The 53,152-nt window shown below is 43.8% G+C and carries 45 protein-coding genes (1 of these 45 running past the window's edge); 22 read left to right on the top strand and 23 right to left on the bottom strand.

Translation table 11 applies throughout. The features are described 5' to 3' along the window. Positions 1-119 precede the first annotated feature (119 nt). From R7Q38_RS11840 to R7Q38_RS11830, 3 genes are all read right to left on the bottom strand, one after another. The gene (locus tag R7Q38_RS11840; protein ID WP_005376351.1) at positions 120-311 is read right to left on the bottom strand and encodes a hypothetical protein; all 192 of its coding nucleotides are present in this window, start codon (positions 309-311) and stop codon (positions 120-122) included. A 279-nt stretch (positions 312-590) separates the two neighbouring features. Then, positions 591-1,610 (bottom strand): TerC/Alx family metal homeostasis membrane protein, encoded by a 1,020-nt coding sequence (locus R7Q38_RS11835; RefSeq protein WP_318114241.1) that lies wholly within the window; start codon positions 1,608-1,610, stop codon positions 591-593. Positions 1,611-2,233: 623 nt separating this feature from the next. Next, positions 2,234-3,976 carry a bifunctional UDP-sugar hydrolase/5'-nucleotidase gene (locus R7Q38_RS11830; RefSeq protein ID WP_318114240.1) on the bottom strand — a complete coding sequence of 581 codons (1,743 nt, stop codon included), beginning with the start codon at positions 3,974-3,976 and terminating at the stop codon, positions 2,234-2,236. Positions 3,977-4,244: 268 nt separating this feature from the next. Between R7Q38_RS11830 and R7Q38_RS11825 the strand changes: the two genes are divergently transcribed. After that, positions 4,245-5,879, top strand: coding sequence for an ATP-dependent endonuclease (locus R7Q38_RS11825; RefSeq protein ID WP_042520844.1), 1,635 nt, complete (start codon positions 4,245-4,247; stop codon positions 5,877-5,879). 153 nt (positions 5,880-6,032) lie between these two features. Here R7Q38_RS11825 and R7Q38_RS11820 read toward each other — a convergent pair whose 3' ends face one another. Both R7Q38_RS11820 and R7Q38_RS11815 read right to left on the bottom strand, forming a co-directional pair. Next, a complete protein-coding gene (locus tag R7Q38_RS11820; protein WP_017634175.1) occupies positions 6,033-6,515 on the bottom strand; it encodes a DUF1097 domain-containing protein in 483 nt (160 codons plus the stop codon). Positions 6,516-6,743: 228 nt separating this feature from the next. Continuing rightward, the gene (locus tag R7Q38_RS11815; RefSeq protein ID WP_318114239.1) at positions 6,744-7,649 is read right to left on the bottom strand and encodes a LysR substrate-binding domain-containing protein; all 906 of its coding nucleotides are present in this window, start codon (positions 7,647-7,649) and stop codon (positions 6,744-6,746) included. 301 nt (positions 7,650-7,950) lie between these two features. Here R7Q38_RS11815 and focA point away from each other — a divergent pair, with 301 nt between their 5' ends. Further along, complete coding sequence (focA, locus tag R7Q38_RS11810; RefSeq protein WP_085569043.1) at positions 7,951-9,402, top strand: formate transporter FocA; 1,452 nt, start codon at positions 7,951-7,953, stop codon at positions 9,400-9,402. A gap of 137 nt (positions 9,403-9,539) precedes the next feature. Here the strand turns inward: focA and R7Q38_RS11805 are convergent, their stop codons facing one another. The 3 genes from R7Q38_RS11805 to R7Q38_RS11795 all read right to left on the bottom strand — a co-directional run bounded on the left by R7Q38_RS11805 (position 9,540) and on the right by R7Q38_RS11795 (position 11,062). Further along, entirely contained in the window at positions 9,540-10,109 is a 570-nt protein-coding gene (locus tag R7Q38_RS11805) for a YceI family protein (RefSeq protein WP_017634178.1), read from the bottom strand. Beyond that, on the bottom strand, positions 10,106-10,645 hold the full coding sequence (locus R7Q38_RS11800) for a cytochrome b (RefSeq protein WP_042520838.1): 540 nt from the start codon (positions 10,643-10,645) through the stop codon (positions 10,106-10,108). The genes R7Q38_RS11805 and R7Q38_RS11800 overlap by 4 nt, the downstream gene beginning before the upstream one ends. A gap of 174 nt (positions 10,646-10,819) precedes the next feature. Beyond that, entirely contained in the window at positions 10,820-11,062 is a 243-nt protein-coding gene (locus tag R7Q38_RS11795; protein ID WP_318114238.1) for a DUF2164 domain-containing protein, read from the bottom strand. 183 nt (positions 11,063-11,245) lie between these two features. Here R7Q38_RS11795 and R7Q38_RS11790 point away from each other — a divergent pair, with 183 nt between their 5' ends. Further along, positions 11,246-11,878, top strand: coding sequence for a hypothetical protein (locus tag R7Q38_RS11790; RefSeq protein WP_005376385.1), 633 nt, complete (start codon positions 11,246-11,248; stop codon positions 11,876-11,878). Positions 11,879-12,065: 187 nt separating this feature from the next. Next, on the top strand, positions 12,066-12,854 hold the full coding sequence (locus tag R7Q38_RS11785; protein WP_042520834.1) for an EAL domain-containing protein: 789 nt from the start codon (positions 12,066-12,068) through the stop codon (positions 12,852-12,854). Positions 12,855-12,881: 27 nt separating this feature from the next. On the opposite strand, the gene R7Q38_RS11780 is transcribed toward R7Q38_RS11785, so the two are convergent. From R7Q38_RS11780 to R7Q38_RS11770, 3 genes are all read right to left on the bottom strand, one after another. Then, positions 12,882-14,135: a DEAD/DEAH box helicase gene (locus R7Q38_RS11780; protein WP_318114237.1), complete on the bottom strand. Its 1,254-nt coding sequence runs from the start codon at positions 14,133-14,135 to the stop codon at positions 12,882-12,884. A gap of 67 nt (positions 14,136-14,202) precedes the next feature. Then, positions 14,203-14,805, bottom strand: coding sequence for an ACP phosphodiesterase (locus tag R7Q38_RS11775; protein ID WP_085569047.1), 603 nt, complete (start codon positions 14,803-14,805; stop codon positions 14,203-14,205). Positions 14,806-14,886: 81 nt separating this feature from the next. Then, a complete protein-coding gene (locus R7Q38_RS11770) occupies positions 14,887-15,060 on the bottom strand; it encodes a hypothetical protein (protein WP_017820948.1) in 174 nt (57 codons plus the stop codon). 314 nt (positions 15,061-15,374) lie between these two features. Here R7Q38_RS11770 and R7Q38_RS11765 point away from each other — a divergent pair, with 314 nt between their 5' ends. Then, complete coding sequence (locus tag R7Q38_RS11765; protein WP_005376380.1) at positions 15,375-16,805, top strand: methyl-accepting chemotaxis protein; 1,431 nt, start codon at positions 15,375-15,377, stop codon at positions 16,803-16,805. 430 nt (positions 16,806-17,235) lie between these two features. On the opposite strand, the gene R7Q38_RS11760 is transcribed toward R7Q38_RS11765, so the two are convergent. Then, a complete protein-coding gene (locus R7Q38_RS11760; protein WP_138940251.1) occupies positions 17,236-17,904 on the bottom strand; it encodes an HAD-IA family hydrolase in 669 nt (222 codons plus the stop codon). A gap of 195 nt (positions 17,905-18,099) precedes the next feature. After that, complete coding sequence (locus tag R7Q38_RS11755) at positions 18,100-18,609, bottom strand: hypothetical protein (RefSeq protein WP_005386088.1); 510 nt, start codon at positions 18,607-18,609, stop codon at positions 18,100-18,102. Between the two features lie 145 nt (positions 18,610-18,754). On the opposite strand from R7Q38_RS11755, the gene R7Q38_RS11750 reads away from it, so the two are divergent. From R7Q38_RS11750 to glgC, 4 genes are all read left to right on the top strand, one after another. Further along, the gene (locus tag R7Q38_RS11750; protein ID WP_005397614.1) at positions 18,755-19,225 is read left to right on the top strand and encodes a CreA family protein; all 471 of its coding nucleotides are present in this window, start codon (positions 18,755-18,757) and stop codon (positions 19,223-19,225) included. A gap of 233 nt (positions 19,226-19,458) precedes the next feature. Continuing rightward, the gene (locus tag R7Q38_RS11745; protein WP_005376376.1) at positions 19,459-20,763 is read left to right on the top strand and encodes an inosine/guanosine kinase; all 1,305 of its coding nucleotides are present in this window, start codon (positions 19,459-19,461) and stop codon (positions 20,761-20,763) included. Positions 20,764-20,999: 236 nt separating this feature from the next. Beyond that, entirely contained in the window at positions 21,000-22,748 is a 1,749-nt protein-coding gene (locus tag R7Q38_RS11740; protein ID WP_285384846.1) for a formate--tetrahydrofolate ligase, read from the top strand. Positions 22,749-23,285: 537 nt separating this feature from the next. Then, a complete protein-coding gene (gene glgC, locus R7Q38_RS11735) occupies positions 23,286-24,503 on the top strand; it encodes a glucose-1-phosphate adenylyltransferase (protein ID WP_213886071.1) in 1,218 nt (405 codons plus the stop codon). Positions 24,504-24,600: 97 nt separating this feature from the next. Here glgC and R7Q38_RS11730 read toward each other — a convergent pair whose 3' ends face one another. Further along, complete coding sequence (locus tag R7Q38_RS11730) at positions 24,601-27,762, bottom strand: chitinase C-terminal domain-containing protein (protein ID WP_225466256.1); 3,162 nt, start codon at positions 27,760-27,762, stop codon at positions 24,601-24,603. 277 nt (positions 27,763-28,039) lie between these two features. After that, positions 28,040-28,921 carry an AraC family transcriptional regulator gene (locus R7Q38_RS11725; protein ID WP_318114236.1) on the bottom strand — a complete coding sequence of 294 codons (882 nt, stop codon included), beginning with the start codon at positions 28,919-28,921 and terminating at the stop codon, positions 28,040-28,042. Between the two features lie 206 nt (positions 28,922-29,127). Between R7Q38_RS11725 and R7Q38_RS11720 the strand changes: the two genes are divergently transcribed. From R7Q38_RS11720 to R7Q38_RS11690, 7 genes are all read left to right on the top strand, one after another. Next, positions 29,128-30,276: an iron-containing alcohol dehydrogenase gene (locus tag R7Q38_RS11720; RefSeq protein WP_318114235.1), complete on the top strand. Its 1,149-nt coding sequence runs from the start codon at positions 29,128-29,130 to the stop codon at positions 30,274-30,276. A gap of 294 nt (positions 30,277-30,570) precedes the next feature. Further along, positions 30,571-31,227 carry a lysoplasmalogenase gene (locus R7Q38_RS11715; RefSeq protein ID WP_005376394.1) on the top strand — a complete coding sequence of 219 codons (657 nt, stop codon included), beginning with the start codon at positions 30,571-30,573 and terminating at the stop codon, positions 31,225-31,227. Positions 31,228-31,389: 162 nt separating this feature from the next. Further along, positions 31,390-32,124 (top strand): amino acid ABC transporter ATP-binding protein, encoded by a 735-nt coding sequence (locus R7Q38_RS11710; protein WP_213871096.1) that lies wholly within the window; start codon positions 31,390-31,392, stop codon positions 32,122-32,124. Then, on the top strand, positions 32,124-32,921 hold the full coding sequence (locus tag R7Q38_RS11705) for an amino acid ABC transporter permease (RefSeq protein WP_005376396.1): 798 nt from the start codon (positions 32,124-32,126) through the stop codon (positions 32,919-32,921). Before R7Q38_RS11710 ends, R7Q38_RS11705 begins: the two co-directional genes overlap by 1 nt. Before the next feature lie 9 nt (positions 32,922-32,930). Continuing rightward, positions 32,931-33,749: a transporter substrate-binding domain-containing protein gene (locus R7Q38_RS11700; RefSeq protein ID WP_086047417.1), complete on the top strand. Its 819-nt coding sequence runs from the start codon at positions 32,931-32,933 to the stop codon at positions 33,747-33,749. Between the two features lie 81 nt (positions 33,750-33,830). Continuing rightward, a complete protein-coding gene (locus R7Q38_RS11695; protein ID WP_213871095.1) occupies positions 33,831-34,751 on the top strand; it encodes an amino acid ABC transporter permease in 921 nt (306 codons plus the stop codon). 92 nt (positions 34,752-34,843) lie between these two features. Then, positions 34,844-35,662 (top strand): EAL domain-containing protein, encoded by an 819-nt coding sequence (locus R7Q38_RS11690; protein WP_154204345.1) that lies wholly within the window; start codon positions 34,844-34,846, stop codon positions 35,660-35,662. 106 nt (positions 35,663-35,768) lie between these two features. On the opposite strand, the gene R7Q38_RS11685 is transcribed toward R7Q38_RS11690, so the two are convergent. Then, entirely contained in the window at positions 35,769-36,302 is a 534-nt protein-coding gene (locus R7Q38_RS11685) for an RNA-binding S4 domain-containing protein (RefSeq protein ID WP_005376400.1), read from the bottom strand. 226 nt (positions 36,303-36,528) lie between these two features. Here R7Q38_RS11685 and R7Q38_RS11680 point away from each other — a divergent pair, with 226 nt between their 5' ends. After that, on the top strand, positions 36,529-37,482 hold the full coding sequence (locus tag R7Q38_RS11680; RefSeq protein ID WP_176311547.1) for an endonuclease/exonuclease/phosphatase family protein: 954 nt from the start codon (positions 36,529-36,531) through the stop codon (positions 37,480-37,482). Between the two features lie 17 nt (positions 37,483-37,499). On the opposite strand, the gene cra is transcribed toward R7Q38_RS11680, so the two are convergent. Further along, the gene (cra, locus tag R7Q38_RS11675; RefSeq protein WP_062730994.1) at positions 37,500-38,480 is read right to left on the bottom strand and encodes a catabolite repressor/activator; all 981 of its coding nucleotides are present in this window, start codon (positions 38,478-38,480) and stop codon (positions 37,500-37,502) included. 373 nt (positions 38,481-38,853) lie between these two features. Here cra and fruB point away from each other — a divergent pair, with 373 nt between their 5' ends. From fruB to fruA, 3 genes are read left to right on the top strand one after another with little or no spacing between them, the layout of a single operon-like run. Then, a complete protein-coding gene (gene fruB, locus R7Q38_RS11670) occupies positions 38,854-39,987 on the top strand; it encodes a fused PTS fructose transporter subunit IIA/HPr protein (RefSeq protein ID WP_005386065.1) in 1,134 nt (377 codons plus the stop codon). Positions 39,988-39,996: 9 nt separating this feature from the next. Beyond that, positions 39,997-40,968, top strand: a complete 972-nt coding sequence (pfkB, locus tag R7Q38_RS11665) for a 1-phosphofructokinase (protein WP_042520798.1) — start codon at positions 39,997-39,999, stop codon at positions 40,966-40,968. A gap of 18 nt (positions 40,969-40,986) precedes the next feature. Beyond that, positions 40,987-42,726: a PTS fructose transporter subunit IIBC gene (fruA, locus tag R7Q38_RS11660; RefSeq protein WP_005376409.1), complete on the top strand. Its 1,740-nt coding sequence runs from the start codon at positions 40,987-40,989 to the stop codon at positions 42,724-42,726. 82 nt (positions 42,727-42,808) lie between these two features. On the opposite strand, the gene R7Q38_RS11655 is transcribed toward fruA, so the two are convergent. The 4 genes from R7Q38_RS11655 to R7Q38_RS11640 form a co-directional block, all read right to left on the bottom strand. After that, positions 42,809-43,519 carry a hypothetical protein gene (locus R7Q38_RS11655; protein ID WP_064377087.1) on the bottom strand — a complete coding sequence of 237 codons (711 nt, stop codon included), beginning with the start codon at positions 43,517-43,519 and terminating at the stop codon, positions 42,809-42,811. A gap of 175 nt (positions 43,520-43,694) precedes the next feature. Beyond that, a complete protein-coding gene (locus R7Q38_RS11650; RefSeq protein WP_318114234.1) occupies positions 43,695-46,754 on the bottom strand; it encodes an efflux RND transporter permease subunit in 3,060 nt (1,019 codons plus the stop codon). Beyond that, complete coding sequence (locus R7Q38_RS11645; protein ID WP_154204341.1) at positions 46,754-47,815, bottom strand: efflux RND transporter periplasmic adaptor subunit; 1,062 nt, start codon at positions 47,813-47,815, stop codon at positions 46,754-46,756. The genes R7Q38_RS11650 and R7Q38_RS11645 overlap by 1 nt, the downstream gene beginning before the upstream one ends. Next, entirely contained in the window at positions 47,815-48,888 is a 1,074-nt protein-coding gene (locus R7Q38_RS11640; RefSeq protein ID WP_318114233.1) for an efflux RND transporter periplasmic adaptor subunit, read from the bottom strand. Before R7Q38_RS11640 ends, R7Q38_RS11645 begins: the two co-directional genes overlap by 1 nt. A gap of 160 nt (positions 48,889-49,048) precedes the next feature. On the opposite strand from R7Q38_RS11640, the gene vdeR reads away from it, so the two are divergent. Then, on the top strand, positions 49,049-49,777 hold the full coding sequence (vdeR, locus tag R7Q38_RS11635; protein ID WP_005376423.1) for an efflux transporter transcriptional repressor VdeR: 729 nt from the start codon (positions 49,049-49,051) through the stop codon (positions 49,775-49,777). A gap of 71 nt (positions 49,778-49,848) precedes the next feature. On the opposite strand, the gene gcvT is transcribed toward vdeR, so the two are convergent. Further along, entirely contained in the window at positions 49,849-50,967 is a 1,119-nt protein-coding gene (gcvT, locus tag R7Q38_RS11630; protein ID WP_053303572.1) for a glycine cleavage system aminomethyltransferase GcvT, read from the bottom strand. Positions 50,968-51,227: 260 nt separating this feature from the next. After that, on the bottom strand, positions 51,228-51,851 hold the full coding sequence (locus R7Q38_RS11625) for a helix-turn-helix domain-containing protein (protein WP_005376429.1): 624 nt from the start codon (positions 51,849-51,851) through the stop codon (positions 51,228-51,230). A 379-nt stretch (positions 51,852-52,230) separates the two neighbouring features. Here R7Q38_RS11625 and R7Q38_RS11620 point away from each other — a divergent pair, with 379 nt between their 5' ends. Continuing rightward, positions 52,231-53,152, top strand: the 5' portion of a protein-coding gene (locus R7Q38_RS11620) for a serine hydroxymethyltransferase (RefSeq protein WP_005376430.1). It continues 374 nt past the right edge of the window; only the first 922 of its 1,296 coding nucleotides appear in the window; it begins with the start codon at positions 52,231-52,233; the stop codon falls past the right edge of the window.

Here is a 53,152-nt window from a genome sequence, read left to right as displayed (position 1 = left end):
TGAGTAGTTTTACAGGCAAAGCCGAAACGGATGATAACCACCTACTGAAGTAGGTGGTTTAGGGCTGAAAATAAAAAAATACCGGCTCATAGGCCGGTATTTCTTACACTATTTCAATATTAACGGTACATACCGATGTCTTTTTGAATATGTGCTGACAAGTCTTCTGCGTAGTAACTGCGTGGCGCAGTGTTATCTACAAATAGAATGTCCAGTAAGTGAGCAATCAGTCCTTTGAAGTTAACCGCGTAGGTTTTCTTATCCATAGAGGTTGGTAAAGCTACATTTGTCATTTGCATTGCTTGTGCCATGATTGCCTCTCTTTAAAAGCAGTAGTCTGTTTAGTTGGTTGTATATTAGTCAGTTTCTTATTGTTTAAGAAATGACAAATTTTACCCATTCAAATTAGAATTTCTAATAAAACAAACTCATTACAAAACTCAAAAATACAAATGAATAATAACGGCATAAATAATCACAATTGCTGTAATTACATTGAATAACTGAACATTACCTGCATAATCGCCCCTTAAGAAACAACATATATTTAACAATATTTTTCGTTGTTTCTTTTGATTTTAGTGCTTACTTTATATTTTTTGATTAGTAATATTAACGCTAGTTTGACGCTTCGCTTTATTTTTTAGGAGTGATGCCACCACTGCCGATGTCATCACAACAACTAAAAATGTGAGAGACCATGTTGTCGGAATCTCATATTCTGTTCCAACCAATAGCATTTTTACCCCGATAAACATCATGATTACTGATAATGCTGGTTTTAAGTATACAAACTTGTCTAACATTGCTTGAAGAACAAAGTACAACGATCGTAAACCCAATAATGCAAATACGTTCGCGGCTAAGACTAAAAATGGCTCTCGCGTTACCGCGAATATAGCTGGTATAGAATCCAACGCAAACATAACGTCCATTAGTGCAATGACACCAACAACGATCAGCATCGGTGTTGCCACCCACTGACCAGCTTGCTTTAAGATTAAGTGATTTCCTTGGTAGTCATCTGTAACTGGCAATACCTTTCGAATCAACTGCTCCGGATATGGATTAACTTCTTCTGCTTCGCCTTTGTCGCGAGCTAGCTTAACACCTGTCCAAATAAGGAAAGCAGCAAATAAGTACAATACCCAGTGATACTGTGCAAGTAACTGAGCACCAACCGCAATCATGACAGCGCGTAAAACTAGCGCACCTATCACCCCCCAAAGCAATGCTCTCGGACGCAAATGCTCCGGCACACTGTATTGTGCAAAGATGATGGCAAACACAAACAAGTTATCAACGCTTAACGACTTCTCTAGTAAGTAACCAGTTAAGAATGAAATCGTTGCTTTGTCGTTCGTATAAGCGCTATGTGGCGCGTAAAAGTCCCAGAATAAATAAATAGAACCTGCAAAAACAAAGGCAAGCAAGAACCAAAAAACACTCCAAACGATGGCTTTTTTCATCGTGATAGCGCCACCACGTGTTTGATAGATATCAAGCGTAACAAGAACAAGGGTAAATAAACCAAAAGCACCATACATCGCTAATGATTCTTGAAGAGGCACCGATTGGCTCAATTGGGTGGTATTTTCGATAAGAGACATATTTCCTCCCATGGCGGAAGGACTTCGTTTGGTGACCTTCCGCATACAATAACAACCAACAGCCACATAACGATTATGTGCTGCTAGTCAATGAATGCGTTGGTCTCGTTGAAGTGTTGATGTGAATAAACCACGTAACACCTTTACTTACCGGATAAGCTGATGCTTAACGAGATGACGATAAGTAAACTTGCGCTAACTACTCCCCAAACGTCGACATAATAACGCCGAGCGTCAGGCTTTCCAACAAAAAAACCTTGTCTTATCGAAATAAAATTCTTATCAAAAATCAGGAAGCACTATAAAAAAGAAAGAAATGGATTCAACCACCGCAACTATAGTAAACAGACAAAAAGCAGCAAATGGCTCAAGACAAACTCTTCATTGGTTAGAGGCCTAACGGGGAAGATAGATACAAAAAAGGAGCATTACTGCTCCCTTTTGTAGCATCCACATTCTTAGCAATTCAAAAGCCGCTTAGAGGCACAAAGTAGACCAGTGTTGACCAAATTGCGATCCAGGCAACCACGACTGCCGTATCTGCCCAATCTTTATTCCACATACTGCCATCCTCATCAACCCATGTAGTAAGTGGAGAGCAGCAAAATCAATACCAGTATCTATTATCGACGTCGCTTTGTGTAAAGTTTGTGACTTTGATTCAAACAGTTTGGCTCATCGGTCAGGAGTTCAATAAAACAATCAGCCATGGACAAACTGGTCACACGCCCTTCTCCTTTCATCTCCTGCAATGCGTCGTACCCCTCTTTCCCTTTCATCGTATAGGCAGAAGAAGTCCCTCGATACCAAACATCATCTTGAACACCTACCCATTGTTTACCATCAAAAATCACTAATGATTGAACTCTTTCACCTTTTGGGGCATCTGCGTGGTACTCGAAGTTTAAATTGTAAGTGTACGGATAACTGCCAGATCCAGTGCCTTCTACGCCATTGTTGAGTGCATTATTTATCGCGCCTTCAAGTGCACGGCGAATAGCGCTGCCTTTTACATCGTAAAAGCCGATAGGAACGGCAAAAGGCAACAGCCGTCCGGCAATGTCTGCCACTGTAATGTTGCCAGGGTTCAAAGAGGTTCGCACGCCACCCGCATTATGAATTGCAAATTGAACGTCATATCCACGTTTGTTTAAACAGTGCAGAAATGATCGGGCAACGGAGGAAGCCAACTCACTCTCACCAAATTCATCGGGAATTCTCACATGACGCTTTTTGGTGTCAACACTAGCAATGACTTGTGACTGTAACTGCCTGACCTGAGGAATATATTTATCGCTCAGGATCGCTTGAGTTTCCGGGTGTTTCTTACAAACCACGACATTCGGTTGACCATGGATGAAGTCGCACGCGGTTTCGAATACACCTTGGTCGAGCTGTTGGTTTAGCGTCGAGTCCCAAAAAATACGTCGGCCAAGCAACAGTTCATTTTGTCCACTCAACATCATTGCTTTGCCGTGTTCATCAAACTCAATGACGCAGTGCCCCATTGTCAAAGCATGGAAACCCGCTTGCACCACATAGGTATCATTAATTTTGATACCGTAGGGATCGTCTTGTCCTAACCCTATTGATGAAAAATCACCTTGCAACCGGTGGCTGTGTCCACCAACAATTATACCAATACCTGCGACTTGCTCAGCTAACTCTAAATCACCTTCATAACCTAAGTGGCTCAGAAGAATAATATTTTTTATACCTGATGAATGAATTTGTTTTACGGTCGCCTTGGCGGTTTCAATTGCTGAGTGAAAAGGCGTGTCTGCATCAGGGTTTGCGATGTCGCTCATTTTATCTATGGATAATCCGAAAATCGCGACCCGCTCACCATGGAATTCTTTAACAATGTATTGAGCGCTCTGTGTATCCGGTTGGTAACTATATACATCCTTGCAATCACTGATACGGTGAGTTTTTTTAAGTGATTCATTGGATAAATCCCAGTTGCCAGCAAGCAATGGGAACTGAGTACGTTGGCAAAACAATGCAACTGGCTCATTCCCCATATCTAATTCATGATTGCCTAACGCCATTGCATCAATCTTTAATGCGTTCAATAAGTCGGCATTGGCTTTGCCTTTAAATAGTGAGAAATACAGCGTGCCTTGGAAGCAATCTCCGGCATGGAGGAACAACATCCCGTGACCTTGGCGCTGAGCATCATCTCTTAACTGCTCGACTCGGGTTGCAATACGAGAAAAGCCGCCAGCACTGACATAAGGCTCTAGCGTGAGTTCATTGTTTATCTTAAGCTTTAACTGTAATGACGTTGGTTCAAAGTAGGAATGTGTGTCATTGATGTGTGCCAGTTTGATTCTCACTGGCTTATGATTGTTATTCATCTTCATCTTCTCTTTTTTCATTCCTTATAATAATAAGAAGTGAATCATGACAGAATCATGAATTTTATGAAACTGCGATTTAGGATTTCATGTTTAAGTGATCACGATGCTGTCCCCCGGCTTTGAAAGCAAGCCTCGCTTGTAACGGTCTCTATTCAGTAAGAGGCTCTCGTAATTTTGTGAACTGAGCTTAACTCAAAAATTTCGAATTCATATATGCTTAGGAGTAGCAAAATAACTCTCGATAATTCAAATAATTGCAAGGAGGATTGAGATGAGACTAGAACGCATCGAAATCTCCGGGTTTAGAGGCATCAAACGCCTTTCACTCTCTTTTGACGAACTCACCACGCTTATCGGTGAAAACACGTGGGGCAAATCATCATTACTCGATGCCCTTTCCATCGCATTACCTGCCAATGGCTCATTGTATCAATTCAAACTGAAAGATTTTCACGTTGACTACTCAATTTCTCATCCACAAACACAACACTTACAGATCATTGTTTGTTTTAAAGCACAGGATAAAAACGAAGTAAAAGCGGGACGCTACAGACGCATAAAGCCTACATGGTGCACCAACGAAGATGGTGAGCAAGTCATTTACTATCGTATTAGTGCGTCTCGCGATGAGCACGGCATTAATACAGAGTACGCGTTTTTGGGTCATAACGGCAAACCCAAAAAACTTCACCACTCAGAGAAACTCGCTATTGAGTTAATGACACTTCATCCTGTAATCCGACTACGTGACTCCCGACGCTTCCCAGATTTAAACCATGTCAACGGCGATGGTAAAAATGCTCGGATTGAAAAACGAATCAACAATACCTGTCGACGCTTATTGGCTATGCCTGGCCATGTAAATAAAGGTGAGATTCGTAGTAGTCTCGACTCAATGCAAACGCTTGTTGAGCACTATTTTGCGTTCAGAAGTGTCAGTAAAGGTAACCCACGCAAACCTCGCGATGGTCTTTTCTATACAAGCCCTTCCTCTGATAAAGGTTTGAGTCAGTTCTTGAAAGAAACCAATGACAAACAAAGCCGCTTGCTTTTAATGGGGTTACTCAATGCCTATCTTCAAGCTAAGGGTCCCACCGATTTAAGGCGCTGCGCGAGACCAATACTGATTATTGAAGATCCAGAAGGTCGACTGCATCCAACTCATCTAGCGAGAGCGTGGTCCTTATTGCAATTGTTGCCAATGCAAAAGATATTAACCACCAACAGTGGCACGTTACTCGGTTCTGTTCCACTGTATTCAATTCGACGTTTAATTCGGCTATCAGACAGAACCATCGCTAAGAGTTTAAACTCAACAAAGTTTGGTCGAGATGAGTTGCGCCGAATTGGTTTCCATATTCGTTTTCATCGTTCAGGAGCATTATTTGCGCGGTGCTGGTTACTTGTTGAGGGCGAAACCGAAGTTTGGCTTTTTCATGAACTGGCTCGTCAATGCGGGTATGACTTGGCTGCCGAAGGGGTTCAAATCGTTGAGTTTGCTCAATCAGGTCTAAAATCACTCATCAAAGTAGCAAAAGAGTTTGGTATTGATTGGCATGTCGTTACCGATGGCGACCCAGCAGGGAAAAAGTACGCGCATGCAGTGCGAGCACAGCTCGACCATGATCAGGAAAGGCATCGACTTACGGAGTTACCCGACCGAGACATCGAGCACTTTCTGTACAACAATGGTTTTGAACTTTTCTTTAAGGACATCATCAAAGTTCCTCATGACCACCCTATCCCTGCTAAAAAAGTCGTAAATCGTGTTTTGAAAAAACATGCAAAACCGGACTTAGCTTTGGCTATTGTTTCTCATTGTGAAGAGAAAGGCATGGAGTGTATTCCTGTTCTTCTGCGCTGGACACTTAAACGCGTTGTTACCATGGCCAACGGCAATACATGAGTTAGACGTATTTTACACTCAGCGTATTGTCTTGTAATACAAAAAAAGCACACCAATTTGGTGTGCTTGTATCAAACATCATTAATTTTGATTAAGGGTATTGAGAGGGATAAAACTCAATACACAGTGGATACCAATAAGATCGGGGGTTCACTACTGTGCTTGCTCAGCAAGCGAAGAAGAAGTAGCGGTTGATTTCGTATGCAACCATAGCCCTGTCGCTTTCATTAGATAGCCAAACACACCACCTAGCAACAACGATGGAATGACAAGTTGCCAGTTTCCGTCAGCCGCAAATGTTGCGCATGAACCAATAAAAGTACCAGGGATGTACGCGAGCCAAGCCTGTTTAGCTTGAATACACATGAAGAATGCCACAATAGCGGTAATCACATAGCCAATAATTTCCAACCCCACGTAAGTGGAACCGTGAATAATTACCATTGCCCAGAATACGCCTGTCATATTGGTGATTAAGCTGATGCCTAGTCCTTTCAATCCGCTCGTTGGCGCTGCAAAGTAGCTCGTGCAACCTAAAAAACCAGCCCAAGAAAGCAAACCTAAAGAGATGGCGATCCAACCCCATACGCCAGATAAAATTCCAGTAGTGATAGAAATAGCTAAAAGTGTCGTCATGGTAGTCATACCTACTCGGCTATTATCGTACCTATATGGTTCAATAACTGCCTTCATACATTGAAATCAAGGACACATGTTAGATACATCAGCTCAGCTTATCGGTGACACTGATCACAATAAGATATTATTATTTTCACAATTTACATTAAAAGTTTGACGCAACCGATAAATCAACAGATTTGGGGAATAAACCCAACTCATCTCGTAGGCATGTTTAATCAACCTTTAAAGAACTGAAGGCTTCCCTTTCATCATTCGCAGCCCCTCTCTTTTAATGCAGTCGACTAATGGGTTTTCTGCCATATCTGAGCGCCATATAAATGAAAGCGTCCTTTCCATTTTTAACTCAGGTACATTTAATGCCACAAGATGACCTGCTTCTATATATCGCTCTACATCTAAATACGGTAAGCAAGTAAGGTACTGACCATTAGCAACTAAACTACGTAACACCGGAACGTGTTCATACTCGCGCCACACATCCAAATCTTCAATAAGGTGGTGAATGGAACTATCAAATGTTTTTCGTGTGCCAGAGCCATGCTCTCTTAGTACCCACTTCGCTTGCTCTAACTGCGCAAGGCTAACAGACTGATTACGCGCAAAAGGATGATAAGAAGCTGCGACAACAGTAAGATGATCACGACACCATACTTCTTGGTGTAAACGGTTATCATCACAGCGCCCTTCAATAATCCCTAAGTCATACTTGTAATCTAATACCCCATCAATCACCCCTTTTGTACTTTGTACACCGAGGGAAATACGCATTTCTGGAAAGTCATTATCAATGATACTGATAAGGTCGGGAACTAAGTGCTCTGCTGGGGTTTGACTCGCTCCCATACGAATCTCACCACTCAATAAATGTTGCTCATAGAAGCCCATTTCAATCTGCAATGCATCTTGTAGCAAGCGTTTTGCTTTTGGTCGTAACCACATCCCCCAATGGGTTAACGCCATTTGCTTGCCTTGCCTCTCAAACAACGGCCTGCCAAGCATCTTCTCTAATTGCGCAAGCGACATACTCGTCGCTGATTGTGTTAAAGCCAATTTTTCTGCGGCTTGGCTTACACTGCCGGTATCTGCAACTGCGTCGAAAACCGCTAATTGCTTAAGTGAGTAGCGCAAAGTGTCCTCCATTATTAGTGGGTATTTCCCAATCCCCACAATTGTTAAAGCATGCCCCAATAAGCAATAGAGTTCATTTTACCTAGCCCCGTAAAGTTATCAATTAATTTGATGAGGTTTCTAAATATTATCAATTTTACCTTACTAACCGTTCTCCCTATTCTGAGTACGCGGTTCGGGAACACCGCAAGCCTCAATGGTTTTGAAACCGAAGTCATTGAGGCTCTTAATAAAAACAACAATTTCATTTTTGAGTTAATAACCAAGGATTTTTTATGCGATTACAAATTAAGGAGTCAATATGGCGGTGACCAGTTCTCAAAATCACCAGTATTTTTCTCCAAAAGAGATGATGGTTGAAGCGGAAAAATTTGCGTTAAGTAAGGCAAACAAAACCAGCAGTATGACATTAAGCCTCGCCATTATGGCCGGCGCGTTCATCGGGTTAGCATTCTTGTTTTACATCACGGTGACCACCGGCAGTACGGGCGCTGGTTGGGGCTTGAGCCGCCTAGCTGGTGGACTCGCATTTAGCATGGGATTGATCCTCATAGTGATCTGCGGTGGTGAATTATTTACCAGCTCCGTCCTATCCAGTATTTCTTGGGCCAATAAGCAAATCTCGTTCGGTAAGATGCTTTCGATCTGGGGCAAAGTTTACGTTGGTAACTTTATTGGTGCGATGTTCCTACTTGCGCTGGTTACTGCTGCTGGTCTTTATCAGATGGATGGCGGTCAATGGGGATTAAATGCGCTTAACATCGCACAACACAAACTTCACCACACTCTCATTCAAGCGTTTGCACTCGGTATTCTCTGTAACCTGTTGGTCTGCCTAGCGATTTGGCTGACATTTAGTTCTGCAAATGCAATGACAAAAGCAGCAATGACAATTTTGCCTGTGGCAATGTTTGTCAGCAGCGGTTTTGAGCACTGTGTTGCGAACATGTTTATGGTTCCACTTGGTATTGTTATCGCGAATTTTGCACCTGAATCTTTTTGGGCATCTGTCGGTGTGCCCGCGTCACAATACACAGACCTAAACATTAGCCACTTTATTACCGCTAACTTAATTCCTGTCACGCTTGGCAACATCGTCGGCGGAGCGGTATTAGTTGGCCTTTCAAACTGGTGTATTTTTCGCCGACCAGAACTAAAAGCAGCGAATATTTCTTCTATCACTACAACTACAACACTGTCGTCAGTTAAGGATTTCACCATGAAAAATGCCTCTTTTGTTAAAGACATTATGAACCAAAAACCAGTCACCATTCGTGCAGAAACGCCAATTGCAGCCGCGCTGGATGTGTTACTTGATAACAACGTAACTAGCGCACCTGTTGTAGACGTACAAAATCGATTAGTTGGCTTCTTCTCTGCTCACGATGTGATGGTAGAACTATGGTGTGAGGACTACATTCCGGTGAAAGACCAAAAAGTCGTCGACATCATGAGCCGAGATGTGGTCGCAATTGACGCTGGTGATCGCCTCGTTGATGTTGTGGAATTCCTATGTATCGATAAAGAGCAGTTGTACCCAGCGAGCAGTATGGGTATTGCCACTCGCTTGACGTCTTTGTCTCTCGAAGAACGCGCTAAAAGTATCAAAGTAAGTAAGCCACAAGTGCTTCCTGTGCTTGAAAAGGGGCAGATGGTCGGGGTGGTTACTCGTACTGAAGTATTAAAAGCACTACGCCCGATTTTTGGTGAGCGTTTAAACCTAGTGGAAAAAAGCGAGTTAGAAACAGCGTAAATCGCTAAACATTTACAACGTCTATTGGCTTTCAATCGCTATCACTGACGGGTTTATCGATGTTAGTGATGTGATTAAGATAATAAAAAAGCGCTCTCAAGTGAAGGAGCGCTTTTAGTGTATCTAAAAGGAACTAATTACTTCTTAATACCTTCGATATGAAGTTCCATATCGACGTAGCTTGAAGCACCCATTACTGGGATGTCAAAGTCAGCAAGCTCTAGGCGAGTGTTGCCAACAAAGCCAGCGCGCTCGCCGCCCCATGGGTCACTACCAGCACCAACGAATTCAGCCTCAATAGTAATAGGCTTAGTAACACCGTGTAGCGTTAGATCACCAGTTACATCTAGTTTGCCATTGCCTTTATCAACCACTTTTGTGCTAGTAAAGGTTGCTTCACTGTATTTGCCAGCATCGATGAAGTCACCACTACGAATGTGTTTGTCACGTTCAGCATGGTTTGAATCTAGGCTGGTTGTATCAACAACAACATTTACTTTTGAGTCAGCAATGTTGTTTTCATCAAAAGAAAAGTCACCAGAAAATGTATTGAAACGACCTTTGATGAAACTGTAACCCAAGTGGCTAACTTTAAAGTTGATTGAAGCGTGAGCACCTTTGGTATCGATGACATAATCTGCAGCTTGCGCACCAAATGGCAGTGCCATAGCGATAGCTAATCCTGTAGCGAAAAGTGACTTTTTCATTTTGAAGCTCCTAACATTTTTCTTAATGTGTTGTCTTTATCGATAAAGTGGTGTTTTAGTGCAGCAATAGCATGTAAGCCTGCAATCAGGATGACTGCCCAAGCTGCATAGAAGTGAATCTCACCTGCAATATCTGATTGGCCTGGGAATAACTCTCCCGCTCCTGGCACGGTGAACCAATTAAACACTTCGATGCCGCGTCCATCAGACGTTGAAATGAGGTAACCTGAAACAAAGATGGTGACCAATAGTAGGTACATGACACCATGCGCTGCTTTAGCAGCAAGCACTTCGTAACGTTTGCCTTCTACCTTTGGTGACGCCGTCACATGTTTCCATACTATGCGTACCAAAGTTAAAATAGCGAGTAAAATACCGACAGAGCGATGGTAATGCGGCGCAGTTCGATACCATTCGCTGTAATAGCTAAGGTCGACCATCCACAAACCCACTGCAAATAGACCAATAATGCACAGCGCTGATAACCAATGCATCACGCGTGCAGTAAGGTTGTAATTCTTTACCAGTGTATCCATCTCAAGTTCCTAGATATATTCCTAAGTTAATGCTGAGCAAGAAACACTACATTAACCTATTTACGTCATATGAAACAGATTATTTACCATCATTTACATCCAGCCAATGGTACCGTATCTATCAAGTTGTTCGAATTTTTTGAAGGAACTTTAAATCGTTTGTAAAACTGAAACTTACAGCTTAATTTCTTGTTCTATCTCATACAGCTCTTCGGAAACTTCTAACATTCTGCGTTCAACCAGTAACTTAGCATCTTCAACACCCTTGTTATAATAAATTGGTCCTAGTTTTTCTGTAATAAAATCAATTAGAAACTCACTATCGAACTGGCAAATTTCAACATCTAGCTCGTCTTGCATGTAATCTTGAATGGCGGTGGCCAACGCCTCTTTTTGTGCGCGTTCTAGCTTTATCATTTTTTCCCTTTCAAATTTTTGTTCAACTTCTGCTTCTTTCGTATTGCTCTATTAAAGATTAAACACGGTCATTTGTGAGAAATTTGGTGTTTAGATCAAGAAGTTGCCGAAGTAAATTAGTCTATTCTCAAAAGACTATGCTAACCTTTTGCAGTTCGTTTTGTAATTATTAAGGGATATTCTTTGCTACTCGACCTAGTTATTCAAAGTGTTAATGATTTTCAAGACGACTGTCTTAAGCTGTGTGAAAAGCATTACCCTGCGGTGCATAACCAAGGCATGAGTGAGCATCATCTTGGTCTCGCGTTTTCAAGAAGGATGGAACATACTTTTCGTCACTTTGGATACAACTGCGTGATAAAGCCAATCGAAGTGTTGGATTCTCCAGACCTTCCCCATCACTATCGAATTTCATCCGACATCGGCACTGTCTGGGTTCTGAGTCACCATATGGTCAGTGCCGGAAAATCTTGCCGGGAAAACTTACTCTCATCAATTACGGAATGGCAGAGTGAATATGGCTATGCCTTACAGCCTAATGACCTACTCTTTTTAGTTTGTGATCATTGGATAAGTCGCAGCAAAACGAGCCGAGAATTGCTTCATTGGTGGATGGGGGAACTACCCGATCAGATCAACGAATACACAGAACAAGGAATCACACTGTACACCAGCGAGTCGCAACTCACGCAATCGTTGGACACTCGATTCGGTATTAGCCCTTGTTACATTAAGTTTGGGCATCCTTTACGGCGTTCGAACAAACAGCAGTTAGTCAGAAAATATTTGCAGTTGTATGCCGTACTGCAATGGTAGCATCAAATTGAAGTGCTGAGATTATCAATTATTTCATCAATTTGTTTGATATCACTCGACAAAACTACCCATCCATTACCATCGTTCTTGCTTGAGTTAATGAGCACACTTAGATTCATTGCCAATGAAATAGAAAAATTAGCGCGATAACGCTGATGTTGAGACATTGATTTAGGTTGTGGTAACAATGATGAGCATCTCGCAACTACTTAGTTGCATCCGGAAAGAAGCCGACGGGCAGTATATTGCGAAATACGCGAACTTCACTCTCCGCAGTGTCTTTCAACCCATATATAAGAACGATATTTCCATCGTTGGCCTTGAAGCACTGGTAAGAATTAGCAATGCCAATGGCACCATGGTTAGGCCAGATCAGTTTTTCCAATCCAAAGCGACTCCCACTCAAGATTTGCTCAATGTTGAACGCTTAAGTCGCCTAATCCATATCAAAAATTTCTCTCAGTCTCGCTTTCACACAAAACAATTGTTTCTCAATGTATTACCGGTAGCGGCAGAGATACTAGTCAAAGACATCACTTATAACCGACTGCTAAAACAAACCATTTATGAATCGCATTTGATGAATGAACAAATCGTCATGGAGTTACTTGAATTGAAGGTGGAGGATGAACTCTCTTTGTCTCAAGCTGCTCGGGAGTTAAGTCTTGAAGGATTTAAATTAGCGATTGACGATTATGGCGTCAATGCATCGACAACTGAGCGAGTGAGAAGCGTTTGCCCAGATATAATCAAGATGGATCGCTCTTTATTGCTAAGGTATGAAAACGGTGATTTTAAAGCGCTTAACGATGCATTATCACTCGCAAAAGCGTTATGCTCTAAAACCGTTATCGAAGGAATTGAAACCGAGCATCAACTTCGCTTAATGAAAAAGCTCGGTTTCGATATGTATCAAGGGTACCTACTTGCTATCCCCCAAACGTTAGACGTCTATGAAGAGGCAAAAACAGCCTGACTATGTAAGAACAAAAGTTTGCGCGGTTTAGCGAGAGCTACGTGATTTACCACGATTCTTATGAATCGCCAATTTTGCTTTTAGCTTACGCTTCTCAGATGAACGACTACGACGACGCCCATTTTGTTCAGGCTCAACGTCTTCTACAAGACTTGGTTCGAAACCTGCCAGCCATTCTTGGGGTAAGCGTTGATCAAGCAGATTCTCGATAGCTTGCAACAAGTACTCCTCATCTCTACTCATCAGAGAAACCGCCAAACCTGACTTTCCAGCTCTTCCAGTGCGGCCAATTCGATGGACATAATCTTCTGCTTTGAATGGCATATCAAAGTTCACGACTTGTTCTAGCTCTTGAATATCTAACCCTCGTGCTGCCACATCGGTTGCAATCAAAGCACGTACCTTACCTTGTTTAAATTCATCCAAAGCTCTTTGGCGGGCACCCTGTGATTTATCACCGTTGATAGAAACCGCTTTGATGCCATCTAACTTGAGCTCTTTCGCTAACTCATCACTGCCTTGCTTCGTTTTTGTAAATACAAGCACTTGCTGCCAATTCCGCGAGCCAATTAAGTACGCTAGCAATTCACGTTTCCGTTTTTTATCCACTGGATAAACCATTTGTGTTACCGTTTCAGCAGTCGTATTTGCTGGTGAAACTTCGACTTCAACTGGCGATTCCATGAGTTTATACGCAATAGTTTTGATTCGCTTCTCAAATGTCGCAGAGAACAATAGGATCTGTTTCTCAGCAGGCAAACGTCGGAAGATGCGCTGCAAGTCAGGCCAAAATCCCATATCTAACATACGGTCGGCTTCGTCTAACACGAGCATACCGGTTTTAGAGATGTTTACGTTACCATTAAACAGGTGATCCAAAAGGCGGCCTGGCGTGGCAATCAAAATATCAGCACCCTCTTCTAACTTTCTCTTTTGTACGCCAATGCTTGTACCACCATAAACACACACGATGCGAAGTTCTGTTTCTGCCGAGTACTGATTCAAATTATCAAATACCTGCTGTGCAAGCTCGCGTGTTGGAACCAAAATCAATGCTTGAGGTGTGCCGTTAAGTTTCTTTTGCTGAACGGTTTGTATGATAGGTAAACCAAACGCAGCCGTTTTTCCCGTACCAGTTTGTGCAGCAGCAAGTAAGTTTTTTCCTGCAAGGACGTGTGGAATTGACTTTTCTTGCACTGGTGTTGGCGTCACGATATTTAGATTGCCTAGCGTCTCGATTAGCTTTTGTTCGATGCCTAAATCAGCAAAATTAACAGACATGTGTAACCTCATTATTTTTGGAGCGCAGAGTTTACCAGAGCCCCTAAAGCCATACTACTTTTCTATCTCATTGAGTTGAGTCATTAAGCTGTTGCTGAAAATCATACGACTGGCGCAAAACATCTCGATAAAGTGACGAGAACTTCTCTTCTAATTCGGTGTAATCACTTTCAATCACTTTAAATGTTGTGGTTAAGTCTGCCATTCTAGGGCTTCTTTGCGACATCCGATGTAGTGCAAATTCTATATTGTCTAGATCTTGATAGGATTGAAGCCATCGGCCATGCCACATTCTGCTGTGGAGCACCAAAAAACGTGGCGGCAAATGTTCATGAACCTCTCGGTTTACTCGCTCGTATGCCGTTTGGACAAAGTGTTCGAGAGGCACGGAATGAAAGTCGTTCCAGTGTTTTGCGAGGCAATGATCCCAAAACATATCCAAAGCGATAGGTGCAAAACGTCTCGCAATACCAGTGAAATGAGGCTTACATTCGTTGACGATTGGATGATGGTCAGTAATACGGTCAACAAATCTATGTAATCTGATGCCATTTGAGATATCGCGATCATACAGCTTGCTTGGATCTCCTTTTACGAAGTCTCCAAGCAAGTTTCCCAATAAATGGCTGTTACTGTGATCTGCGATATGCAGGTGGGCTAGAAAGTTCATTCGACGCCAGTTTTGGCCTCTAGGGCTTGGTGTGACATGAACCTAGTATAACGTCAATTACGACGAGATGAGAGTGTTCCGCTATTCGGCTTCGTTGTCTGAGCCAACGTATTCCGACAAGATAATGCCAATTTCAAGCGCATCTAGCAGCTCTAGGCTCTCATCGTTTTGGTATTGGTCGCTCATTGTGACCTCCTTTATTTTAAGCTCTCTTGCTTTTACTTGCTGACGGCCTGGCTCTTGCCATATCCACATCAGCAACTCCTTTTTATAGTCTTTATATGACACATTCATGACAGCGAGAAGTAAAGATTTAAAAACCTATGAGCATAATCAAAAGTAAACGATTGCAATTAGGTTTCATATCCACTTAACACTTTAGAGAAATGACTCTTTTATCAACATTCATGTCAATTTAAAGATATAACATACTGTTATAGGCGTCCTTAGATCTCATTTCTTAAACTAAATTTAGTATTCGTTACATATTTTGCTGATTAACTTCGCATATTTTGTTTCGATATAGCAATAGATTTGGTCAATATCTTTTATCTCTAATGGAGCTTTAAATGAGAGAAGTTGAGTTTAGAACGATAGACAGGCTGTTTATCAAGATGTCTATCAACGACAAAATGTGGGTTATATTCCTACTGTTTTTAGTAGCCCTCACTTCAGTGGCTGGAAGCCGCTACTTCAATGAAATACAACAATTTGAGCAGCAAGCCATCTCGGCGAGCGAAGCGAAGCTTTCTGGTATCGTTGATGCTCAATCAAACCGCGCTACAGAAATTGACGGCGTATCGAAATCGAACCGCGTAAGCGAGAGTTCTTTTGTCGATGGGTCTGTGACCGCTTATGCCAAGTTGCATTCTGGAGAAGTGATTAAGCTGACTCAAAATGTGTCCACACAATACGAATCGTTAAAATCATCAGCTCTATCGTCACTATTACTCAGCTTCTTATGGGTTATTCCTTTTGCCCTATTCTCTTACTGGGTGGCAACGTTTATCGGAGGAGCTCTGTGGGTTTTATATACAACAACCGAAAAAATTGGTGACGGTGACTTAACCTCTCGCCTTGGTTTCCATCCAGGTCGAGATGAATTCGGTACCATCGGCTGTGCGCTAGACAAGTCTATGGATACCTTAAGTGAACTGGTTAATAGTGTTAAAAATAATGCAACGATGTTGAGCGAGACATCTTCTGCATTCGAAAAAGATATGCAGTTGAGTGAAACCCAGATATCTCATCAATATCAAACGCTTGATTCAGTCGCGACGGCAATGGAAGAAATGACAGCCTCTGCAAAGGAGGTATCAAGTATTTCTCAACAAGCAACGACGCAGTCAGACCAAGATGCCCAGAAGATCGAACTAAGCAGAAGCCGTGTACAAAACGTGATTGGCGAGATAGAGACGTTATCTAGCTATATTGAACAAGCCTCTACGTCAGTAACCAATTTAAACGAGAATACGACGCAGATTAATGACGTGATCACAACGATTAACGCCATTTCAGAACAAACTAATCTGTTGGCACTAAACGCAGCAATCGAAGCAGCCCGTGCTGGTGAACAAGGTCGTGGATTTGCAGTGGTTGCCGATGAAGTACGTACATTAGCAAGCAGAACTCAACAGGCAACAGTAGAGATCCAAGCCATGATTGAGAAGCTTCAAATTGAGAGCCAGAACATTGCTTCAATCACCAACCGAACCGTTCAGCAAGCTCAAACCAGCAGCCAGCTTATTGATGAAATCGGCCATGATGTTACCTCTATTGCCGAGTCAGCACGCTCATTAATGGACATGAGCATTCAGATTTCCACATCTGCTGAAGAACAAAGCGCAGTTGCTAACGATATTGCATCGGAACTTTCAGAAATTCGTAGTCAATCAAGCACAATCAGAGAAGTGGCGGAGCAATCTACCGCTGGCGTCGCTAATCTCACGCAAGCCTCCGTTTCTCTTGGTGAGATATTACAACGCTACCGCACCGCATAACGTTGTGGAACTTATGATCAACAAGGGCTCCTTAGGGAGCCCTTTTCTTTAAACCGTGTTCAACTATTACCTTCGATATTTTCTACGACATCCAAGTGGATATTTGAAGTGAATCTCAAGTTCTCGCTGTACCCGATGAAATAATGTTCTTAAACAGAGCGTTCCGCTATGCTTGATCTTGCCAATTCCAATTTGCTGCTGGAAAACAATATGAATAATTACAAAGACACAAAAGACATAGAGAACCTGAATTGCCCACTCTGCCAAGGAGATGAATATCTCATTTCATCGGATGGCGAGAAATTCACATGCGCTGCTTGCGGATTTCATACAAAAAACTTCTCATCTATCCAATGTCTACATCAAACGCCTTACCTACAGTCTAAACTTAAGCACATCCACAGCTTGAGTCCGGTTTGCCATTAGTAGGTCAAACAGAGCAGCCACACAGCTGCTCTTTTAATTCATCTAAATGATGGATGCGAATTACACGCTCGTCCTCAACAAGATTGATAGCTTCACCATTAAATAACTGTATCGTTTTGATACCGGCGTTTAGTCCCGCCTCAACTCCTTTAGGCGTGTCATCAATATAAAGACAGTCACTTGGTAAAAAGCCCATGCTCATAGCACTGTACATGATTAAATCGGGCTCAGGCTTCCAACTATTCGCATCGAATGCCGAGAACACTTTGCCTCGGAAAGCATCGAGTAAACCGGTTAACTCCAAAGCGTATTCAATTTTATCTTTAGGTCCATTAGACGCCACACAATATTCGATATTATGCGAATCCAAAAACTGAATTAATCGTTTTGCGCCATCCATTGGCTGTAAGTGACGCACAAAAAGAGACTGGACTTCTTCTCGGTATTGCGGCTCTAAAACATCAATTGGGACTTTGATATCTTTCAATTCTTTAGTATCTAAAAGGATGTCAGCGAGCTTTCCTCCTTTAAAGTGAGAAACGCACTCTTCCATCGTTAACTCAGCCCCATGCTGGTTAAATACATTGACGAGCGCTTGGCAACACAGTCTTTCGCTGTCGACCAACGTACCATCACAGTCAAATATCACGCACTTAATATTGGTAATTGCCATAGCCATCTCCAGACGTCTTAAAGGCTCAAGCCCAAGCTGATTTTAAGAATGTTTGGATTAATCTTATTTGAGTTTGGGATTGTTGAAACGACGAGCTTGGCATTTCATGGAAATAGAAGGGAGCAATTACAGTTTTTCTAAGCAAGATCACCCAACGTCATCTTGCTTTACTTTTTATGCACATTGATGTGTAAGTTAGTCTTCGATAACCACTGAGTCTAACAGTTTTTGCTCGGTGCTTAGTCTTTTAGCCAGATCAGCCACAAACGAGCTTTTGTATTTTGATTCAGAAACAGCAACATCAGAGATGAGTGTATTTCCTTCGAGATGGCTAACAATAGCAGCACCAATTGGGACTCCAGATTTAAAACCAACATATAATTCAAAATCTGGCGTGAGGATAATCTGTGTCAGATATTCAATGATCATATCTTTATCATACTGCTGTTCCCAGCGCTGAGATTGCAAGATAGAGAACATAATGGTCAGTCGATGAAAATCGACCAGAAAAATATCGTCGGGGTTAAATTCAGAGTCACTTTCCAGTAATGTGTCTTTGTCGACTACTTGATACGTTGCTTTTTCTAGCGTTTTGAAATAGACATCGCGCCCTTTCAAACTCTCTGGTGTCGGAAATTCAACTTCGACCAGATCATACAGCCATGTATTTTTACGCTCGATACTGGCTAACTGTTGTTCATTCATCTTGATACCTTCGTTTAGAGCAGTACATTAGCATGAAGCCCGCAACAAACCTAGCGCACATAGACCTTTCCGTGGCTAAATTTTGTTTTAGGTGCAAACCTCTGATAGATTTCATCAATATCTTTCCTAGTTAAGGACAAAAATAATGAAAAAGATGCTGTTAAGTGCATTGCTTGCTACTACTCTAGTTGGTTGTTCAGATAACGATGTTGCTGACGTGGGGCTCGGTTGGTTTACTTTGAAAGACATCAAAGTCGGTGAGTTGAAAGACGAGGTGGTAACAGGTGTCACATGTCACATCGCCTCTATCGAAGCGGATTTCAGCTTAGCAGATCCAAGTGATAGCTCAATATCATGTCGTCAGACTGGCGAAATCACACCGGAAATGATTGCAAAAATAGATAAGAGTAAGTCCGGTGAAATTGTATTTAAGAAGTCAAAAAGCATTTTCTTCAAAACAATGAAGGTTCGCCGTATTTATGATGCCGATAACCAAACCTTACTCTACTTGTCTTATACAACAAAAGAGACCGATGGTAGTTTTAAGCATAGCCTTTCGACAGTCCCACTTTGGGGTACCAAGGCTTACGTTGAGCCAACTGAAGTGAAAAAGTAACGCGGGTAAATTTAGTTAGCGCGGAGCAGGCTCTTTCCGGGCGCTGCTGAGCAACAAGTTTAAAAAACAACCCATTGCAATACGACAAGCCTCATAAATTGCAGCTGCTTTGGTTGCTATTTACTCAGCTCGCTGATTTTTTCAGCGAGCAGACTTCTTTGTAATAAATCGCCACGATTTTCATTTTTTTGTGATACAATCCCGCCTCTTTTTTTTCTCACTCAAGAACAAGCATGAAGTTTCCTGGTCAGCGTAAATCTAAACACTACTTCCCAACTCACGCTCGAGATCCATTAGTAAACCAAATCCGACAGGCACCTAAGCTATATCGCCCAACTATTGTTGGTGTCGGTCAAACCATTGTAGATATCGAAGCACGTGTAGATGACGCGTTTTTAGAGAAATACAACCTGAGTAAAGGACATTCGCTCGTTCTTGAAGAAAGCAAAGCAGATGCACTTTACGAAGAACTGGTTGAGCAAGGCCTGATCACACACCAATACCCAGGTGACACGATTGGCAATACTCTTCACAACTACTCAGTTTTAGCCGATAGCAAATCCGTTTTGCTCGGTGTGATGTCTAAGAACATTCAAGTCGGTTCTTTTGCTTATCGCTACCTTTGCCGTACGTCTTCACGCATGAACCTTAACCATTTACAAACGGTAGATGGCCCTATTGGTCGCTGCTACACCCTAATTTCTCAAGACGGTGAGCGTACATTTGCTATCAACGAAGGTCATATGAATCAACTACTTCCGGAAAGCATTCCTGAAGAGATCTTTGAGAAAGCATCAGCCCTGGTTGTTTCTTCTTACCTAATGCGTGGTAAAGAAGAAGATCCAATGCCTAAAGCGGTACAAAGAGCGATCGACTTTGCTAAGAAGCACGATGTCCCTGTTGTACTTACGTTAGGGACAAAGTACGTTATCGAAGGTAACGCACAGTGGTGGCAAGAATACATTCGCGAAAACATTTCTGTTGTCGCTATGAATGAAGAAGAAGGTGCGGCGCTAACAGGTGAAACAGAGCCGCTAGCTGCTGCTGATAAAGCACTTGAATGGGTTGATCTCGTACTGTGTACGGCAGGACCAAATGGTCTGTACATGGCTGGTTACACCGACGAGAAAGTAAAACGAGAAACCACACACGACATCCTTGAAAGCTCCCTCGAAGCCTTTAACCAGTACGAGTTTAGTCGTGCGATGCGTAAAGAAGACTGTCAAAACCCAATGAAGGTCTACTCTCACATCGGCCCTTACCTTGGTGGACCACTAGAGATTAAGAACACTAACGGTGCAGGTGATGCAGCCCTTTCAGCCTTACTGCATGACATGGCAGCAAACTCTTTCCACCAAAAAGAAGTGCCTAACTCAGAAAAGCACGAAGTACGATGCTTAACCTACTCCTCGCTTTCTCAGATCTGTAAATACGCAAACCGAGTAAGCTATGAAGTGTTGACGCAGCACTCTCCTCGCCTATCGCGAGCGCTTCCTGAACGAGAAGATAGCTTAGAAGAGACTTATTGGGATCGTTAAAACGACAGCTTTAAAGCTAAAAATATATCAAGGTCACCATTTGGTGGCCTTTTTGTTTTTATCTAGCACTATAACGAGTAGATTTCGTTAGTATGTCGCACAATACGAAGCAGTAAACTCTTTACAAGCCTAACCGAAACAGTACCATCACCAAGCAGACCTTTGCCTCACAATAATACTCGTTATAACTTAGGTAGTTTTTCAACGCTACCTGAGTGCCACTTTGGGGATTCTCCATGCAGTCAGATATCGAAATTTGCCGAAACACACCACTTTCTTCTATTGATGTTATCGCGGAAAAAGTAGGACTATCACCCGAAGAGTATGACACTCACGGGAAGCACAAAGCCAAAGTCCACCCAAAATGTTTGGAACGACTCAAAGCAAATGATGACGGTAAACTTGTACTCGTCACTGCGATCACGCCGACTCCTCTTGGCGAAGGAAAAACCGTTACGACGATAGGCCTGGCGCAAGGTTTAGCAAAGCTTAATCAATCTGTTATTGCATGTATAAGGCAACCTTCGATGGGACCCGTCTTCGGTATTAAAGGTGGCGCAGCGGGCGGCGGTTATTCTCAAGTAGCTCCAATGGAAGAGTTAAACTTACACCTTACTGGTGACATTCACGCAGTGACAGCGGCGCACAACCTTGCTTCAGCCGCTCTTGACGCTCGCTTGTTCCATGAACAACGCGAGGGTTATGATGCCTTTGAATCACGCACCGGGTTAAGAGCACTTAAAATCGACACGGCAAGTATTACTTGGAAACGAGTGATGGACCATAATGATCGTGCACTACGTAAAGTCAAAATTGGCCTCAATGATGCAGGAAAAACCATCAATGGTTTCGAGCGTGACGAAGGGTTCGATATTTCAGCGGCTTCCGAGTTGATGGCTATCATTGCACTAGCCAAAGATTTAAAAGATTTACGCCAACGTATCGGGAAAATTGTCGTAGCGTACGATTTGAACGGAAACCCCGTCACTACGGAAGATCTACAAGTTGCAGGAGCAATGGCAGTAACACTAAAGGAGGCGATTGCACCAACACTGATGCAAACTCTAGAAGGTGTTCCTACGTTGATCCATGCAGGTCCATTTGCAAACATCGCCCATGGAAATTCATCCATTATCGCGGACGATATTGCGCTAAAACTGTCAGGTTACACGGTAACTGAAGCCGGTTTTGGTTCGGATATGGGATTTGAGAAAGCGTGTAACATTAAAGCTGCTGCCGCCAACAAAGCCCCGGACTGTGTAGTGATCGTAGCAACATTACGCGGCCTCAAAGCGAATTCCGGACACTACGATTTACGACCAGGTATGGCTATTCCAGATTCCATTTTTAATCCGGACCAAGCAGCATTGGAGGCTGGGTTTGAAAATTTAAAATGGCACATAAATAACGTTCATAAATACGGTTTACCTGCTGTCGTTGCCATTAACCAGTTTCCACAAGATTGTGTGAAAGAGCTTAAAGCTCTTGAAGATCTGATTCACCAATTTAATCCCGAAGTTAAAGTAGCCATCAGCACCGCTTTTTCGCAAGGCGGACAAGGCGCAACGGAACTAGCTCAACATGTTATTGATGCGTGTACCACGCCTGTAGAGTTTTGTCCGTTATACAACAAAGAGCAATCATTACTCGAAAAGCTCATGGCAGTATGTGAAGCGGGCTATGGAGCAACCAATATAGAAATGACTCCTATCGCGACTGAACAGCTCAAACATTTTGAGCAATTAGGCTTTAACAACTTAGCGGTTTGCATCGCGAAGACACCACTATCTATAACCACGGACTCCGCAGTCAAAGGGGCACCAACTGGTTTTACCGTCCCAATCCGCGAGCTGCGCTTGTGTGCGGGCGCAGGATTCGTTTATGCATTATCTGGTACCGTGATGACGATGCCAGGCTTACCTGATAAACCCGCATTTATGAACTTAGATCTTGATGATGAAGGAAATATCGTCGGTCTCTCTTAGTGCAGTGATAACGTATCGCTATCAGTGAAGTGAGCATATTCATTGAGTGAGTGGTCTACTTACCTATCCACTCACTCTCAACAACTGTGAAAAGAGTTGTCTCAGGCCTTCTACTCTTGAATTGTTGATACAAAGCTCTCCTGCCTTACATCAACGCGCCTGTTTTAGACCTTTAGAGTTAAGACGCTAACCCTAAGCCTTGTTTAGCCATAGTTATTAAGCTAGAAAACCCTATTTATCTTCTTGTTTTGTCGCCACTTTACATTGTAAATCCATACTTGTTGACTTCTCCTTTCTACAATTTTGCGCCAATTTGATGCACGGGCTATTTAGCGCTTCACTAATATGGTGCAGTTGTCTTACAGTGAAATTTTAACCTCCTTGATTTTTAAGGAGATATTCTATGGCTCGATTCTTGTAGTAGACTTTTCACTAATACGCACATTAGCACATGCTTTTCAAAACCTCTGCGTTGCATACCACCTCCTTCAGGTTAGCACCGTTTTGATGCATGTCAGAAAAGGGAAAGGGAATACTATGGAAGACGCACTCGCCGTAATTTTAGCAGGAGGGATGGGGTCTAGACTCAGCCCACTCACCGATGACAGAACCAAGCCAGCCGTACCTTTTGGCGGAAAATATAGAATTATAGATTTCACACTAACCAATTGTTTACATTCGGGTTTACGCAAGATCCTTGTTTTAACCCAATATAAATCTCATTCACTTCAAAAACACTTACGAGACGGCTGGTCGATATTCAATCCAGAGCTAGGCGAGTACATTACTGCTGTTCCACCACAAATGCGCAAAGGTGGTGCATGGTATGAAGGAACCGCCGATGCGATTTATCACAACATGTGGTTGCTATCGCGAAATGATGCAAAGTATGTGGTTGTGTTATCCGGCGATCATATCTATCGAATGGACTACGCCGCAATGCTTGAAGAGCATAAAGAGAAAGGTGCTAAGCTCACCGTTGCCTGTATGGATGTTCCCGTAGAGGATGCTTCAGCATTCGGTGTAATGGGCACCACAGAAAGCGGGCTCGTTACTTCGTTTATAGAGAAACCTGAAACCCCACCTACCCTTCCTGGAAGCGCGACCAGAAGCCTTGTTTCTATGGGAATATATATCTTTGATATGGATGTTTTGAAAGAAGCGCTTGAAGAAGACTCAAAACTCGATTCATCAAGCCATGACTTCGGAAAAGACATCATACCTAAGCTGATTGATACCGAATCCGTTTACGCTTATCAATTCTGTGGCAGTAAAGGGCGCGTCGATAAAGATTGCTATTGGCGCGACGTGGGTACCATTGATTCCTTCTATGAAGCGAATATGGATCTACTAGAACCTGTGCCGCCAATGAACCTTTATCAGTCCAATTGGGCGATTCGTACTTACGAGCCGCAGTTTCCACCAGCTCGTACCGTTTCTTCTGCTACAGGCAATGAAGGTATTTTTATTAACTCCATCATTGCTACCGGTGTCATCAATTCTGGAGGCTCAGTACAGCATTCCATCATTTCCTCTAACGTACGCATTCAAGACAGTGCAACGGTAGTCGATTCCATCATATTTGATGACGTAGAGGTTGGTGAAGGAAGTCAGTTGGTCAACTGCATAGTTGATAAACATGTTCGTATTCCGCCACATACTCAAATTGGCATCAACAAACTTGAAGATGCGAAGCGATTTAAAATCTCAGACAAAGGTATTGTCGTCATACCCGAAAGTTACCAATTCGATTAAACGACAAACTATCACAACAAAAAAGCGCACGATAATCATCGTGCGCTTTTGTTTAAGTGCCCGTAAACATTAGGCTATAACAAATAATCCATAATAATTAGATGTTACATACCGTTGACCAGCTACCATCTGTACCCGGTTCAGCCGCTGTCCACCAGTTCGCTTGGTAAACCACACCGTTGTGGATGATCTTATCACCTTGGTTAGCGTGGCTTGGATTACCTGCCCAATCCGTTTGTGGCAGAGCTGGGTATGTCACTAAACCTGTCGTATCACACGTACCTGGTTCAGTGGTACCACCACCCGTGCCCGCATTGAGATCACCAATTGGTAGATCTGGCTGTTCAAACTTAAACGCAAACTCCTTACCACCAGAAATCACTGAGTAGTTAGCCGGACCAGAGATTGGTAGGTAGTAAACCATATCAAGCTCGTAGGTGCCGCCCGCCGGCAAGTCTTTCCATGCTGGTAGAGAGAACGACACACGGTGCATTACGCCATCTAAGCCACCAATGTTGTTTGCTCGAGTATGTCCAGAAGCAATCACTTTCAAACCACCACCTGATTGGTCTTTCGCGTTGTCCGGCGCAGATACTGGGATATCGAATTGGAATTCAGTACCGCCAGGGATCGCTTGACCAGTGTTATTTGTAAACGTGATTTTTGGGTTAATTGGGTAGTTTTGGTCGCCAACTTTGAAGCCGCCAACACTAACAGTAATGTCTACTGCTTCAGTTGGTATTGGACCAGTCGCTACTTTGTTACCGTAAGGCGTCGCAGACTTAAACTTGTCGTAGATAGCTTTGGTCATAGTGTTACCCATGTGGTATTCACCATTACCCGCCGCACAAGCTTGTTCAGTTGCATCTACTGCCGTACGATTACCATTTGCATCCAGTACGTAACAGTTGTAGTCACCTGCTAGTTCCCAGAACATGATACCGCCGATCTCTTTATCGATAACGTAATCGGCTTTCACCTCGATAGAAGCTTTATCTTCCGTAGATAGGAATACGCTCTTCTCTGCGTTCCACAACCAAGGAGCCACAGCAACGCTATCGTAATGACGAGTATAAGTACCAACAAACTTATCTGAAGGATCGTTGACTGGGTCAAGACCGTAAGCAGCTGCGTAAGAGCCCCAAATACCGTTTTCTAGGTTCTTAGCATGCCACATTGGGTTAGAACCAGCGCCCATTTCGTTTCCTTTAGGGTCGGTATCATGCCACATGTTGTCGATACCAATAGCGCCGTGACCACAGTTGTTCTTCTCACCTTCACCTGTGCCCGGTTGGCACTCTGCTTGGTTTGGTAGTGCCGCTCGGCCCCATAGGCCATTTTCGCCACCAGTAACACCTTGCCAACCACGGGTGTAGTAAGGAACACCAATGTTGATACGACCTGCTGGCATAGAACCACGGAAGTAATGGTAAGCCCAGTCTGTGTTCAAGTAACCGATACCACCGTATGCAGCAGTGCCGTATACGTTCCACTGCGCTAACTCAGAGTCTTTACCTGTATCGAATAAAGCCGCGTTATGACCAACGTGATCATTCCAAGCCCCATGCAAGTCGTAAGACATGATGTTTACGTAGTCTAGGTACTTAGTTACATCGAAGGTTTCCATCCCACGTAGCAAGTAACCTGAAGATGGTGCTGCGATAGTCAGCATATAATGAATACCATCTTGCGCGGATGCCGCATCAAGTTTCTCACGCAATACTTTCATCAGCTCTTGGTAAGACGCCCATAAATACTGACGACGTGGTTCCATGAAGTCTTTGTCGTAAGGGTTACCAGCACCAGCCATTGACGTCGGGTATTCATAGTCAATATCCAGGCCATCGAACTTGTACTGACGCATCATTTCAACGGCAGAAGTTGCGAACTTCTCAATACCAGCATGATTAATAGAACCGTCCGCATTCGTCGTCATGGTGTAGAAGCCACCATCAGCTACACGATCGCCGTTCGTATCGAAGTGACCGCCCGTTTCAGCCCAACCACCAATCGAGATTAGCGTTTTAACATCATGTTTTTGCTTGTAAGTTGCTAGTGCACCAAAATGACCTTTAAAACCAAGAGCAGGATCTACCTCAACGCCTGGCCAAGTTTTACCTGTAGCAGGGTTGTTAGGATCATTAACGTCGCCAACGTTTACTTTGCCGTCAGAACCAATGCTCACAAACGCGTAGTTAATGTGAGTAAGTTGTTCCCAAGGAATGTCTTTAACAAGGTAAGTCGCTTGTGGGTCGTCACCTGATCGCCAACTGGTGAAGTAGCCGATTACACGACGTGGGTGATCAGCCCCCATTTTCTCACGACCTTCTTCATCATAAATAGAACAGTAAGGAACATCTACACCCGTTGTTTGATAAAGACCATCAGGACGACAATTAGATGTCACTGCGCCGCCGTTTACTGTTAACGTCGCAATTGCAGAATCTGCTGTTGCTCCAGCATCATCGGTTGCTCTCGCATAAACACTTAATGAGCCAGCTTGTGAAGGGGTTACATCCAGCGTGTATGGCGCTGTTGTAGCAGTGCCAGCAAGCACACCTGCAACATAAAAATCAACTTTAGCAACGGTACCATCCGCATCCGTAGCATTTGCAGTCAGTGTTACGGAACCACCCAGGTCAATAGAGCTCGCAGAAAGCGCGACATCCACTGTCGGCGCTTCGTTACCAGGTTGCGCTGATGCCACAGTTAACGTCACAACACTTGCCGTACTAACGGCACCTGCATCGTCATAGGCCTTGGTAGAGAACTCGTGCTGTCCTTCAGTTGCTGTCCACGATGCAGCATACGGCGCAGACGTTGCCTGACCAACTAATACACCATCAACAAAGAACTCTACTTTGCTAACAGTCCCATCAGTATCTGCCGCATCTGCAGCTAGGTTAACAACATCACCCGCAGTCACAGAAGCCGACGCAGAAGGCGATGTCAGAGTAACCGTCGGGACTTCATTCTGAGGTGGTTCAACCGGTCCAGTGCCATCACAAGCGCCAAGTGTTTCCCACTCGCCCCACTCACCAGATTGCGCTGGATTGTTGTTTTGCGTCCAGTAACGCGCTTTATAAGCATTACCTTCATGCTGAACTTGGTCGCCACCGTTATAAACTTTTGATGATTGCCAAGTTTCTAGAGGGGCACAGTCAACTGCTGCGTAGCTATTGAAGGCCATAAGACAAGAAGCGGTGAGTGTGCTTAGTGTGAACACGTTTTTCACTGCGTTGCCGTTTTTAAGGTGCATAATCGCTCTTCCTTAAGTTATTGTTAAAACAATACTAAATGCGCTAAACGAAGCGCATCTATACTTTTATTTCGACGTAAAATAACTTAAGTACAAGTTGGTGATTTCACACTATCTATTTACGAGTTTTCCACACCGCCTCGCAACAATCCACTAAATGATTGCAACAACGTACCTATTATTTGGCACCAGTAACTAATTTTATAACTCAAATAAATATGTCACTCGCAAATTAATAAAAAAGGTAAAAAAAGTCGCCATTTTGAAATAAAGATCACTAAGCCTTTGTTGACCTTGGCGTTTCATTAAAATGCCGCTTGTACTCGCGACTAAACTGTGATGGGCTCGTGTACCCGACCATTCTCGCTGCATCATTAACACGTCTCCCCTCTAACTGGATCAATTCGCGCGCTTTGTTAAGTCGAACTTTCTTAATATATTGCAACGGAGATTCAAGCGTGACATTGCGAAATGCTTGATGGAAAGCAGACACACTCATGTTGGCTTCTTCAGCCAATGCTTGTACGTTCAACTGTTCATGATACGCTTGATGTACACGATTTAGTGCTTTAGCTACCCTCGCGTAAGAACCTTCTTGATGTGCTAGGTCAAATAAAACATACCCCTCTTTGCTCACCAAAGTACGATACACAATTTCCTCAAGAAGCAACTCGCCAAGCATGATGACATCAAGCTCGTTACACATTGCTTTCATTAACCGCTTGCACGCATCCAACATACCTTCATTCATACGTACCGACTTAAGGCCGCAACGGGTCGCATCCAGACACTTATTACTGAATTTCTCACCCTCTAATTTTTTAACGAGTTTATGAAGAAGCGTTGGCGAAATATCTATCGAAATGCCAAGTAAAGGCTCATTGTTTGTCGCAAACGCTTCGCACTCTAGTGGCATGGGAACCCCGACAACAAGGTAATCATCGGGCCCATATTGCACTGGTGTATCACCAATATGAATGTTCTTATGCCCTTGACCCAATACGATGATGCCGGACTGATAGACAAACGGCTGGCGATGATTCCCTTTGCTACTGCGATAAAACCATACGCCATCTATCGCTGTTTTCTTCATACCTTCTAGGTCATGCAGCCCCTGCTTTTCAACATATTGCTGCATGATATCTGCGAGAGTGTGCATTAGAGCGCTCCATCAATGACCAACGAGTTTGGTCTCTATTATCGTTTCGAGCACTATACTTCCTCTCGACTTTAACTTTCTAGCTCAAGAGCATTAATTTTGTAGAAATAGGCAAATTATTTGCAGAAATCGACCTGTTAACGATCGTTAATCAGGACTAATATGCATGTATTCAATCTCCTTCACTGGAAGCAAGAGGGCTAATAATGAACTTTTCTTATGTAAACCCAACCAAGATTTTCTTTGGTCAAAAACAAATCGCTGCAATCAAAGAAGCTATCCCATCCGACCAAAAAGTTTTAGTGGTATACGGTGGTGGCTCCATCAAAAAAAATGGCGTGTACGACCAAGTAGCAGAAGCTCTTGAGGCACATGAATGGCTAGAGTTTTCAGGTGTTGAACCAAACCCAACCAAAGAAACACTCGATAAAGCAGTCGCAATGGTAAAAGAGCATGGCGTTGACTTTATTTTAGCGGTAGGTGGTGGTTCAGTCATCGATGGCTCCAAATACGTAGCAGCGGCATCAAAGTATGATGGTGATGGTTGGGATATCATGATTGGTAAGCACCAAGTCACTGAAGCGACGCCTCTAGCTGCAATTTTGACATTGCCAGCAACAGGCTCAGAGTCAAACATGGGCGCAGTTATCACTAAAAAAGAAACTCAAGACAAACTTCCGTTCATGTCTCCAGCAGTGCAGCCAAAATTTGCCGTGTTAGACCCAGATGTAATGAAAACACTGCCAGAACGCCAGCTTATCAACGGCATTGTTGACGCATGGGTGCACGTATGTGAGCAATACTTGACGCTTCCTACCGGTGCAATGGTTCAAGATGGTTACGCAGAAACACTGCTGAAAACTTTAAAAACACTCGGAGAACAGTTTGCGGAACGAGACGACGATATGTGGCGCGCAAACTTAATGTGGTCTGCTAACCAAGCATTGAATGGGTTAATTGGTAGTGGCGTTCCACAAGACTGGGCGACACATATGATCGGCCATGAATTAACGGCTCTATGGGGCGTTGATCATGCGCGTTCTCTTGCAATTGTCCAACCGTCGTTACTTCGTAACCAAATGCAGTTTAAGCGCCCTAAGTTAGAACAAATGGGTCGCAACGTATTTGGTCTTGAAGCAGGTGAGGATTTAGCAGAGCGCGCAATCGAATCTATCGAAGCGTTTTATCATCAACTTGATGTCGCAACTAAGCTCGAAAACTATGGTGAGAGCCGTGAACAAGCTATCGATGCCATCATTGATCAACTAAACAAACACGGCATGACTGTTTTAGGTGAAAACCAAGCGATCACACTTGAACGTAGCCGAGAAATCTTAGAGTTAGCTGTCTCATAACTGCAACAATTCTTCACTGCCCTTCCTAGGGTTTAACGGTATTGTGACTTAACAGTCACAATACCGTTTTTTTATGCTATTTTGTAAGCCACATCACGTTCAAAACGAGGAGGCTTCTAAAAACAACGATTCCCTCCAGACAAAAAATCGGCCGTGTTGGTTAGTAAAGAGACAACTGTCCAGCTTTACACAAATAAAAATAATTGAGATCAAAGAACGAGTTAACTCGTTAATTAAGTTTTGATTTGTTGTAGTGATGTACTACATAATTTTGTCTGTTCGAGAAAACACTTTATGTGGCTAGTTGTTGTCGTATTAGCATTCATACATATCATCAGTATCCGTAAAGGCTCTAAATGGCTCTTTTACGTTTCTAAACCATTACCAGTGCTCTGTATGCTTGGTATTTTAATTCAGTCCCCGGCTTACCCAATGCCATATGCGCATTGGATTTTGATTGGCTTATCGCTCTCGTTGCTTGGTGACGTGTTATTAATGCTCCCTAGAGACAAGTTCATTACAGGATTAGTGCTCTTTTGCTCTGCCCATCTCTCCTATAGTTATGGTTTTGCCATCATGTCAGCGTGGCATTTTACACCTTGGCTCCCAATTGCCTTGTTCGGACTCGGTATATGCGTCTACTGGTTGTTCCGACCGGATCTCGGTAAAGAAAAACGGCCAGTTGCTAGTTATATATTGGTACTGATGACTATGTGCTGGGCTTCGATCGAGTATTATTTGAGTGGGAAAACACAATCCTCCTCCTTTGCAGTGCTCGGAAGCTTTATCTTTATTATCTCTGGCATCGTATTGGCTTTCGAACGCTTTGGAGGACGGTCAATATTTTCACGACAAGTTGTCATGGTGACCTACTATTCTGCACAGACATTAATGGTTATGTCTGTTGTTGCGATTGTTGTTCGTTATCCGTATCTCGTTGAACTGAGTTAGTCATACTCTAGACTGCACCAACATTAAAGAAACATGGATGTATCTTGTAAGCGATCTGAATAGAGTCTTAAAATCATCGCCTAAACATTAGCTTATTCTTAATGAAATTACGCGCACAACTTGCTATTGTAAAAGGATATTTTTCCGTTATAGCGTGCCCCTTTGAAAGAGAATACTCCCGTCGTTGAGTTTAGCGACGTAAATAAGTGGTATGGCGATTACCACGCTCTAAAAGACATCAACTTCTCCGTGCATTCTGGCGAGATCGTCGTGGTGTGTGGCCCTTCAGGTTCCGGAAAATCAACGCTCATTCGTTGCATCAATCATCTTGAATCGATTCAAGAAGGTCAGCTTCATGTGTTCGACCAGCCTTCTCACGCAAAATCTCTCAAGCCCGGTAAAATCGGCATGGTGTTCCAACACTTTCACCTTTTTCCTCATTTGACTGTACTGGAAAACCTCACCTTAGCGCCGATTCGCACACACAAATTATCAAAACAAGAAGCTGAAAAACGCGCAAGACATTACCTAAAGCGAGTCAATATTGAAGAGCAAGCGAGTAAGTATCCTATCCAGCTTTCTGGCGGTCAGCAGCAACGCGTCGCGATTGCCCGCTCCTTGTGTATGGAACCGGATTTACTCCTGTTTGACGAGCCAACTTCAGCGCTTGATCCGGAAATGATCAACGAAGTGTTGGATGTCATGGTTGAGCTGGCTCAAAGCGGAATGACGATGATTTGCGTCACGCATGAAATGGGATTTGCCAAAAAAGTAGCGAACCGCGTGGTATTTATGGATGAAGGCCAAATCGTGGAAATGAACTCTCCAGTCGCCTTATTTGAGACACCTCAGCATCCACGAACCCAAGCATTTTTGAACAAAATTTTAAGTTACTGATGATAGTTCGCGTAATCAAACCTGTCCTTCAAGCTTTACTGCAAATGACGCTCCTCTTCATCGCGATTGTGTGGGTGTTGGACTCTGGTGCCGACGCTATGGGCTATCAATGGCAATGGGAGCGCGTACCTGATTACATCGCTTTTTATGAAGATGGAGAATGGTGGCCGGCAGAACTTATTGATGGGTTATTGGTCACGCTTAACATCTCTGCTATTAGTCTATTTTTTACCTTAGTGTTGGGGTTGGTTACCGCGTTACTAAGGCTTAGCGATTCGAAAGTCGGCAATGTTATTGGTACCACTTATGTCGAAGTAATACGTAACACGCCGTTGTTGGTGCAAATCTATTTACTCTACTTTGTGTTTGGCCCCGTGATTGGTTTGGACCGATTCAGCACCGCCGTTTTGGCATTATCCCTTTTCCAAGGTGCCTACACCGCGGAAATATTCCGTGCAGGTTTAAACAGTATTCCTAAAGGGCAATTCGAAGCAGCACAAACTCTCGGGCTATCACCGTTTTACACCTACAAAGACGTAATTTTGCCTCAAGTTTTACAGCGCACATTACCGCCATTAACCAATGAAGTGGTTTCTTTGATCAAAAACTCTTCCATTGTAAGCGTGATGGCGATTTTTGATCTAACAACACAGGCACGCAACATCGTCTCAGAGACGGCGATGCCGTTCGAAATTTGGTTTACCGTGGCAGCAATTTATCTTGCTCTCACTCTGTCACTTTCTGGCTTGTCTGCATGGCTAGAACACAAACTCGGAGCCAGTTGGCGCAAATTATAAGGAGATAACATGAAGTTATTCAAAGCGACCATTACTGCATTATTAGGGCTAGCCATCGCTATGCCTACAATCGCGAAAGAAGATGTTGCCACACCCAATGTAGATCAAATCAAAGAACGAGGCACTTTGCGCGTTGGTATGTCAACATTTGTACCTTGGGCAATGCGTAACAAGCAAGGTGAGTTAATCGGTTTTGAAATCGATGTTGCCAAACGCTTAGCACAAGATTCAGGTTTGAAAGTGGAATTCGTACCGACTGCGTGGGATGGCATTATTCCCGCACTACTGGCGAAAAAGTTCGACGTGATCATCGGTGGCATGTCGGTTACGCCTGAGCGTTCCAAAAGCGTCTTGTTTACTGAGCCCTACTCGCACTCAGGCGTTCAAGTAGCAGCAAACAAAGAACTCGCCTCTGGTTTTAGCGAATTTTCGGATTTTGACTCACGACGCGTAAAAATTGCGGCTCGTCGCGGCGCATTCACCGTTCAAGTAGCCAGAGAAACCTTCCCGAAAGCGAAGATCCTGCAATTTGATGACGACGCGCAAGCGTTCCAAGAGGTGCTGAATGGTAACGCCCACGCGGTCATTGCTTCTAGCCCAAAACCAGAACATGAGACAGTGAAACACAGCGACAAACTATTCCTTCCATTTTCTGAGCGACTATCACAAGGTAACGAAGCCTTTGCAGTTCGCTTGGGGGAAGAAGATAAAAAGGCCTTTTTCAATAAATGGATTGAAGCAAGAACCCAAGATGGATGGTTAAAACAGCGTTATGAATACTGGTTCTCGACATTAGATTGGCAAGATCAAGTCGCGCAAGGCCAGTAATCTAAATGGCTCGTGGACGCCGCGAGCCTATACTCTCCAATCATCCATTTTACTTTTCCATAACTTATCGGAGTCAAATTTTTGGGCGAACACACTACCACTCGCACAGCACCCGCGAAATCCAGCACAGGCTACCTTTTACCGCAATTAAACACACTAGACTGGGTACTACTTGTTATGTGCGGTATCGGTGGTGTTTGGCTGTACCATCGGTCCGCTGTTGGTGTGCATTATTTGTGGCAGTGGAAAGAGGCGCTTGAATTACTTTTCACGCCTAGAGCAGATGGTGGTTTGCCCTACTTCTTCCAAGGTTTGATTTCGACGTTAAGGCTCAGTATTTGGGGCATCAGCTTCGCATTAGCGTTTGGCACTTTGTTAGGCTTAGCACGCTTCTCTCGTTCCGTTTGGTTGCGCACACCTGCCAATGCATTTATCCAGTTAGTGAGAAACATCCCTCCGTTGGTGTTTGTTTTTATTTTCTACTTTTTCATATCTAACCAATTGATCCCGTTACTCGGTTTGGAAGATCTTCTACGAAACTACAACGGCGAACCAAATACGCTACAGCACTTTCTGTTTGGGCCTTCGAACCTTTGGGAAAACCTTGCCTCTGGCGTGTTATGTGTCGGCTTACTCTCTTCTGCCTACATTGCAGAAGTTGTGCGCGGTGGTTTACAAAGTATCGACCAAGGTCAGTGGGAAGCGGCTGACTCATTGGGCTTGTCTCGATGGGTGAAATACCGATTTGTTATCGCGCCACAGGTGCTTAAATCAATAACACCTGCACTTGCCGGTCAAACCATCTCTTTGGTGAAAGACACCTCTATTGTTTCACTGATTTCGATACAAGAAATGACGTTTGTTGGGACAGAGATGGCAAATTCATCAGGGTATATATTTGAAATTTGGCTGATTGTCGGCCTTGCTTACTTCTTAATTTGTTTTGGTCTGTCACTTATTTTTCGCCATATTGAAGCAAAATCGGAAGCCATTTCAAATTAACTCAACCGCATATGTAATTAGGCACATTTGATTCTTCAAATCAGAATTGCACCCTGTTACATTGGCAAGATGCTAAATTTTCGGCGTTTTTCATGGAGTTAAAGAATCAATCCGACTACGAGCGATACATAAAACAAGATAATCTTGGTGAATATTACGTAGTTCTCAATCAATTCACTTTTCACAGTGTTTATCAGCCAATTTTTGATAGACGCCAACGTATTATTGGTATGGAAGCCTTACTGCGTATTCGTGGCATTGATGGTTCCCTAATTCGTCCTGACGTGTTTCTGGCCAATAATGGTCTTGATCCCTACTTTCGCTTATGTGTAGAGTTTTTATCCAGAGCAATGCACATTCGAAATTTTGCACGCTATTTCGCGGGGACGCCGATCAAACTGTTTCTTAACGTCATGCCTCAAACGCTACTCACACTAACCAAAGACATGGGCTTTAAAGATAACGGCCTGCTTTACAAACGCCTTTCCGAACTTGGTATGAGCCCAACAGACGTAGTTTTTGAAGTAGTCGAAGAGTCATGCGGAGATACGGATTTGTTAATCAAAGCCGTACAGTTAATGAAAGCGAATGGTTTTATCTTTGCTATCGATGATTTTGGCGCCCAACATTCTGATATCGCACGTGTTCAGCAGCTCTGCCCTGACATCATCAAAATCGATCGTTCCTATTTGCTAGACTACTGCGCCGGAGAAACCTTTTCCATACATAGCGCTGTTGATCTAGCGGATCATATGGGAGCAAAAGTCATTATAGAAGGGGTTGAAGAAGACGGGCAGCTACAAGCTATGTATCAACTTAATTTGGATTATTACCAAGGCTTTTACTTAGGAAAGCCTTGCGCCATTCATCACTGGACAGATAGCCTAAACATCGAGACGACAGTGCATTAACACTGCCCACTTACAGCACAGTGAAACCAAAAAAGCGCCGATATAATATGCTCGGCGCTTTTTAGTTTTACTCAGATGTCACTTATTTAGTTAAGCGTTCATTTCCCTAGAAAAAATCAATAGAATTACGTCCGCTCTTCGGATCACGAGTGGCTTGCGGTTTGTCTTCTTTTTTGCCTTTCTTAGCAGACTGAGACAACGCTTCTTTCTGCGCTTTACGCTCTTTATGTGCCGCTTTACGGCCTGTTGATTTAGGCCCAGAAGCTTTAGGTGACTTACTTTGACGAGACTTATCTTTACGAGAAGACTGCGCTTCTTTTTTCGCTTTCTTTTCTGCTTTTTGCTCTGCCGTTTCAGGTTCGGTTACTGGCGCATCGCAAACCACAACATAATATTCCTGGTTAAACTCAAAAAAGTCACCATCATACATCTTGCGGCGCTTACGTGTTTCTAGTTCACCATTCACCGCGACGTAGCCTTCCTCGATGATATGTTTTGCTTCGCCGCCACCGCTGACCAAGTTTGCGATTTTAAAAAGCTTGTACAGTTCGATTGGATGCGCATCAACATCGATGCCAATCGCTTCGATCTCAATCTCTTCGCCTTCTAAATACTCTTCGTGGTCGTAATCTTGGGTCATGTTACTTACTCTTACTATTTGATGCCCTGAAGTTTAAACGCAATGCTTAAAAATAGAAACCTCTGGCGATGTTCAATCACCGATTCGCCTTGGCATTTGAGCACCTCTTAACCCATTTAACTTGTCGCTCGTTAGCTTGTATACCGATGCGTAGCTCAAACGAAGCTGCAATTACGCAACCTGAAGGTATATACTCTCTAAGTTATTGTTGAAAAGAGCGAATACTTTGTCTCAACCAAGTAGAATTACCTTTGTCACTGCGAACTTGTTTAATTTTGTCGCACCGCCTAACGCCTACTATGATTTCGAGAACATATACTCGTTAGAGCAATGGCGAGACAAACTTTCGTGGACGCAACGTCAAGTTGAAAAACTGGAAGGCGACGTGATTGGCTTACAAGAAGTGTTCAGTATCGAGAAGACCCAGGAATTTTTTTCAACCATCGGCTACCCCTACTTTGCGACCGTTGACACCCCACATGTTGAGGATGAGTACATTTACTCAAGCCCTGTTGTGGCAATCGCCTCTCGGTTTCCAATAGAAAAAGTACAAGCGGTAGAGTTTGACTTAGCAACGCTTGAGCCTTTTGGAGTAAGTGTTGCTCCAGAGTTCAGTCGCAAACCTATCTATGCCCAAGTAATACATCCTGTACTTGGTCATATCGCCGTTTACGTAACGCACCTGAAATCTCAACGCCCGGCCGACTCAGAACAACCAGAAACGTCTAGCACGATTATTGGGCGCTGGTTATCCACCCAGCAAAGAGGCTGGGAAGCAGCGATGTTAAGAGACGCGATGCAAAAGAGCTATCGAAAAGAACCAATGCCGACAGTGTTAATGGGCGATATGAATCAACCTATCACTCCTATCAGCGTTAACAGCTCATTAGTATCCAATACTAGTGACAGCGTCACTGAATTACAACTCAAAGATGGTTGGTTATTGCAAAGTGACACCCTGAAGGATGAACGCCCAGCCACGCATTATCATTTTTCCACTGGGAATGTACTCGACTATATCTTGCTCTCACAAGAGTTTGACACCTTATCAGATATATCGGTTGCCGAGGTTGTTGACTATCAGGTGTCTAACCAACATCTGATCAACCCGATTTATGACAGAGATAAAAACGCCAGCGACCACGCATTTGTAGCGCTGACGGCTGAAGTAAAGCTTTGAGCAACCTATTTAGTTACTTAGTGACGTTTCACAATTTTACGCGGGATAAGTTCTACGCCAGGCTTGTAACGCTTAGCGGAAGCGTTGAGTGCTAACTCCATTGCGCTGTCCGCGATCAACTCAAACTGTTGAGGCAAAGAGTTGATTTTCACAGGCAAAAAGTCCAGCAGTCGATTATCACCAAATGTCGCTAAACGCACCTTTCCCATCAGTTCTGGTTTTTCTAGCATTACATCCAACACACCTTCTAACAGTGTGTATGACGTTGTAACAATGGCATCTGGCAATGCGTTCTCTGTTAACCATCTCTCTAAGACTTTCTTGCCTTCTTCCCGGGAGAAGTGTTGTCCATAACCCACTGTTGCTGTTTTACCACCTTGTTGAGAAGCAGATAGAAAACCAAGCTCACGCTCTTTTGAGACTTGAAGATCTTGCAATGCACCGATTAAGCCAATGGACTTTATATCCTCTGACAGTACTGACTGAGTGAGTTCAAGTGCGGCATCAAAATCTTCGCTGATGACACAACAAAAGTGCTCATCATCCATTGGACGGTCTAGCGCGATAACTGGCGTACCAGAATTTTGCAACTTAAGATAATACTCGTTTGCAGTGGGCATACCACTTGCCACAAACAACGCATCAATACGACGACTGACTAATGCTTCCGCCACCTTTTGCTCTGTATCAGGATCATCATCAGAGCAGCCAATCAAAATTTGGTACCCCGCTTTCCGAGAGTTTTGCTCTATCAGCTTTGCAAGACGCGCATAACTGGTGTTCTCTAAGTCTGGGATGATAAGCCCAAATGAGCGTGAATTACCTGCCCGCAAGGAAGACGCCGCATGATCTGGCTTATAATTGTACTCTTCTACAACGGCCATCACCTTTTTCTGAGTCTTCTCGCTGATGCGGTATTTCTGCGCTTTTCCGTTAATCACATAGCTTGCAGTTGTCTTAGAAACACCCGCTAATTTGGCTATTTCATCCAGTGTCATATTCTAAACCTTATTCTGTGCGCGCGATCATATTAATACATCAACGATCTTTCGATAAGTTGAATTATAAGCTGAACCGATTCAGTATAAAAGCTGAAAGGATTCAGCAAAACTTAAAAATTGACGTAAATCACCCGAACACGCAACAAACCAATTTGTGAGCTAGGCTATAGGACAGCGGCAAAGGCTCGTTTGTTAACGTCAGTTTTTAAAACAGTTTTTCTGAGTCTTTTAAAAAATTTACCAACAAGCTGAATCGATTTAGCTTGAAATATAAAAGGTTTGAGGAGTGATAAGCGCTCAGAAGAAGCGGCGTTCAACTTCTCACACAGAATACATTTTTAAATTGATACCTTAAGGCTGGAGAAGCACCATGCTTAAGCTAAATAAGAACGACATTACCCTCTCGCAATCAGCGACAGATAAGTTTGAAGCAATAAAGAGTATTGCTCATAGCCTTACTGATAAAGGCCTAGTTGAGCAAGGTTACGTTGAAGGCATGCTAAACCGTGAAAACCAAAACTCTACGTTTTTGGGGAACGGTATTGCCATACCGCACGGTACAACCGACACTCGTGCAATGGTGAAAACAACGGGTGTTGCTGTGCACCACTTCCCACAAGGTGTCGACTGGGGTGATGGCAATACTGTGTTCGTCGCTATCGGTATCGCAGCTAAATCTGATGAGCACCTTGGCATTCTTAAACAGCTCACCAAAGTGCTAGGCGCAGATGGCGTAGAAGAACGTCTGCGTAATGCAAAAAATGAAGACGAAATCATCGCCCTACTGCACGGTGATGTTCAGCTTGAAGCAGACTTTGACGCTTCTTTAATTCAACTGATGTTCCCTGCGAGCGACATGCTACAGATGAGTGCTGTTGCTGGTGGTCTGTTGAAAAATACGGGATGTGCTGATAACGAATTCGTTGCAGATCTCGTTACCAAACAACCAACTCACTTAGGTAATGGCCTGTGGTTAATTGGCAGTGACAAACATGTCACTCGCACAGGTGTGTCATTTGTCTCGACGGCAAACGACTGCGAATATGAAGGTCAAAAAGTGCGTGCACTTGTCGCGTTCGCGGCATGTAACAATGCTCACCAACCTATCCTAAAAACGCTTTCTAATATTGTGTTTAACAATGAACACGGCAAGCTTTTAGATGCATCAGTAGAACAGATTCTTGCTTTGTTCAAAGGTGAAGAAGTCACAGCTGCATCTTCAGAAGAAGGCAATACCGCTGTATTTAAAATCAAAAACTCTCACGGCCTACATGCTCGTCCGGGGGCAATGTTAGTCGCAGAAGCGAAAAAGTTTGAATCCACTATACGTGTTTCCAACCTAGACGGAGATGGAAAAGCAGTAAACGCGAAGAGCCTAATGAAAGTCATCGCGCTGGGCGTTAAGCACGGTCACCAACTTCAATTTACAGCGGAAGGCCCTGATGCGCCGCAAGCCTTGGAGTCTATCGGAAATGCAATCGCTTCTGGCCTTGGTGAAGGTTAAGGATCCGATATGACAAACAAAACAAATAAGGTTGTCACTATTACGCTCAACCCGGCATTGGATTTAACAGGTTCAGTAAATGAACTAAACGTTGGTTCCGTGAGTTTAGTACAGCAAAGCAATCTCCACGCTGCAGGTAAAGGTGTCAACGTAGCAAAAGTGTTGAGCGATTTAGGCGCAGATGTCACGGTTACCGGCTTTCTTGGTAAAGATAACCCTGAGCTATTCCATCAGCTTTTCAATGACATCGGCGTTAAGAATGAGTTTGTAGAAGTACAAGGTGCAACTCGTATCAACGTCAAGCTCGTTGAGGCTAATGGAAACGTTAGTGACATTAACTTCCCTGGTGTTCAAGTTACGGCAGAAGAAATCGCGCGCTTTGAAGAAACCCTATTCCGCCTTGCTGAAACACACGATTACTTTGTATTGGCAGGCAGCCTACCGGGCGGTGTTACTGCAGAGCAATGCGCTGCATGGATAGAAGCACTGCATCAACAAGGCAAAAAGGTGTTGTTCGACAGTAGCAAAGCCGCATTGAAGTCAGGTATTGATGCTCACCCATGGTTAATTAAACCTAACGATGAAGAACTTGGTGATTTTGTTGGCGAACATCTAGCAACACCTGAACAGTGCCAAGCTGCAGCGCAAACACTGAGCGACAAAGGCATAGAAAACATCGTGGTTTCTATGGGACCTGACGGTGTTATGTGGCTCAACCAAGGCGAATGGCTTAGTGCAAAACCGCCTCGAATGCATGTCGTGAGCACCGTTGGCGCAGGCGATACGCTGGTCGCTGGCTTGTGTTGGGGCCACATGCAACTGATGCCTAAAAACGATTTATTGCGCTTCGCTACAGCACTTTCTGCTTTGGCAGTTAGTCAAGTTGGCGTAGGGCTAACCAGTCAGGAAGAACTGGAAAATATCAAGCGACAAACTGAAGTTAGCGCGCTTTACCCTATTACAAACTTAGAACAAAACTAAGGAACAGAAGGTTATCGTATGAATATTGCCATTATTACTGCCTGTCCGAGCGGTGTAGCAAATAGCATCCTTGCGGCAGGATTACTAGAACAAGCCGCCGCAAAATTAAACTGGAATGCCAAAATAGAATGTCAATCAAGTGTGGTTGAACCAACACTATTGACGGAAGCTGACGTTGAACAAGCAGAAGTCATTGTCATTGCGGCAAATACTAGCGTCGACACTTCTCGTTTTGTAGGAAAAAAGGTTTACCAAGCGGAAATTAGCGAAGTAGCAAAAGACGCAACTGCGTTTCTCCAGCAAGCGGTTGAAAACGCCACTTTACTTGAAAAAGCAACCACACTTGCAGCCCCTATCACTACAGATACAACATCAGCATCAAAGAAGATTGTTGCAATCACGGCATGCCCTACTGGCGTTGCGCATACCTTTATGGCGGCAGAAGCTTTAGAAGAAGAAGGCAAGCGTCGTGGCCATCAAATCAAGGTGGAAACTCGTGGTTCAGTTGGCGCTAAAAACCAACTGACTGAGCAAGAAATTGCAGACGCCGATCTGGTGATCATTGCTGCGGATATTGAAGTGCCACTTGATCGCTTTAACGGCAAAAAGATGTACCGCACGAAAACAGGTCCAGCTCTGAAGAAAACAGCCGAAGAGATGGACAAAGCATTCGAGCAAGCCACGGTGTATCAACATTCTGGTTCAGCTAACTCTTCATCTTCCACCGAAGAGAAAAAAGGCGCTTACAAACACCTAATGACGGGTGTTTCGCACATGCTTCCTGTCGTCGTTGCAGGTGGTTTGATCATCGCTCTATCTTTCGTGTTCGGTATTGAAGCATTTAAAGAAGAAGGCACACTAGCAGCAGCCTTGATGAACATTGGTGGTGGCTCTGCATTCGCATTGATGATTCCTGTACTTGCTGGTTACATCGCGTTCTCAATTGCTGACCGTCCTGGTCTGGCTCCTGGTCTTGTTGGTGGTATGCTAGCAAGTTCAACGGGTGCTGGTTTCCTAGGTGGTATCGCAGCTGGCTTCATTGCCGGTTACGCAGCGAAACTCCTCGCAGATAAGGTGAAACTGCCACAATCGATGGAGGCGCTTAAACCGATTCTGATCATTCCATTTGTAGCAACATTGTTCACTGGCCTTGTCATGATCTACATCGTAGGCGGCCCAGTTTCAGGCATCATGAACGGCCTGACTGACTTCCTAAACAACATGGGATCTGACAGTGCAGTACTACTGGGTATTATCCTTGGCGCAATGATGTGTTTCGACCTAGGAGGCCCGGTAAACAAAGCCGCTTACGCATTTGGTGTTGGCCTTTTGGCTTCACAAACTTACGCGCCAATGGCGGCAATCATGGCCGCAGGTATGGTTCCTGCGCTAGGTATGGGTTTAGCGACCTTCATTGCGAAGAACAAATTTGAACAAAATGAACGTGAGGCAGGTAAAGCATCATTTGTCTTGGGCCTTTGTTTCATCTCTGAAGGCGCAATTCCATTTGCTGCGAAAGATCCAATGCGCGTGATTCCATCTTGTATGGCAGGTGGCGCACTTACTGGTGCCCTATCGATGCTATTCGGTGCGAAATTAATGGCACCACACGGCGGTCTATTCGTGCTGCTAATTCCTAACGCAATTTCACCAGTATTAATGTATTTAGTGGCTATTGCAGCAGGTACAGCGGTAACTGGCTTTACTTACGCATTCTTAAAAAGCAAAGCAGAAGCGAAACAAGAAGTCGCAGCTTAATTAGAGCGACTCCGGTTAACAATGCCACCCTCGAATTTGGCATTTAGCACCTCCCTTTAATTCCGGTTAAGGGAGGTGTTTTTTATTCCGCAGCCGGAACGGCTACAATGTCTACTTCCCCACTGCTCATATCCACCGTTGCTTGATAAGCGCTATGCGGGTCACCGTAGTGCTTGAAGGTAAAGTGGTAAACGTTAGCTGGCGTCCACAAGGTTTTTGACTCTGCGGGCAGAATGTCATAGCCGTCTTGCTGATAAAGCTCTGTCGCCATTACATTTGCGATTGCCGCCTGCTGGTTAGCGTCTCGATCCACCTTTGGCTCTAGTGACGGGTTACTTGGATAAGACTCACCGTTGTAACTCATGAGTCGATATGAGCCATTACTCCAAACGATAAAGTCCTGCCAACCATTACTGTAACTGTCGGCTAGTACAATAGGCGTGCGAGTTACCGACATTCGATTAATAACGTTTCCCTCATTATCAAACATATATGCAGAGCAGCCACCACTACCACAGAAATAGCGATCTTGAAGCAACACTATGTGTTCTGCCTTTCCGTCGCTGTTTAGGTCGGCGCTACCCGATAGATAACGTAGATTGTCTTGCTCGAGCGACAGCCCTTCAGGGGCTAAAACCTTACTATCAATCCAACTGGAAATGACTTCGGCACTAACACTGTTAATTTTAGGGGCAGGTTGTTTGGTTTCTGTCGGCATGCTATCCGTCGCGGTGCAGCCAACCAAGGTGAAAGAACCAACGAAGAAGAGTCCGTTTAATATGCGCTTATTCATGTAATCTCAATCTTTGATGTGTCGTTACATCAGTATACGCATGATTTGCATTGTAATCGTAAGAAAATCATTAAAATCAAGCAAATGAATGGTTTGGTCTATATTAGTAAGATCAAAAAAGCCCCGAAGAAAACCTTCAGGGCTAGGCAGGAAGCTGGCAAATAGCCAGGAGTCCCTATGCAGTGGTCGGTTTTACCCTAAACAGAATTGCAAACATCACTGGCACCACTATCAGTGTCAGTACAGTAGCAAAACCAAGACCTGCCATAATCGTTATTGCCATCGAGCCAAAGAAGGCGTCGAAGACCAGTGGAATCATCCCCAAGATAGTTGTTAGTGCCGCCATACTTACCGGACGAACGCGGCTTATCGCACTATCAACAATCGCGAGGTAAGGATCTTTACCAGACTCCAACTCAAGGTTAATTTGGTCAAGCAACACAATACCGTTTTTCAAAATCATGCCACTTAGGCTTAACAAACCAAGGAATGCTGTAAAACTGAACGGCATGTTCGTGGTAAGCAAACCAAAAGCAACGCCAATGATCGCTAACGGAACGGTGAACCAAATGACCAACGGCTTTTTGATTGAGTTAAACAATAAAATAGTAATGATGAACATCAACAAGTAACCCATCGGCAATGAACCGAATAGGCCTTCTTGTGCATCTTTGGATGATTCGTACTCACCACCCCATGTGATTTCGTATCCTTCTGGAACATGCAATGCCATCACTTTAGGCTGTACACGAGCAAATAAGCTTGCTGCCGTGTCGTCACTCAACACATCATGGTCCGCGAGAACGGTTAACGTACGCTTACGGTCACGACGCTGAATTAGCGGCTCACTCCAATCCAGTTGAACGCCATCAATCACTTGATCAACCGGAATATACGTTTGCAACGAAGGACTCCAAATGGTCACGTTTTGTAGTGATTCAAAATCTACGCGTTCTTCTTCAGGAAGGCGTGTCATAATTGGCAACGTATGTGTACCATCACGCAAGTAACCTAAGGTGCTACCACCAAACGCCATTTGCAGTGTGCTTGAAAGATCTTCTTTCGAAATACCTAAGCGACGAGCTTTAGACTCATTGAAAACGGGTACAAGTTCCTTGGTGTGTTCTCGCCAATCGTGACGAATGTTTCGGGCACCAGGATCGGTATGAAGGATGTCTTCAACTTGCACCGCCAAGTCACGTAAAACTTGTGGATCAGGGCCAGTAATACGCGCTTCGATCTTAGACGCTGGTGATGGACCAAATTCCATCAATTTAAACTGGAACGTAGGCGCATCAAATGTTTTCGCCAGATTCGCATCTAACTTATGCAGCAAACCAAACATTTTCTCACGATCAGTCGCGCGAACTTGGAACTGAGCGTACGCTTCGTAACTTTTTTCTGGTTGATAGGTTAAAGCAAAACGCTGTAGGCCCTGCCCAATCGAAGCAGAAACAAAGTCAATATCATCTTGCTGACGAATGTAGCTTTCGACCTCTTCAGCTTTTTTGATCGTTTCACGAATGTCAGTACCCTCTGGCATCCACATATCCACGTAGAACATCGGCGTATTCGATGGTGGGAAGAACTGCTGTTTTACATTACCAAATGCCACGACAGCACCCACTAATAGCGCCACCATGCCAGCAACGGTAAGCCAGCGGAATCGCAATGCAAATTTCAGCGATGCCCCAAATACGACAAACAACCAGCCTTTATAAGGATCATCTTCGCTAGTACCCTGCTCTTTGTTTTCCTCTTTCAACAAAAGATCGGCAAGGAAAGGCGTCAGTGTAATGGCGGTAATCCAGCTTAAAAATAGTGAGAAACACAGCACCCAGAATAGAGAGCCCATGAACTCACCTGTCGCATCTTGCGACAAACCGATAGGTGCAAAAGCCGTAATTGCAATAACAGTTGCGCCCAGCAAAGGCCATTGTGTTTGCTTTACAATATCGACAGCCGCTTGAACTTTGGTACGCCCTTTCTTTAGGCCAACCAATATGCCTTCCACGACAACAATCGCGTTATCAACCAGCATACCCAAGGCAATAATTAACGCGCCAAGAGAAATACGATGCAGTTCGATGTTGTTGTAATTCATCAAGATGAAGGTACCAAATACCGTCAATAACAACACAACTCCAATGATGACACCACTGCGTAAACCCATAGTAAACAGCAACACAATGATTACGATCGCCACTGCCTCCGCTAGACTAATTACAAACGCTTTAACAGATTCATCCACCTCATTGGCTTGGTTGTAAAAGTAGTTCATATCGATGCCAGCAGGCTTGATAGACTCAAGGCTCGCGAGCTCCGCATCCAAACGTTCACCAACCTCAACCACATTCACACCCGATGCAAACGAGATACCGATATTAATCGCTTTTTGACCGTTAAAGAGTACGACGTTGCTTGGCTTCTCTTGAATACCGCGAGAAATCGTTGCTACGTCTTTTAGACGAATTAGATTTCCTGTGTCACGGCCATGAATGATCAGATTTTCTAGTGCTTCTACTGTGTTTAAGGTGCCGCTTGGGCGAATAACAAGGCTTTCGCCATTGACCATCACTTCACCTGCTGAAACCACATTGTTTTGCTGGTTCAACAAGCTCGAAACCACATTCATGTCTAAGTTCAGTGCAGCAAGGCGATCAAGTGAGATCTCAACGAATAGCATTTCTTGCTGATCGCCCGTGATGTCTACCTTACCAACACCATCAACAAGCTCGATTTCACGGGTCAGGTAATCCGCATAACGTTTCAGCTCTACATAGTCGTAATCGTCACCAGTGAGCATTAACATCACGCCATAAACGTCACCGAAATCATCAATGATCTGTAAAGACTGAACACCTTGAGGCAATGATGGTCGTAAATCATTAATTTTACGGCGCATTTCATCCCAAATTTGCGGCAGTTCATCAGGACCATAGTCCATTTCCATGCTCACCGTTATTTGAGACATACCATTAGAAGACGTAGAGGTAATTTTGTCGATATAAGGGAGTTTTCGAATCTCTTTTTCTAGAGGATACGTCAGCTCTTCTTCAACTTCTTTTGACGTCGCGCCAGGGTATGTTGAGATGATCATGGCATCTTTGATCGTAAATGCCGGGTCTTCTAATCGTCCAAGCTCCAAAAATGACGTTAAACCACCAACAGCAAGGATAATAATGAACAACCAGCTGATGACTTTGTTTTTTATTGAATACTCAGCAATGTTCATTATTGGTTATTCTCCACAACATCCACATGTTTACCTTCGCGTAATTTACGCAGATTTGAATTAATCAGAATATCGCCCTGGCTAACACCTGACGACACAATGGCTCCATTGCCATTCACTTGAGAAATCATGACAGGCACTCGTGTGACAATGTCACCTTCTTTTTTCCACACAAAGAACTCATTCCCTTCACTGCCTGCTTGAAGCGCCGTGACAGGAACACTGTAACCATCAATAGAGGTAATGCCCGCCTTCACCATATCGACCAAAACGCTTACGCTGGTTCCCGGCAATATCTCTGTTTTTGGCTGTGGCATCGTCAAGTACATTTCGTAGGTTTGAGTTTCAGCGTTGGGTTCACTTGTGTGCTCTAAATAGTCCAAAGCAAATCTGCCATCGATGCCGGAAAAGGTTGCTCTAGGCTTGTAGCTCATGCTGTCTGAGTTTGGGTCTACCATCGCTAAAACATTGTCGGAAAGCTCAATACGCACGTAAACCAAATCGTTTTGGTATAGGTTTAACACGGGTTCACCAATTGCCACACGCTCAAAACGTTCTTTGAAAACATCAGATACTTTACCGGCGAAAGGGGCGAATAAACGGGTGTAATTCAATTGATTGGTCGCGTTATAGAAAGTAGCCTCAGCTAGCTCTTTATTGGCGGTTAGCTCATCAAGTTCCGCTTTTGAAATCATTTGACGTGCATGCAAGTCTTCACCGCGTTTAAGCTGACGAATTGCAAGTGTGTATTGTGCTTCTGCGTCATTCACGGCTTGCTTCTCTTTGCTATCATCTAGCTTTGCGATCATTTGCCCCTGCTTAACAACGTCACCCGCTTTAACCAATACGTGCTGAACTTCCCCAGCGCGGCGAAATGCCATTGGCGTTTGCTCTGCAGGCACTACTATGCCTTTGAACGCGCGATGTTGACTTTGTACTGGTGCATCCACCGAGATAGTCGACACAAAAAGTGGCTGCTCGACGATAGCTTGGTTTTCATTTTTGCACCCTGTTAAAACTGCAAGTGCAATCGCAGAGATCGTAAGTAGAGAATGTTTCATTAAATGCCTCCCTCACGAACCCAAGCTTTCACCACTTGTCCTTCAACCAGTCTCTCAACACCAGCAATAACAACGTAATCATTGTTATCAAGCCCGGCTTTCACACCACCTGCTGCATCAAGTGAAACTGTGACTTTATTGACCTGCTGCGTGTTTCTGTCCATTACCCAAACTTCACCTTGCGTCCCATTTTTGTTAACCCAAGCAGACTGAGGTAACGTCATCGCGTCCGATACATGTTGTTTAGCAATGTGTACCTGCCCTGTCATACCTGTCAGCAAATTGCGATCTTCTGGTCGAGTGATGGTCACGATCGCCTCATAACTATTGGTATCGATGTTTGGCTGCGTCGAAATTTCTTTAAATTGCCCAGGAATACGTTTTCCTGGCTCGCTATCCATCGTCACCCACATATCGGAGTTTTGCAGTGACTCAAGTGATACGGATTCCGCATAACTTACAGGCAAGGTGAACGACACATCCAACGTCGTGTTATCAATGAGATTCAAGATCTCCTGCTTCTCTGCTACTACTTGAAACGGGTTGACATAGGTATATGACACAATGCCATCAAACGGTGCGTGAATTTTGGTATAGCTCAAATCGGTTTTAGCTTGTTCGTAGTTCGCCAATGCCGCTTTATATTGAGTTTCTTTCTGATCGTACTCATCAGTACTAATGAGTTTTTTTCCGTAAAGGTTTTTCGCGCGGTCCCATTGTGTTTTCGCTAACGCGTACTGCGCTTGAGCGGCATCTAACGCAAGCTGAAGATCTTTAGGGTCTAACGTTGCGAGCACTTCACCTTTTTGGACTTTTTGACCCATGCGTACACGTAATTCATCAACCTCTCCACCAACCTGAAAAGAAAGCTGCGTGCGATGTGTTGCATCAATACGCGCTAAAAAGGCGTGCGAGTCTTCAAGTTCTAGGTCTTTCACCGCCAGTAATTTTACAGGTTTGATTAAAGGTTCAGACGGCTCAGAAATGGCTTTATTACACCCAGTTAGCATCCCAGAAAGACTTAATGTCACCACTGCGCCAACTAAAGTGCGCTTTAAATATTGTTTTCGCACCCGCTTTCTCCGTAGGTTTTATATATTACACAGCCGTGCAGTATAAGCAGAATTTGAAATTGATCAACATATTTTCCAGGTGGATAGCAAATTAATTAGTCAAAGCGTTCGGTTTCTGGTAAAAGTAAGCGCGTGATTAATATTCGGGAAAATTCGAACTATGAATGAAAGAAAGCAGGGGCGTAGAAGTGCTGAAGCAGCAGAACAAACTAAGTGTCTGATCCTTAAAGTGGCAGCAGATATGTTTTGTGAACTTGGTTACGAGCGTGTCTCGCTGCGCAATATCAGTGAAAAGGCTGGTGTTTCACATAGTTTGATCCGTCACCACTTCGGCAGCAAAGAGAAAATCTGGCAAGCGGTTAGCGATGCAATGGACGAGTTCATGCAGTGCTATATGGCTGAACTCATCAATGAAATGCCGGAGAACACACCTTCGAATAGAAAAATTTATCTGTTTATGGTTCGCATGCTAGCATTTGCTCTCGTCAATCCTCATCCAGTACAGATGATCGCCGATGCCATTCGACAAGGCGATGACGGTGCTCTACTGCAGTATTTCTTAAAGTCAAAAGATGAGTTCGCTGCAATATTTACCGGAATTTTCGAGCAGTACAACAGCGAAAACCCTAATGCACAATTTGATCAGTGGGAATCAAAGTGGCAAATGTTGATCTTCGCACATGGTGCTGTCAGTCTCGCGCCAATGATGCAAGAAACATGGCCGGATATTGCAGATAATCGCGAAAAACTGCTGATCAAGCATTGGGAATTGTTTAATACCATTATGGCCTCTCAATTTGGGATCCCAAAAGAAGAGATGATTCATCCGGAAAAGCTTGAAGATATCGTTATTGATATGTGCTGTACTATTGATGAAGCAGTAAACTAAAAGTAAACAAGCGAAAAGAAGACATAAAAAATGCCGAGCTACAAAGCTCGGCATTTTTGTTTCAATTCGTTTTAACCACGGTAGTAGCGTTGTGGTACGAACGGCATTTTTTCAACTGTCATTGGTAGCATTTTGCCACGCACTTCAGCGAACACTTCAGTACCAATCGCCGCCAAATCCGCACGAACATACCCCATTGAGACTGGCTTACCTGCATTCGGGCCCGCCGTACCGCTGGTTACAACGCCAATTTTAACGCCGTCAGCATCAAACAGTTCAACACCTTCACGCACTGGCGCTTTGGTTTGACCTACTAGACCCACACGCTTACGCGCCACATCTTTAGTCTCAATCTGCTTAAGAATAATGTCTGCGCCAGGGAAACCACCTTCACGTTCACCACCAATACGACGAACTTTTTGGATACCCCATAGCAAGCTCGCTTCAACAGGTGTTGTTGTTGTGTCTAGGTCATGACCGTATAGACAAAGGCCACACTCAAGACGAAGTGAATCACGAGCACCAAGGCCAATCCATTCAACTTCATCTTCCGCAGTCAGTTTACGTGCTAGCTCTTCCGCTTTGTCAGCAGGAACCGAGATTTCGTAACCGTCTTCGCCTGTATAACCACTACGAGAAACAATGCACTCGGCGCCTAAAACATCGACTTTACAAATATCCATGAACAGCATTTCAGAAACTTCTGGTGCAAAACGCGCCAATACAGCTGCCGCTTTAGGGCCTTGGATTGCAAGTAGAGCTCGGTCTTCGATAATTTCTAGCTCAACACCAGATGGTAAATGCGCTTGTAGGTGTGCGATATCTTGTGCTTTACATGCTGCGTTCACAACCACAAACAGATGATCGCCTAGGTTAGCCACCATCAAGTCGTCCATGATGCCGCCCTCTTCATTAGTGAAAAAAGCGTAACGCTGTTTACCAGACTCAAGATCCACAATATCCACTGGGACTAATGTTTCTAGGAACGCAGCTGCACCGTCACCAATTAGGCGAAGCTGTCCCATGTGAGAAACATCAAACAGACCTGCCGCATCACGAGTATGTAAGTGTTCCTTCTTTACGCCTAGAGGATACTGAACAGGCATATCGTAACCCGCGAACGGGACCATTTTGGCACCAACTTCAACGTGAAGTGCGTGTAGTGGTGTTTTCAGTAGTTCTTGAGTCATTTTCGTCTCCATTTAGATAGACCCGAGAATGCTATCGGCATTCGATGTGTTTCCAATAATAAACATGGCTCATTCTATTTTGCACGAACAAGACGTAGATCGACTTGCAAAAGTGTGACTCTTAACATTTTAATCACAACAAATCGTACAAAAAAAGCGCTTTAATGAGTAAGCTCTCATCAAAAAAGCGCTTTTTCATCATAACGACCACCAATAGCAATCGTTTGCTTTCACTATAGGAAATTTACAAGTATTTATCACTATTTGGCTGTCACCCACAAAATGAGCGCATCTTCCTCGCTAACACTGGTCAACATATGTCCCATATTTGCATCGTAATAAACGCTGTCTCCCTCGCTTAAAACAACAGGTTCGTAAAACTCAGAATAGAACATGACCTCACCAGATAAGATAAGTAAAAATTCTTCGCCGTCATGACGAACCCAGTCTTTATATTCATCAAAACTACGAGCTCGAATTTGGCTCTTAAACGGCATCATTTTCTTATTGGAAAGTTGTGTCGCGAGCAGTTCATGTTCATAGGTTTGTGTTGGGTGTGGTTTACCTTCATTCTTCTTGGTAACATCCCTGCGCCCTGTCGCTACCTTTTTTCTAGGTGGCTCAAAGAGTTGTGGCATGTCAATTTGTAAGCCTAGTGCCAATTTTTGCATCGCTTGAAACGTCGGGGAGATCTGCTCATTTTCTATTTTGCTCAGTGTAGATCGAGCAAGCCCGGTTCTCTGACTCGCTTCTTCTAATGTGATACCGAGTTTCGAGCGGATATCCTTAATACGCTGGCCCAGTTTTAACGGCTCGATATTTTGGTCATGTTGCTCTTTTGCCAACGTCATCGATGGGTATTCATCGTAAATACTTTCTGCCATAAATCCCTCTATAGATATCCATATTTTTTGTCTTACTCGCATTGTGCATGAAGCACATAGTGGATAGAAGTCCACCAAGTGAATTAAAGCGTGCTCTTGTTAACAAATTTTGAAATCTTGTTTCCTATAGGAAATTTTTGGTTGATTGTTCCCGCCACAGGCGCTATGTTACCAACTTGTTAGATGTAGAGATGCATATTTCCGTAAGAGATTGGTAAAAGAAACACGCAATCCAACGGAGTTTTTGCCCAAATTTAGGGCCGGATGTTCACTCTGTTCTGCTACGCAGTTCAGCTGTTTTTGAGGACAAATGAACCACAACCGCAAATCATAACTCATCTATTGCGGGTTCATTTTCAGATTTGGAAGGTCAACTACCATGAATAAGAGTTACCCTAACCACAGCTTGGAAAACTTTTTCTCTACCAACCTCTCTGCGACAGATGATGCTGTCTTTGCTGGAATTCAAGCGGAATCCGCTCGCCAAAACGAACAAATCGAACTTATCGCTTCTGAGAACATTGTTTCTAAAGCGGTAATGCAAGCTCAAGGCACATGCCTAACAAACAAATACGCTGAAGGGTACCCAGGTCGCCGTTACTATGGTGGTTGTGAGCACGTAGATACAGTGGAAGCCATTGCTATCGAACGCGCAAAAAAACTTTTCAATTGTGAATACGCAAACGTTCAACCACACTCAGGCGCACAAGCAAACGGCGCAGTAAAGCTGGCACTGCTTCAACCTGGTGACACCATTCTTGGTATGTCTTTAGACGCAGGTGGTCACCTGACGCACGGCGCACGCCCTGCACTTTCTGGTAAATGGTTTAATGCAGTTCAATACGGTGTTGATCGCGAAACACTAGAAATTAACTACGAAGATGTTCGTGAGCTAGCACTTGAGCACCAACCTAAAATGATCATCGCAGGTGGTAGCGCTATTCCACGTACTATCGACTTTGCAAAATTCCGTGAAATCGCAGACGAAGTAAATGCAATTCTTATGGTCGACATGGCGCACATCGCTGGTCTTATCGCAACAGGCGCACACCCTAGCCCACTGCCACACGCACACGTTGTTACGACTACAACACACAAAACATTGCGTGGCCCTCGCGGCGGTATGATTCTTACTAACCACGAAGACATCATTAAGAAAATCAACTCAGCCGTATTCCCTGGCCTACAAGGCGGCCCACTGATGCATGTTATCGCAGCCAAAGCGGTCGCATTTGGTGAAGCGCTTGGCCCTGAATTTAAAACTTATATTGATTCGGTGATCAATAACGCAAAAGTCCTAG

The organism is Vibrio sp. Vb0598 (assembly GCF_033338935.1).
Lineage (GTDB): Bacteria > Pseudomonadota > Gammaproteobacteria > Enterobacterales > Vibrionaceae > Vibrio > Vibrio alginolyticus.
This window is presented reverse-complemented; position numbering and strand designations above follow the sequence as displayed.

What these genes read in the sequence shown, in the direction of transcription:
- R7Q38_RS11840 (WP_005376351.1), bottom strand. Translation starts at nt 311, where the DNA reads ATGGCACAAGCAATGCAAATGACAAATGTAGCTTTACCAACCTCTATG.
- R7Q38_RS11835 (WP_318114241.1), bottom strand. Translation starts at nt 1,610, where the DNA reads ATGTCTCTTATCGAAAATACCACCCAATTGAGCCAATCGGTGCCTCTT.
- R7Q38_RS11830 (WP_318114240.1), bottom strand. Translation starts at nt 3,976, where the DNA reads ATGAAGATGAATAACAATCATAAGCCAGTGAGAATCAAACTGGCACAC.
- R7Q38_RS11825 (WP_042520844.1), top strand. Translation starts at nt 4,245, where the DNA reads ATGAGACTAGAACGCATCGAAATCTCCGGGTTTAGAGGCATCAAACGC.
- R7Q38_RS11820 (WP_017634175.1), bottom strand. Translation starts at nt 6,515, where the DNA reads ATGACGACACTTTTAGCTATTTCTATCACTACTGGAATTTTATCTGGC.
- focA (WP_085569043.1), top strand. Translation starts at nt 7,951, where the DNA reads ATGGCGGTGACCAGTTCTCAAAATCACCAGTATTTTTCTCCAAAAGAG.
- R7Q38_RS11805 (WP_017634178.1), bottom strand. Translation starts at nt 10,109, where the DNA reads ATGAAAAAGTCACTTTTCGCTACAGGATTAGCTATCGCTATGGCACTG.
- R7Q38_RS11800 (WP_042520838.1), bottom strand. Translation starts at nt 10,645, where the DNA reads ATGGATACACTGGTAAAGAATTACAACCTTACTGCACGCGTGATGCAT.
- R7Q38_RS11795 (WP_318114238.1), bottom strand. Translation starts at nt 11,062, where the DNA reads ATGATAAAGCTAGAACGCGCACAAAAAGAGGCGTTGGCCACCGCCATT.
- R7Q38_RS11785 (WP_042520834.1), top strand. Translation starts at nt 12,066, where the DNA reads ATGATGAGCATCTCGCAACTACTTAGTTGCATCCGGAAAGAAGCCGAC.
- R7Q38_RS11780 (WP_318114237.1), bottom strand. Translation starts at nt 14,135, where the DNA reads ATGTCTGTTAATTTTGCTGATTTAGGCATCGAACAAAAGCTAATCGAG.
- R7Q38_RS11775 (WP_085569047.1), bottom strand. Translation starts at nt 14,805, where the DNA reads ATGAACTTTCTAGCCCACCTGCATATCGCAGATCACAGTAACAGCCAT.
- R7Q38_RS11770 (WP_017820948.1), bottom strand. Translation starts at nt 15,060, where the DNA reads ATGTGGATATGGCAAGAGCCAGGCCGTCAGCAAGTAAAAGCAAGAGAG.
- R7Q38_RS11765 (WP_005376380.1), top strand. Translation starts at nt 15,375, where the DNA reads ATGAGAGAAGTTGAGTTTAGAACGATAGACAGGCTGTTTATCAAGATG.
- R7Q38_RS11760 (WP_138940251.1), bottom strand. Translation starts at nt 17,904, where the DNA reads ATGGCAATTACCAATATTAAGTGCGTGATATTTGACTGTGATGGTACG.
- R7Q38_RS11755 (WP_005386088.1), bottom strand. Translation starts at nt 18,609, where the DNA reads ATGAATGAACAACAGTTAGCCAGTATCGAGCGTAAAAATACATGGCTG.
- R7Q38_RS11750 (WP_005397614.1), top strand. Translation starts at nt 18,755, where the DNA reads ATGAAAAAGATGCTGTTAAGTGCATTGCTTGCTACTACTCTAGTTGGT.
- R7Q38_RS11745 (WP_005376376.1), top strand. Translation starts at nt 19,459, where the DNA reads ATGAAGTTTCCTGGTCAGCGTAAATCTAAACACTACTTCCCAACTCAC.
- R7Q38_RS11740 (WP_285384846.1), top strand. Translation starts at nt 21,000, where the DNA reads ATGCAGTCAGATATCGAAATTTGCCGAAACACACCACTTTCTTCTATT.
- glgC (WP_213886071.1), top strand. Translation starts at nt 23,286, where the DNA reads ATGGAAGACGCACTCGCCGTAATTTTAGCAGGAGGGATGGGGTCTAGA.
- R7Q38_RS11730 (WP_225466256.1), bottom strand. Translation starts at nt 27,762, where the DNA reads ATGCACCTTAAAAACGGCAACGCAGTGAAAAACGTGTTCACACTAAGC.
- R7Q38_RS11725 (WP_318114236.1), bottom strand. Translation starts at nt 28,921, where the DNA reads ATGCACACTCTCGCAGATATCATGCAGCAATATGTTGAAAAGCAGGGG.
- R7Q38_RS11720 (WP_318114235.1), top strand. Translation starts at nt 29,128, where the DNA reads ATGAACTTTTCTTATGTAAACCCAACCAAGATTTTCTTTGGTCAAAAA.
- R7Q38_RS11715 (WP_005376394.1), top strand. Translation starts at nt 30,571, where the DNA reads ATGTGGCTAGTTGTTGTCGTATTAGCATTCATACATATCATCAGTATC.
- R7Q38_RS11705 (WP_005376396.1), top strand. Translation starts at nt 32,124, where the DNA reads ATGATAGTTCGCGTAATCAAACCTGTCCTTCAAGCTTTACTGCAAATG.
- R7Q38_RS11700 (WP_086047417.1), top strand. Translation starts at nt 32,931, where the DNA reads ATGAAGTTATTCAAAGCGACCATTACTGCATTATTAGGGCTAGCCATC.
- R7Q38_RS11690 (WP_154204345.1), top strand. Translation starts at nt 34,844, where the DNA reads ATGGAGTTAAAGAATCAATCCGACTACGAGCGATACATAAAACAAGAT.
- R7Q38_RS11685 (WP_005376400.1), bottom strand. Translation starts at nt 36,302, where the DNA reads ATGACCCAAGATTACGACCACGAAGAGTATTTAGAAGGCGAAGAGATT.
- cra (WP_062730994.1), bottom strand. Translation starts at nt 38,480, where the DNA reads ATGACACTGGATGAAATAGCCAAATTAGCGGGTGTTTCTAAGACAACT.
- fruB (WP_005386065.1), top strand. Translation starts at nt 38,854, where the DNA reads ATGCTTAAGCTAAATAAGAACGACATTACCCTCTCGCAATCAGCGACA.
- pfkB (WP_042520798.1), top strand. Translation starts at nt 39,997, where the DNA reads ATGACAAACAAAACAAATAAGGTTGTCACTATTACGCTCAACCCGGCA.
- fruA (WP_005376409.1), top strand. Translation starts at nt 40,987, where the DNA reads ATGAATATTGCCATTATTACTGCCTGTCCGAGCGGTGTAGCAAATAGC.
- R7Q38_RS11655 (WP_064377087.1), bottom strand. Translation starts at nt 43,519, where the DNA reads ATGAATAAGCGCATATTAAACGGACTCTTCTTCGTTGGTTCTTTCACC.
- R7Q38_RS11650 (WP_318114234.1), bottom strand. Translation starts at nt 46,754, where the DNA reads ATGAACATTGCTGAGTATTCAATAAAAAACAAAGTCATCAGCTGGTTG.
- R7Q38_RS11645 (WP_154204341.1), bottom strand. Translation starts at nt 47,815, where the DNA reads ATGAAACATTCTCTACTTACGATCTCTGCGATTGCACTTGCAGTTTTA.
- vdeR (WP_005376423.1), top strand. Translation starts at nt 49,049, where the DNA reads ATGAATGAAAGAAAGCAGGGGCGTAGAAGTGCTGAAGCAGCAGAACAA.
- gcvT (WP_053303572.1), bottom strand. Translation starts at nt 50,967, where the DNA reads ATGACTCAAGAACTACTGAAAACACCACTACACGCACTTCACGTTGAA.
- R7Q38_RS11625 (WP_005376429.1), bottom strand. Translation starts at nt 51,851, where the DNA reads ATGGCAGAAAGTATTTACGATGAATACCCATCGATGACGTTGGCAAAA.